At 58.5% G+C, this 57,671-nt stretch carries 37 protein-coding genes, 6 pseudogenes and 1 riboswitch (1 of these 44 only partly in view); of the genes and pseudogenes, 18 read left to right on the top strand and 25 right to left on the bottom strand.

Annotated features, from left to right (window positions below; all coding sequences use genetic code 11):
- A pseudogene (locus ACVIIV_RS16770) lies at window positions 1–465 on the top strand (IS5 family transposase); its annotated part reaches 701 nt to the left of the window's first position; the annotation flags it as partial.
- Window positions 466–589: 124 nt separating this feature from the next.
- Here the strand turns inward: ACVIIV_RS16770 and ACVIIV_RS16765 are convergent.
- From ACVIIV_RS16765 to noeE, 12 genes and pseudogenes are all read right to left on the bottom strand, one after another.
- A complete protein-coding gene (locus ACVIIV_RS16765; protein ID WP_456745136.1) occupies window positions 590–2,845 on the bottom strand; it encodes a hypothetical protein in 2,256 nt (751 codons plus the stop codon).
- Window positions 2,846–3,240: 395 nt separating this feature from the next.
- Entirely contained in the window at window positions 3,241–4,104 is an 864-nt protein-coding gene (gene istB, locus ACVIIV_RS16760; protein WP_456745135.1) for an IS21-like element helper ATPase IstB, read from the bottom strand.
- 8 nt (window positions 4,105–4,112) lie between these two features.
- Window positions 4,113–5,569 (bottom strand): annotated as a pseudogene (gene istA / locus ACVIIV_RS16755) (IS21 family transposase); the annotation flags it as partial.
- 1,214 nt (window positions 5,570–6,783) lie between these two features.
- Window positions 6,784–8,103 carry a glutamine synthetase gene (locus ACVIIV_RS16750; protein WP_456745134.1) on the bottom strand — a complete coding sequence of 440 codons (1,320 nt, stop codon included), beginning with the start codon at window positions 8,101–8,103 and terminating at the stop codon, window positions 6,784–6,786.
- Window positions 8,104–8,120: 17 nt separating this feature from the next.
- Window positions 8,121–9,407, bottom strand: coding sequence for an ATP-grasp domain-containing protein (locus tag ACVIIV_RS16745; RefSeq protein ID WP_456745133.1), 1,287 nt, complete (start codon window positions 9,405–9,407; stop codon window positions 8,121–8,123).
- Entirely contained in the window at window positions 9,404–10,306 is a 903-nt protein-coding gene (locus ACVIIV_RS16740; protein ID WP_456745132.1) for an EamA family transporter, read from the bottom strand. Before ACVIIV_RS16740 ends, ACVIIV_RS16745 begins: the two co-directional genes overlap by 4 nt.
- Before the next feature lie 129 nt (window positions 10,307–10,435).
- Window positions 10,436–11,221 (bottom strand): gamma-glutamyl-gamma-aminobutyrate hydrolase family protein, encoded by a 786-nt coding sequence (locus ACVIIV_RS16735; protein WP_456745131.1) that lies wholly within the window; start codon window positions 11,219–11,221, stop codon window positions 10,436–10,438.
- A 29-nt stretch (window positions 11,222–11,250) separates the two neighbouring features.
- Window positions 11,251–12,309, bottom strand: a complete 1,059-nt coding sequence (rtxC, locus tag ACVIIV_RS16730; RefSeq protein ID WP_456745130.1) for a dhydrorhizobitoxine desaturase — start codon at window positions 12,307–12,309, stop codon at window positions 11,251–11,253.
- A gap of 31 nt (window positions 12,310–12,340) precedes the next feature.
- A complete protein-coding gene (locus ACVIIV_RS16725; protein WP_456745129.1) occupies window positions 12,341–14,752 on the bottom strand; it encodes a 2-aminoethylphosphonate--pyruvate transaminase in 2,412 nt (803 codons plus the stop codon).
- A gap of 2,292 nt (window positions 14,753–17,044) precedes the next feature.
- Entirely contained in the window at window positions 17,045–18,928 is a 1,884-nt protein-coding gene (gene cysN, locus ACVIIV_RS16720) for a sulfate adenylyltransferase subunit CysN (protein ID WP_456745128.1), read from the bottom strand.
- Entirely contained in the window at window positions 18,928–19,884 is a 957-nt protein-coding gene (cysD, locus tag ACVIIV_RS16715) for a sulfate adenylyltransferase subunit CysD (RefSeq protein ID WP_456748749.1), read from the bottom strand. The genes cysN and cysD overlap by 1 nt, the downstream gene beginning before the upstream one ends.
- A 220-nt stretch (window positions 19,885–20,104) precedes the next feature.
- Window positions 20,105–21,205 carry a nodulation protein NoeE gene (noeE, locus tag ACVIIV_RS16710; RefSeq protein WP_456745127.1) on the bottom strand — a complete coding sequence of 367 codons (1,101 nt, stop codon included), beginning with the start codon at window positions 21,203–21,205 and terminating at the stop codon, window positions 20,105–20,107.
- 870 nt (window positions 21,206–22,075) lie between these two features.
- Here noeE and ACVIIV_RS16705 point away from each other — a divergent pair.
- Window positions 22,076–22,444, top strand: coding sequence for a hypothetical protein (locus tag ACVIIV_RS16705; RefSeq protein ID WP_456745126.1), 369 nt, complete (start codon window positions 22,076–22,078; stop codon window positions 22,442–22,444).
- A 751-nt stretch (window positions 22,445–23,195) separates the two neighbouring features.
- On the opposite strand, the gene ACVIIV_RS16700 is transcribed toward ACVIIV_RS16705, so the two are convergent.
- From ACVIIV_RS16700 to ACVIIV_RS16685, 4 genes and pseudogenes are all read right to left on the bottom strand, one after another.
- The gene (locus ACVIIV_RS16700) at window positions 23,196–23,381 is read right to left on the bottom strand and encodes a hypothetical protein (protein ID WP_456745125.1); all 186 of its coding nucleotides are present in this window, start codon (window positions 23,379–23,381) and stop codon (window positions 23,196–23,198) included.
- Window positions 23,382–23,858: 477 nt separating this feature from the next.
- Window positions 23,859–23,972: pseudogene (locus tag ACVIIV_RS16695) on the bottom strand (cold-shock protein); the annotation flags it as partial.
- 168 nt (window positions 23,973–24,140) lie between these two features.
- Window positions 24,141–24,452: a hypothetical protein gene (locus ACVIIV_RS16690; RefSeq protein WP_456745124.1), complete on the bottom strand. Its 312-nt coding sequence runs from the start codon at window positions 24,450–24,452 to the stop codon at window positions 24,141–24,143.
- 1,882 nt (window positions 24,453–26,334) lie between these two features.
- Window positions 26,335–26,562, bottom strand: coding sequence for a hypothetical protein (locus tag ACVIIV_RS16685; protein WP_456745123.1), 228 nt, complete (start codon window positions 26,560–26,562; stop codon window positions 26,335–26,337).
- Between the two features lie 1,335 nt (window positions 26,563–27,897).
- Here ACVIIV_RS16685 and ACVIIV_RS16680 point away from each other — a divergent pair.
- The gene (locus ACVIIV_RS16680) at window positions 27,898–28,218 is read left to right on the top strand and encodes a hypothetical protein (protein ID WP_456745122.1); all 321 of its coding nucleotides are present in this window, start codon (window positions 27,898–27,900) and stop codon (window positions 28,216–28,218) included.
- Window positions 28,219–28,240: 22 nt separating this feature from the next.
- Here ACVIIV_RS16680 and ACVIIV_RS16675 read toward each other — a convergent pair whose 3' ends face one another.
- Window positions 28,241–28,477 carry a hypothetical protein gene (locus ACVIIV_RS16675; protein ID WP_456745121.1) on the bottom strand — a complete coding sequence of 79 codons (237 nt, stop codon included), beginning with the start codon at window positions 28,475–28,477 and terminating at the stop codon, window positions 28,241–28,243.
- A gap of 77 nt (window positions 28,478–28,554) precedes the next feature.
- Here ACVIIV_RS16675 and ACVIIV_RS16670 point away from each other — a divergent pair, with 77 nt between their 5' ends.
- The 3 genes from ACVIIV_RS16670 to ACVIIV_RS16660 all read left to right on the top strand — a co-directional run bounded on the left by ACVIIV_RS16670 (window position 28,555) and on the right by ACVIIV_RS16660 (window position 31,080).
- Window positions 28,555–28,926: an ATP-binding protein gene (locus tag ACVIIV_RS16670; protein WP_456745120.1), complete on the top strand. Its 372-nt coding sequence runs from the start codon at window positions 28,555–28,557 to the stop codon at window positions 28,924–28,926.
- A 37-nt stretch (window positions 28,927–28,963) separates the two neighbouring features.
- Window positions 28,964–29,569, top strand: a complete 606-nt coding sequence (fixJ, locus tag ACVIIV_RS16665; protein WP_456745119.1) for a response regulator FixJ — start codon at window positions 28,964–28,966, stop codon at window positions 29,567–29,569.
- 917 nt (window positions 29,570–30,486) lie between these two features.
- Window positions 30,487–31,080, top strand: coding sequence for a hemerythrin domain-containing protein (locus tag ACVIIV_RS16660; RefSeq protein ID WP_456745118.1), 594 nt, complete (start codon window positions 30,487–30,489; stop codon window positions 31,078–31,080).
- A 1,197-nt stretch (window positions 31,081–32,277) separates the two neighbouring features.
- Here the strand turns inward: ACVIIV_RS16660 and metE are convergent.
- The gene (gene metE, locus ACVIIV_RS16655) at window positions 32,278–34,623 is read right to left on the bottom strand and encodes a 5-methyltetrahydropteroyltriglutamate--homocysteine S-methyltransferase (RefSeq protein ID WP_456745117.1); all 2,346 of its coding nucleotides are present in this window, start codon (window positions 34,621–34,623) and stop codon (window positions 32,278–32,280) included.
- A gap of 103 nt (window positions 34,624–34,726) precedes the next feature.
- Window positions 34,727–34,929: riboswitch (cobalamin riboswitch) on the bottom strand.
- A gap of 1,210 nt (window positions 34,930–36,139) precedes the next feature.
- Here metE and ACVIIV_RS16650 point away from each other — a divergent pair.
- The 4 genes from ACVIIV_RS16650 to ACVIIV_RS16635 all read left to right on the top strand — a co-directional run bounded on the left by ACVIIV_RS16650 (window position 36,140) and on the right by ACVIIV_RS16635 (window position 40,953).
- Window positions 36,140–36,733, top strand: coding sequence for a nodulate formation efficiency C protein (locus ACVIIV_RS16650; protein WP_456745116.1), 594 nt, complete (start codon window positions 36,140–36,142; stop codon window positions 36,731–36,733).
- A gap of 1,773 nt (window positions 36,734–38,506) precedes the next feature.
- Window positions 38,507–39,262 (top strand): thermonuclease family protein, encoded by a 756-nt coding sequence (locus ACVIIV_RS16645; RefSeq protein WP_456748748.1) that lies wholly within the window; start codon window positions 38,507–38,509, stop codon window positions 39,260–39,262.
- Window positions 39,263–39,276: 14 nt separating this feature from the next.
- Window positions 39,277–40,008: a carbonic anhydrase gene (locus ACVIIV_RS16640; RefSeq protein WP_456745115.1), complete on the top strand. Its 732-nt coding sequence runs from the start codon at window positions 39,277–39,279 to the stop codon at window positions 40,006–40,008.
- A gap of 525 nt (window positions 40,009–40,533) precedes the next feature.
- Window positions 40,534–40,953 (top strand): hypothetical protein, encoded by a 420-nt coding sequence (locus tag ACVIIV_RS16635; protein ID WP_456745114.1) that lies wholly within the window; start codon window positions 40,534–40,536, stop codon window positions 40,951–40,953.
- Here ACVIIV_RS16635 and ACVIIV_RS16630 read toward each other — a convergent pair.
- A pseudogene (locus ACVIIV_RS16630) lies at window positions 40,880–41,042 on the bottom strand (8-amino-7-oxononanoate synthase); the annotation flags it as partial. The gene ACVIIV_RS16635 and the pseudogene ACVIIV_RS16630 sit on opposite strands and share 74 nt — an antisense overlap.
- 1,035 nt (window positions 41,043–42,077) lie before the next feature.
- Here ACVIIV_RS16630 and ACVIIV_RS16625 point away from each other — a divergent pair.
- From ACVIIV_RS16625 to ACVIIV_RS16615, 3 genes are all read left to right on the top strand, one after another.
- Entirely contained in the window at window positions 42,078–43,244 is a 1,167-nt protein-coding gene (locus tag ACVIIV_RS16625; RefSeq protein WP_456745113.1) for an acyl-CoA dehydrogenase family protein, read from the top strand.
- Window positions 43,245–45,065: 1,821 nt separating this feature from the next.
- On the top strand, window positions 45,066–45,257 hold the full coding sequence (locus ACVIIV_RS16620; protein ID WP_456745112.1) for a hypothetical protein: 192 nt from the start codon (window positions 45,066–45,068) through the stop codon (window positions 45,255–45,257).
- A 337-nt stretch (window positions 45,258–45,594) separates the two neighbouring features.
- Window positions 45,595–45,954: a hypothetical protein gene (locus ACVIIV_RS16615; protein WP_456745111.1), complete on the top strand. Its 360-nt coding sequence runs from the start codon at window positions 45,595–45,597 to the stop codon at window positions 45,952–45,954.
- 743 nt (window positions 45,955–46,697) lie between these two features.
- On the opposite strand, the gene ACVIIV_RS16610 is transcribed toward ACVIIV_RS16615, so the two are convergent.
- Window positions 46,698–47,357 (bottom strand): FkbM family methyltransferase, encoded by a 660-nt coding sequence (locus tag ACVIIV_RS16610; RefSeq protein ID WP_456748747.1) that lies wholly within the window; start codon window positions 47,355–47,357, stop codon window positions 46,698–46,700.
- Window positions 47,358–48,456: 1,099 nt separating this feature from the next.
- On the opposite strand from ACVIIV_RS16610, the gene ACVIIV_RS16605 reads away from it, so the two are divergent.
- From ACVIIV_RS16605 to groL, 3 genes are all read left to right on the top strand, one after another.
- Window positions 48,457–48,627: a hypothetical protein gene (locus ACVIIV_RS16605; RefSeq protein WP_456745110.1), complete on the top strand. Its 171-nt coding sequence runs from the start codon at window positions 48,457–48,459 to the stop codon at window positions 48,625–48,627.
- Window positions 48,628–48,663: 36 nt separating this feature from the next.
- Complete coding sequence (locus tag ACVIIV_RS16600) at window positions 48,664–48,978, top strand: co-chaperone GroES (RefSeq protein WP_456745109.1); 315 nt, start codon at window positions 48,664–48,666, stop codon at window positions 48,976–48,978.
- Window positions 48,979–49,063: 85 nt separating this feature from the next.
- Window positions 49,064–50,704, top strand: coding sequence for a chaperonin GroEL (gene groL / locus ACVIIV_RS16595; RefSeq protein ID WP_456745108.1), 1,641 nt, complete (start codon window positions 49,064–49,066; stop codon window positions 50,702–50,704).
- A gap of 403 nt (window positions 50,705–51,107) precedes the next feature.
- Here the strand turns inward: groL and ACVIIV_RS16590 are convergent, their stop codons facing one another.
- The 4 genes from ACVIIV_RS16590 to ACVIIV_RS16575 all read right to left on the bottom strand — a co-directional run bounded on the left by ACVIIV_RS16590 (window position 51,108) and on the right by ACVIIV_RS16575 (window position 52,963).
- Entirely contained in the window at window positions 51,108–51,323 is a 216-nt protein-coding gene (locus ACVIIV_RS16590; RefSeq protein ID WP_456745107.1) for a hypothetical protein, read from the bottom strand.
- A 109-nt stretch (window positions 51,324–51,432) separates the two neighbouring features.
- On the bottom strand, window positions 51,433–51,843 hold the full coding sequence (locus ACVIIV_RS16585; protein WP_456745106.1) for an ester cyclase: 411 nt from the start codon (window positions 51,841–51,843) through the stop codon (window positions 51,433–51,435).
- Between the two features lie 32 nt (window positions 51,844–51,875).
- Complete coding sequence (locus tag ACVIIV_RS16580; protein ID WP_456745105.1) at window positions 51,876–52,262, bottom strand: amidohydrolase family protein; 387 nt, start codon at window positions 52,260–52,262, stop codon at window positions 51,876–51,878.
- A complete protein-coding gene (locus tag ACVIIV_RS16575; protein WP_456745104.1) occupies window positions 52,253–52,963 on the bottom strand; it encodes an amidohydrolase family protein in 711 nt (236 codons plus the stop codon). Before ACVIIV_RS16575 ends, ACVIIV_RS16580 begins: the two co-directional genes overlap by 10 nt.
- Before the next feature lie 829 nt (window positions 52,964–53,792).
- On the opposite strand from ACVIIV_RS16575, the gene ACVIIV_RS16570 reads away from it, so the two are divergent.
- Both ACVIIV_RS16570 and ACVIIV_RS16565 read left to right on the top strand, forming a co-directional pair.
- Window positions 53,793–55,409 (top strand): acyl-CoA dehydrogenase family protein, encoded by a 1,617-nt coding sequence (locus ACVIIV_RS16570; RefSeq protein WP_456748746.1) that lies wholly within the window; start codon window positions 53,793–53,795, stop codon window positions 55,407–55,409.
- Window positions 55,410–55,562: 153 nt separating this feature from the next.
- Window positions 55,563–56,564 (top strand): annotated as a pseudogene (locus ACVIIV_RS16565) (IS256 family transposase); the annotation flags it as partial.
- Window positions 56,565–56,717: 153 nt separating this feature from the next.
- Here ACVIIV_RS16565 and ACVIIV_RS16560 read toward each other — a convergent pair.
- A pseudogene (locus ACVIIV_RS16560) lies at window positions 56,718–56,957 on the bottom strand (IS1096 element passenger TnpR family protein); the annotation flags it as partial.
- Between the last annotated feature and the right edge of the window lie 714 nt (window positions 56,958–57,671).

Below are 57,671 nucleotides of genomic sequence, written 5' to 3'. Positions count from 1 at the left end.
CGTCACCAACAATCGCCGCGCTCCCGGCGGAGTGTTCGTGCTGCACGCGAGCGCAATGCCCGACAATCCGTATGATGGGCACCCCCTGCGGGACGTCATCGAGCGTACCGAGACGCTCACCGGCTGTCCGATCGCGCGGGCCTATATCGACAAGGGGTACCGCGGCCACGATGCGTCGCGTCTTCATCTCCGGCCAGAAGCGCAGCATCTTCGGTGTCATCAAGCGCGAGCTGCGGCGTCGCTCTGTCATCGAGCCCATCATCGGGCACATGAAGGCCGAAGGCCACCCTCGGCCGCTGCTACCTCAAAGGGCCGCGCCGGCGACCCCGCCAATGTCGTCCTCTCAGCCGTCGGCCACAACTTCCAGCCGCATCCTCGCCCGGCTCAGAGAACTCTTGGGCCTCTTCCTCGAGTTGCTAATGGCGAACGCTCGCCTATCCAACACAGCTCAATCCGGCTTCTTAACTCAGGAGTTGGAGCCTGGAGGCCAAAGTGCGGTTCATTCGGCCACTGGATCCGGATGCGAAGAAGACCGATGCCGTACCACAAGCGGCACTCTATCGAGTCGCTTAACTAGTCTCGTATCGAGTCACCTGCGCGCCCCGCGCTCCGTTCCGGCAAAAAGATACCCTGGATAGCCGCTAAAGGCGGAACCTAACAAGGACTTGCAGAACGCAGGCGTGAGCTTGCCGCGGTGGATCACGACGTCTTCGTGACCCGTTGCAGCTCGAGCGTTCTGCCACAGGCGATTGTAGCCGCGCTGTTCGTTGGATTTCACGTGGCAAGCGGCGAATTCGGCGTCATCCAATGTCGTTAACTGCCACGCATAGACCGGCCGCTTCGTATGGATGTGCACCCACATCGGATTCACCGTACCATTGCGCAGTGGCGTAGGCTGCAGCTTGAGCTCGAACAGCGTTCCTGGCTCACCCTTCAGCGCGCGCGGTGACTCCAAGGGAGCCAACTCCTCGGCCGCCTGCAACCGTTCGAGGTACTTCTGCGAGGGAAACGCATAGGTCTTCATGCAATCGATCTCGATCGAAGCCTTTTGCGCCTTCGCAGTACGTGCCTGCCCCTTAACCTCCGACAACATCGCCTTGAGGCGGACTATTTTTTTTTGCACTTCGGGCACTTGGATAGGCGTGAGTAGGCCGCGTCGGCGAGGTTCGTCCAGCGCCTTTACACAGGCCTCAATCTCCGCGGATTGGCTCTGCAGCCGCTCAACCACGGTGTCCACGACGTGCTCGGCATCTTCGGGCTTCATGTGGCGCGCTTGCGAAACGGCTCTTTGCTCACTGGGCAGATCGAATTGCAAGAGTTCGTCCAATCGCGCGAGCAGGCGCGTCAGTGTCTCCTTCGATGGCGGGGCCTGCCATATTGCCAAGTGTTCCCTCGCGGACGATGACATCCTCGTATGCGCCTCTTCCGCGCTCGCGAGTTTCTTCGTGCCCAGATCCGAGAGCACAATAACCTTGGTGGTTCGCGCCGTGTCGGCTTCGGGCCTAGCGAGCTGCGGCTCGGGCTGCCCGGCTGCCGAGCTCCCCGCACCTCCGGCCTGCCTCCGCTTGCCCTTCCCTTTCCTTCGCGCTGGACTGCGTTCGGCCGCCGGGTCGTTGCCGGCAGTGTCAGCCGGTGACGCAAGGCCAGCCTCCGTTGGCGGTGCAATGATGGCTGGTGTCTTCGGCTGCACTGCTAGCAGGCGCATGACCTCATGTGCCGTGACCCACGATCCTTCCACGATCTGATCCAACAGATCCAACGGAAGCTCGGGACTTGCTCCCTTATTCCTTAGTTCGGCAACCATGTTGGGCAACGCCGACGCAAATTCCGATAGCCGCTCCATGACCCCTTCCAGAACGGCGCAGTGCTCTGCGTCCAGGGCTTGTCCTTTGCTGTTCAGAACAGCGTCGCCCGTTGAGAGGAATGCCGGAACAACATCGCCCATGAAGGTTCCGAGTAGACGCGCCCGACCGTTCTCACCCAAGAGGATTTGCCTGACGGCCGGGTCGAGCGTGTTCGCGTGCGACTCAATCATGACCCGCGCGAGAAGGACTTGCGATTGCAGATGCACGCACCTCGTATTCAGTGCCCAGCCGGTATGCAGCCGTAGTGTCGCCTGTTCGGCCTGTCGCCTTTCGGCCGTTGCACTTGGCAAGCTGGCAGTGGCTGCGCAGACGGACTGCATCCGTTCAGAGCGCAATGCCTTCTTTTCCCACCACTCCGTGCAGGCCAAATAGTGTTTCGCCACACTGGAAGCCGCTCGGATCAGCTGGTCGGGCGGAGCATTGGATTGGCGCATCCGCTCGAGTATCTTTCCCGCATTCTCCCTACTCTTCTCCAAGGCGTAGATAGTCGGTTCGGCCAGCGCGTTGCATTCGTTCCCCGCATCCAGAGTCCGGTCACGAATTCGGCAAGCCTGCTCTTCGGACAGAATGCTGCGCGCCACATCTGGAGACAGGCTCGCGTAGTAATCCAGAACTGCTGCGCCTGCTTTGACAACCTGATCGATCAGCTCTTGCGCCTCAGACGAGTTCTGAGCGCCCATGGCAGCACTGTGGCAAGCATCAAGTTCCTCAAGCAGGCCGTCCATATTTTGTTTCGCTGCCTTGATCCCCTCACCGCTTGAGGAAATGGGGACTGCCACACCCGAACCTGAGGGCAGGCTCGCGAGCGTCGCCATTCTATCTTCAGACGCGAAGCGCATCCGCTCCACGACGGAGTTGAAAACTCGGTCGCCTTCCGCAGGGACAAACTTTGGCTCCGAATGCGCACTGCTCGATACCGACGTGGTGTCGGCTCCCGCAGCCCCAACGTGCGGTTCGCCAGGTCGGCCAATCCCCGTCATGTTCCATCTCCAATACGGTCAACAATGCGCAGCGTCCCTGGATAGGCCGCCTGGCTGACGGCTGGCTGACGAAGGATGCTCTCCGAATGCACAACCCCGCCGTCCGAGTTCCAATTTCATGGAATCTGTTGTGGTGCCGAGGCAGCAATAGGGGATGACCCATAAGGTGCGGGATAGTCGATTGTAGCGCCGGTCCGCATTCCGCTGCCTCGCGGTGACCAGTATGGAAATGTGCGCTGCCAGAAATAGCCCTGACAAAGTCATTCCCGAATACCGAAAGCCGTCGAGCATGGCGAACCGCAGGGTCGATTGTCAGGCTTTCGGCAGCCGCAAAGCTCTTATTAACCGGGAGGAGATGCTATTGGTCGACCAAAGAGTTTCGATCTAACTATGTGTCAATCGGCCTGCAAATTTGACCCCTCATCGGCGTCCAATTTTGACCCCTTCGTGCGGCGGGTTTTGCTGGTAGCGCTCGTTTCGTCGGAGCTAGCCGGGATAGCGGAGGCAAGACGAGCGCGGGTGGCGTGATCGTTGTCTCGGCTCTTGAATCGCCAACTATCGTTGCCGGTCTCGACAATGTCGCAGTGATGGGTCAATCGGTCGAGCAGCGCCGTGGTCATTTTGGCGTCGCCGAACACGCTCGGCCACTCGCCGAAGGCGAGATTGGTGGTGACGATGACGGAGGCGCGCTCATAGAGCCGGCTGACGAGGTGGAAGAGAAGCTGTCCACCGGACTGGGCGAAGGGCAAATAACCGAGTTCATCCAGCACGATGAAGTCCATCCGGGTCAGATACTCGGCCAGCCGTCCTTGCCGTCCGTTGCGGGTCTCGGTCTCGAGGCGATTGACGAGGTCGACTACGTTGAAGAAGCGGCCGCGAGCGCCGGATCGGATGCAGCTTCTGGCGATGGCAATGGCCAGGTGGGTTTTGCCTGTGCCGGTGCCGCCGACCAGCACGACGTTGCGTTGTTGGGCGATGAAGCCGCCGCCAGCGAGATCATTGACGAGAGTCTGATTGATCGGCGTACCATCGAACTGGAAGTCGGCGATGTCCTTTGCAAGCGGCAGCTTGGCAGTGGTGAGCTGGTATTTGATCGAGCGGGCCTGCTTCTCGTTGATCTCGGCGTTGAGCAGGTCGCCGACAATGCGCTGAGGTTCGTGCTGGCGCTTGACGGCAGTTGCCATGATCTCGTCGAATGCAGCCTTCATGCCGTAGAGCTTGAGTTCGCCCATGAGGTCGACGATTTGAGTTCGTTCCATCAGATGGTCCTCCGGAGGTTGTCGTAGCGGGCACAATCGGCGATCGGTGCAGGACGGAGCATCAGTGCGGCCGGCGTCATGATGTTGGCCGGTGGGGCGGGTTCACGTTGCCGGGCCAGGATGTTGAGAACGACATCGGCGGAATGGACGCTGTGACTGAGCGCCTCGGCACACGCCGCTTCCACCGCGGGCAGACCGTCAGTCAGCACCGCGTTGAGGATGTCGACCATCTGCCGATTGCCATCGTCGGTGCTGGCAAGCTTGCGCCGGATCCGCTCGATCGCGGCCGGCAGCACCCAGTCTTTGAAGGGAGCACCGTTGCGCAAGGCGCCGGGTTTGCGGGCAAGCACCGGCACATAGTGCCAAGGATCGTAGACGGTATCGCCGCGGCCAAAGGATCGAGGGTGCTCGGCAACGATGCGTCCATCCTGACGGATCACGATGCGATCGGCATAGGCTTGAACCTCGACCGGTCGTCCGACTGCGCTGGCTGCGACCGAGTACTTGTTGTTGTCGAAGCGCACCAGGCAGGTCTTCGAGACCGATGCCGTCACCGCATGGAAGCCGTCGAAGTGGCCGGCATAGGGAACGAGCTTGGTGCGTTCGGCTTCGAACACTTCCCAGATCGTCTGATCGACCAGCTCCGGATGGCGATGCGCCTTGGCGTAGGCGATGCATTTGTCGAGCAGCCAGCCGTTTAACTCGTCGAGGTTTTTGAACCGTAGCCGCGGCGTAAAGAAGCGTTCCCTGACCAGCCCGACGCTGGCGTGCAGGCGACCGGATCGACCAAATAGTGGCTGCACATCTGCAGGAAGCGGCGATTGTAGAGACGCCCTTTACCGACGAAGATCGTCTCTACGGCGGTCTTCCTGTTGTCGTAGATGCCGCGGGTGAAGGTGCCTTTGAACAGGGCGAACGCCCGGTCGTGGGCGTCGAACACCATCTCCTGCGTCTCCCGCGGATAGGCCCGCACGAACAGCATGCGACTGTGACAGAGCCGAACATGGGCGGCCTTCACCATCACCGTGGTGCCGCTCAGCAGGACCACCTCGTGGCTCCAGTCGAACTGGTAGGCTTCGCCGGGGGCAAAGCTCAGCGGGACATAAGCGGCCGCGGTCGATTGCCCGCGTTCTTTGCTCCACCGCCTGGCGTAACGCCGCACCGCATCGTAACCGCCGTCATAGCCGCGGCCGCGCAGCTCTTCAAAGATCCGGATCAACGTCAGCTGTTCACAAGCCGATTTAGCCGCGTTCGCCGCCAGCAATCCGTCAAGCTCTACTGCCCATCGTCCTAGCTTTGGCCGCGGCTGCACCTGCCGCTCGTACTCGAAGGAGGTCTCTCCCGACCTCAGCACCTTCCGAACCGTGTTCCGCGACACCTTCAGGTCACGGGCGATCTCCTTGATCGTCTTGCCCTTGATGAAGTGCTCGCGCCGGATCCGGGCAATCGTCTCCACGATCAGCATCCCCCCACCACCTGCTTCGTTCTTCGTTCCAAAGCAGGCAGCGCAACAGACCAATCTGTAGGGGGGCAATTTTGGACGCCGATCCCCCGGCTTAGGGGGTCAATATTGCAGGCCGAATGACAATCAACCCTGCGATTATCGAAAGCGCTACTAAGAAATGGCGTCCACCGCTTAGTCTTCAATGCTGAACTCATCGCCTGCCGTATCGAAAGCGCTGTCAAGGTGGTTTCCAATCAATGGACAGCATCTCCTGGCTGCCTTGGACGGCTTGAGCGTCGATCTACAGGATGCATGCACATGATCCGAGGCTGGCGGCATGGGCCTGAACACGACCTCGGTCCGGGCCAAGGTGACCTCTCAAGGATGTGAAACCGGAGGTGACGCGGCCGCTCTTCAATATCGTTCAGGAGATCGGCGCGAAGACGATCCATTATTTCTATGACTTCGGTGACAGCTGAGACCAAGTGATCAAACTCGAAAAATGGTTCGACACCACGACGATAGAGGGACTTCCCTCCTGCTCAAGGACGTCGGGGGTGCGCCCGGCTATGCCGAATACCTCGATGCCAGCGGCGACCCTACTCATCTGGAATATGAAAATATGCCCCTCTGGGGCCCGCACAGTTCGATCCCAACCTCGTCACCCCGAGGATGCTCGAGGCCGGCGCCAGCGCATTGTCCAAAATTTGGAAGCCGCGGCGTTGCGGCACGCGGCTCAAATAGATGTCAAGCGTCAATCATCAAAAGGGCCGCAGAGCTACGCTTACAGTCCGCTTACCGGTCTGGCCAGCCAAGTCGGCAATGAAGAGGCGAGGAACTCAGCTCGTTCACTTCAGCCGGAGTGAGTTTCTGGCTGACGGACCGCAGCGTTTGTCTTGCCGCTTTGGGACCAACCTAGGCAAGCGCGCGCACGCTCGACGGCTTGCGAGGGATAGCTGCCAACCGGGCGCATGCTTGAGCTCCACCATCTGCTTGCCGATGTAAAGCTTACGAGAAGGACCGGACGTTAGATATAGTCTAGCATCCCAACGGAGCAATCGCGGTTGCTGCCACAGAGCAGATAACAGCAGACCTCCTCAACGTTCCCGAGGTCCTCACTTAACGAGTAACGCACATTTGCTCTGTATGAAGTCCAACATCAGCGGAACAGGCAGCCGCAATAGTGTGGCCGGCAAGCCAGAGGAATGAAGTTCAGAACTGTCGAAGAGCTCAAGCTAAATGATCTCGAAGTATCTCCGACGTTCAAAGTCGGTGACCCGATGTTGAACGGCTTCCCACTCCCAACGGCGCGAGCAAGAAAACGCTTCAACAAACCTTTCTCCGAAGACATCACTTGCCGCCGCAGACTCTGCAAACCGAGAAGTTGCCTCTGATAGGCTTTGAGGCAGTCTCGCGGACGGCCGACACATTTCCGCGCTTGCATCACCGACGATCGAAGCCGGCAGTGCCGGACCTGTCTCGACACCCAATATTCCCGAACCAATCGCACTTGCGAGCGCGAGATATGGGTTCAGGTCTGCGCCAGGCAGCCTATACTCCAGGCGATGGGCAGATGGCTCTCCCGGAATGGCGCGAATTGCGCAGGAGCGGTTGTCAACTCCCCAGCTTGGACAGATTGGTGCCCAGCAGCCGGGTACCAATCTCTTGTAGCTGTTGAAGTTCGGCGCAGCGAGCACACAGAACTCATTCATGTATTCTAGTTGTCCGGCGATGAATTTCCTCATAAGCTTCGAGACGTTGCCGAACGCATCACTGTCGTAAAACGCATTCTGACTATCCGAGGACATCGAGATGTGAATATGCCCGGACTGGCCGGGCCATTCCTCGGAAACCTTGGCCATAAATGTAGCCATCATGCCTCGCGTTTGCGCCCAGGCCTTTATCATCGACTTGAATATGGTTGCTCGATCGGCAGCTTCCAGCGCATCACAATGACGAAGTGACGCTTCGACCACGCCAGGTCCCGTTTCAAAGTGCAGTCCGCTGAGAGGTATTCTAGCCTTCTCACAAAGCGCCAAGATCTCATCAAACAGCTCATGTTGCGCGACAGAGCGCGCAATCGAGTAGCCGAACGGGCCGCGAGTTAAAGGAGCCCACTCGCTGAACGGCTTTTCTTCAATCGTTTCTGCGTTCTCCTTAAACAGCATGAATTCAAACTCGAACCCGGCAGTGCAGTCGTATCCGTGTTCAGCAGCCCTTCGCAGGACCTTACGCAGAATACCGCGCGGGCAGATGTCCTCATGTGCGCCCGTGAACTCTGCGAGGTAGAGATATTGATCGCCAAGATGAGACACCGAACGGCCGGTGCCTGACAGAATACGCAGGTCAGCATCTCCGAACGCTGATAGCGGCTTTTGCGTGAAACTGGCCGGAATGACCCGGTCCGTACAATCCCACGCCAGCACCGCTTCAGAGAACTTGATAACTTTATCTCCATCCGAGAGATCTTCACCCAAGACGTGTTTGCCTCGCAGAACGCCATCGAAGTCGCTTGCGCCGACCATCGCCACGCGGGATGGATTCGGTCCGGTCAACCTGGGATCAGTTGGCATTAGTCGCGGTCCTGCATCACTAAATCGAACACCTGGTCCATCCGCATTGCTCGCAACTTGCGATAGTCACTCTCAAGCTGAGTCAAGTCGCTATTCACGAGATAAACGATGCCTGGTGTTGACGCCAAGTCGATCGTGGGAACTAGCTTTTGACCAATCGGAACGAATGCAATGGCATCCGCGAAGCTTGGGAGCTTGCGGATTGCTTCGAGTCCCGGGTAACCGGCAACGACACCGCCCATATCTGAGATCAGCGAGACGCACAGTGCGTGAGCCTGCCGCTTGTAGGGCCCGCGCAGCCTCATATATTCACCAAAGCCGTTGGGATCTGCGTAGCGCCAAGCCGTCAGGGTCATATGGTTGTGCCCCAACGCCATAGTTCGTGCTTTTGCCGACATGGTCCCTTGAAGCCTCGCTCCGAAGTCCACCAGGACCGGTCCCCGATGATCGACGATGATCTCAGCATGAGCCGGTCCGTCAACGATCTGTAGTGCCCGCAACCCACGCTCCAAGTAGTCTGACAGTTCCTGAACGATTGGTTCGCTACCCTCCAACAATCTCTCAAGTGAGCAGACCGATGATGCCCCCTCAATTGGAACCGTGTCATATGTCCAGGCCTCCGTAACGAAGGCTTCCCCGTCCATCGATACGGCATTGACCGTGTATTGCTGGCCATTTATTTTTTCTTGCCCAAGGGCAAAACGATTCAATGCTCCGACACGGTTCGTCTTCCCGACAATTGCGCCAAGAGCCCGCTGAATATCAGCATCTGTCGAGCAAAAGAATACATCCTCGGTACCCGTACTGTTCAGAGGCTTGATCACGATCTGATCGAACTTCGCTTCGCGCTTCCAGCTCGCGATCTCTACAGGACTGTCGGACACGACTTGTCTGATCGATCGCACGCCTGCAGAGGTGAGCGCGCAAGACAATCGCGCTTTGTCACGCCGAGCAGCGGATAGCGCGGTCCCATTTGATGGTAAGCCCAGCCGCTCCGACAAAGAATCGGCGAGTTCAACTCCGGTCTCGCAGCCCGCGATAACGAACTCCAATTCCCGGCCATGGAGAGCCTGAAGATGATATTCAACGATGTCGTCATACCCCATGCGCTCGTTGGGGCGAATGACTTCATCATACAGATCCGCATTGAAATGCGATTTGAATATGGGCGGAATCTGTGCAGCCGACATCACATGCACCGTTCCAATTCCATAGCGCTTGAATTCTTCCGGTAGGTATCGGCCGGTAGAGTATGCGTCTACGATTACACAATTCCGTTCTTTCATGCGGATCTCCGATACTGCAAGTAGATGTTGCCGACAGCGACAGCCGTAATGAGAGCATTTCCAATGAACGTATGTGACGAAGGCACGATGCGAGAATCGAAGTACTGGAACAGGAAGGTGATGACAGGGGCGGTGGACAGGACCATGTTGACCGTGAAGGGCTCTACGCGGCGAATGCCCTGCTGGATCAAGAGCAAAGGAACAAGGATCGTCGACAGCCCAATTGTTGCGATCGCAAACCAATGCTGCGAGATCTCAGGCACGATAGATGAACGGTCGACCAGTCCCAGCAGCAAGAGAATCGTTCCATAAAAGCGATGCGCCAGGACTTGTCGGCCAGAAAACCCACGGTCGAACAGCAGTTTGACAAGTATATTTGTAAGGGCCAGCGATAGGCCGGCCACGATGGCCAAGACGATGCCAAAGGACGATCGAGCCCCCCACTGCACGCCTGCGTTGCCGCTGGCCGAGATCCAAATCATGTAACTCCCGATTGTTGCGATCGTAACGCTCACGACAATATCGGATGCTGGAGGGGCACCCTGGCGCCTGATCAGTGCGTTTAACCACACTGTTGCGGTGGGCCCCAGCGCCACCATGAAGGCGACGACGATCGCAGGTTCAGCGTATTTCAGTCCGATAAATAGGCCGATCCAACTGATTGCTGTCACGATATTGAGCGCGACGAAGACCAGGAGCGACCATTTCGCCACCGTTGCCTCGCCTCCCTCGTGGCGAGCCAGGAGATTGAACATCAGACAAACCAAAGCGAAGGACAGCAGGAGCGCGACGAACACATCCGCTTGCTGAAAATACGACGCCGCATAAACCTCGCCTGCCGCGCTCACGACGACATAAAGCACCACAAAGAAAACTCCCAGAGCGAAGCGATTCGTCAATCGTCCAGTCTTCCTATGCCCGCGCGGCGGCGCGCGGCCCTCGCAGGACGAGGCCCGTGCATCGGCTCCGAGGGACTCTCCTTTCGACGTGCACGGATCACGTTTGGTTTGAAATGTCACAATCCGCCTCTAGCGCTTCTTGGTTCGGCAGTACTCAACACACGCCTCACCAAATGTCTTGAACAGTCGGTTGCTGAGGAGATCGATTGAGACGTGCCATTCGGGGTGCCATTGCACGCCGATTTGCAGGGTCGGTGCGCCAATGACCGAGGCCGCCTCAACCAGGCCGTCAGGCGCCCACGCCTCCCGCCTCAGCGCCGGGGCAAGCGCCTCGATGCCTTGATTGTGCAGCGAGTTGACTTGCGCTTCGATCGTCCGCGCGATTGGGAAGAGCTCGCCATCAGAAGATATCCTGACGCTGTGCACGGCGTCGTACTGACGGTCTCTTGGACGATCCGGCTTCTCGGCATGCATCGCGCCACTTTCCGGCCTCCACTCCGCAAGCGATGGGCGGAGTGTGCCGCCGAAATAGACGTTGAGTTCCTGAAGCCCACGGCAGATGCCCAGAATAGGCATTCCGAGCGCGATGGCGCTCTCTATAGTTACGGCAGAGAGCCTGTCCCGCGGACGGTCAAGGATCCCAACCTCAACGTCCTGCCGATCAGCCTCCGTCAAGGACGCAGGCGCTCTCAGGACGGCGGGGTCGATGTTCGATTCATCACCTGTCAATACCAAGCCGTCGAGCCGGCGCATGATCGCCGGGGCGACCTCCTCCCTCGCATCTTCGGCGTCGACCGTCGGCAATATGACGCAAGCCACTCCCGCATGACGATGGAGTGCCTGCAAGTACTTGCGCCGCAACCAATCGCGATGCACACCATCGATCAGAAGACGGTTCGATGTGACGCCGACCACGGCTCGGGTGCTCTCTGGCCGTAGCAACGTCACGCGACCTGCTCTCGCGTGCGAACCTCGGCAACGGACTGCTCATACAAGCGTCGATTTCGCTCCTTCAACTGAGCTATGACGCTAGGTTGACCTTGAGGTCCCTTGACAAAGAGCCCGCCCCAGGTCGCGGCAACCTTCGCATAGTTCGGATCCTGCATTCGGATTTTCTGAGCTTTGCGCAACAGCCAAAACGGGATACCCGGCGAAAGGTGATGCTCAAGGTGGTACTCATCCAGATTCTGCCCGAGGATGGCTCGCTCGAGGAAATTTCCTTTCCGATTCCTGGTGAGATAGACGTTCTGCGTCTCGGTTTCGCACATAGGTGAGTGCTCGGCCAGCTCGATAAACCAGCCGAGGACCTGAAACGTGGTGAGATAGGGCACGATCCAAAACAGGACGACGATATGAAGCAGCCCAATAGTATATGAGCCGGCCAGGATGCTGATCCAGAAGAGATAGAAGCCATACTTGTCGATGAGTATGCCTGAGCGGCTTTGATCCTCGGTATCTGTGATCGAAAACCGATTGGACCAAAGATACTTCAGATACGCCACTGTCGCGCCGCCGAAGATCGGCTTCCAGATCATGTTGAAAGCGTACCGCTCCGGAGGCTGCACGTCGTAAACGCCGCTGGCCAGGAAGAACTTCAGGTCGGGATCCTTGTCCGGATCTCCGAGATAGGGATGATGCAAATAGACGTGCGAGATCCGGTAGGCCCAGTGGCGCTGGAACAAGGGATAGGACGCAAACAGAATGCCAAGGACGTAGTTCCAGGTCGTGTTCTTCGCGAGCGTGCGGTGAGCCGCATCATGAGCGATGGTTGTCAATCCGCGCTGATAGGCACCAATCAGAAGGACCGCCAGCGGGTAGAGCCACCATGAGACCGACACAGTCGCGAGCGTGCATGCTGTGATGACAGCGTAATCCTTGGCAATATAAGCCGCTCCCGTTATGTTGTCGGGCCTCAGCTCGGAGAGCTGCCTATTGATTTCTCGGCTGAATTGAACAGCCTCATAGCGTGATGACCTCAATTTCCAAGCGTCTGCCTGATTCATGAGAACCTCCTCCTGATCGCCTTGCAGGTTGTCAGATTGCGGAAAGCGCCTTGTTCAGATCGCGCAGGATGTCGTTGACATCTTCGATGCCGACGCAAAGCCGGATCGAGCCGCCAAATATGCCGGCGGCTTCGCGCTTTTCCCGCGGGACGGTGGTGTGGGTCGTCGAGACAGGATGGGTCACGAGCGTGCGGGCATCACCTACATTCGAGACGTGATACATCAAGTCGACGTTCTGGATGAACTTGCGCCCGGCTTGTTCGTCCTCCACTTCGAACATGACCATTGCCCCGTGTCCGTATGCAGCATTGAGTGTCTGTTCGACAGTTTCCCGATCGGCGCCTTCAAAGAGCCCCGGGTAGAAGACACGGCGTACTTTTGGATGCTCCTTGAGAACGTCGGCCACGATCCTGGCATTCGCGCAGTGCTGCTTCATGCGAAGTGGCAGCGTTTCAAGCCCTTGGATCAGTTGAAAGCTCGCAAACGGGGCGATGGCCGCGCCGGTATCGCGCAACCAGGTCATGCGAGCCTTAAGGAGAAACTCGCTCTTTCCAAGATCGTCGACATCGCGCACCGCGTTATGCCAAACAATTCCGCCGTGCGCATCGTCGGGACGGTTGAACAAAGGAAAGCGAGAGGCTCCCCGGTAGCTAAACTCGCCGTTGTCAACGATCAGTCCACCGAGCGTCGTGCCGTGGCCGCATATATATTTCGTTGCGGAGTACGTCGTAATAGCAGCGCCGAGATCTGACGGCCGGCATACCAGTGGCGTCGTCGTATTGTCCACGACCAAAGGCACGCCGTACTTTCGGCCGATCTCGGCCAGCTGTTTGACGGGGAGCGGAATCAGACAAGGATTCGAAATCACCTCTCCGAACAGGCATATCGTGCGATCATCAATGGCCCGTTCAAACGTCTCTGGCCTTCGAGGATCGGCCGTCCGCACGCTGATTCCAAGACGCTTTAAGGTGTTGTGGAGCAGGTTCCAGGTATTGCCATATAGATACGGAGAGGCGACCACATTGTCCCCCCCTTCGCCACTTGACAGGTTGACGATAGCAAGGAACGTCGCTGCTTGACCTGACGCAACGGCGAGCGAGTCCCTTCCCATATCGACGGCGGCGTAGCGCCTTTCCAGCGCGCGCGTCGTTGGATTGATGATCCTTGTATAGGTGAACCCATCGGCCTTGACGTTGTAGACGTCGGCAATGTGGTTTAGATCGCCATCGAGTTCATAAGCTGTGTTCTGGTAAATCGGCACTGCGACGGCTTTCGTTGCTACGTCACGTCGATAGCCCGCATGCAGAACAGCAGTCTCGGCCGAAAACGGCAGCTGCCGGTCCCCAGCCGCTCGCGCCGGCATCCTTACGCGAGCCCCGCATGTCTCTTGGGCCGACATCGGCGCCGCTGACCGCGCCTGACCGGACCGGAAATATGTACGAAAAGCGCAGCCTAACTGCTCGATCCAGCTGGATTGGATTTCACCAATGCAACCTACGCGGAAACTCCGCGTCGGAAGATGCAGCTTCGAGTAGACGTAAAGGTTGTGGGCCGCCAAGTGGCGATACAGCCCATCGAATCCTTCTTGGTCCACGATTCCGGACGGCGCACTGAACGCAACGCAGACCGGCGACTGCAACTCCGTGGACAGCAGCGGAGACACCAGTCCTTCGAGTTCTTTGACGAGATCGTTCCTGACCTTCTCATACCTGCAGCGCCTGACATCAATGCCCTCCTCGTGCAGGATCTCCAAGGCCTTTGTCGTTGCCTGAACGATGTGGGTGGGAGGGGTCGATCGCCACTCACCGGTGCGCTCGAGCGAGAGCCATTGATCTCGCACGTCGAGCACAAACGACCTCGGTTCTTGAACCGCATTCTCCAGCAGCTCGCGAGACGCGATGACAAACGCTACTCCCGGGGGCCCTTCTATGCACTTGTTGCTCGAGGTGACCAGGACGTCAGCTCCACGCTGGCTCAGATCGATATTAAGGGCGCCGAAAGAACTCATCCCATCGACGATGGTCTTTACGCCACGTCGCCTCGCCTCCTCTACGATCGCGTCCAGCGGATTGACGATTCCGGTTGTCGTCTCACAATGCACGAAACATAGGTGCGTAACGCCAGGATTTCGGCTCAGATGCTCGGCAATTTCTTGAGGATCCAAAGGATCTGTCGCTCGCTTGACAAGCTTCAGTGCTTCGACGCCCCACAGCCGCAAAATTCGTATAATGCGCTCGCCATAGATGCCGTTTATGCAAACGAGCGGCCTGGCGGCTCGGGACACAAATGAAGAGAGAGCGGCTTCCATTGCAAAAGAGCCGCCTCCCTGAATAGGCACTACCGAATAGTCGTCAGCATTTCCCAGCAAGTTGAGCATCAGCCGCCTCATGCAGGCGGTCACTTCCTTGAACTCACCATCGCGCGATGCGAGATCAAGCTGCATCTGGCTCCTGACCGCCAGCGATAACGACAATGGACCGGGCGTCAACAAAGAGCGCTGTCTTGTCAAACCATTCCTCCTCAAGTTTTATTCGTTAATGGATCTGGAGTATGCCCACCCCACCAGGGAGGCCCTGTGGCGAGCGTCGACTTCCTCGGTCAACAGCTTCGGTCAAACGCCATAGATCGCGGGCGCGTCTCGGGTCGGCGTCCGAAAAGCCTGCCGCATGACAAACCTCCATATCTCATCGCAGATGCACAGCGATCTTTCGCAAAGCTCCTCACCGATACCATTCACACCTCCCAGAAATTGGCTTTGCGACCGCTCCCTCGAACGCAATTGGGCCGACGGGCGCTCTCATCCAGCCGTCACGCATGCGCAGGCTTGAGCGCGGCTGCCTTCTTGCGTCACGAAGCAGCAGGTCGAGCGACCGACTTACGCGGTGAACCTGCTCTATTCAGGCAAACTTGGCGTTAGGAAAACGATGCAGTCGGATGTCATCGCGCCCGGATGCAGATCAAGCCACGACACACTTGATGATCGTCGTCGGCAGCGGGAGTCTGATGCGTGGGCTTGAGACTTGATGCATTCGCACTCCGTCGCTCGTTGGAGGGTTTCGGACGCCGATGACTGTCGTTGTCCATTTCGAGATCGTACAACTTGACGTTACGGGCGTTTCAACCCTCTCCGGGGATTTTCTCGCGTGATTTTTTCCTGACCGTACTCGCATCTGCCGGCGACAAGCCGACGTAGACAGCAGAGTGCGGAGATTCACAGCGAGCTATAACTAATTTGAGAGTTCGACATCAGGACCGTCGGCCTTCCGCCTGGGAGCGTGCTACCTTCAGGTAAGTGATGGCCCAATCTTGCCGTTCACGTACGATTCCTCGCCAACCCCCAAACGGAGGTACCGAGCTTATCCACCGCGCAGGCGAGATCCTCCTGTGCTAGTGCCGTGAAACTGTACGCCCTCGTCGCACATGACTGCCGGTATCACGTCGTTGCGCTTGAATGGAGCGACTTTGGCGTGCTGTGGTCGCGTCCGGCTTGAAGGCAATTGAGCGACCTTGGATCGCTGGCCGTTTAGCAACGACCAGTTCGACGCCTTTCGGCGAGTCATCGTGAAGCAGAACATATCGTCATGCTTTGCTAGGACTACGTCGAGTCGACTCCAGATGAGTGGCACGTGTCCTCTCTGCGAGCAATCGCTAGGCTGGTAGCATCTCTCGGTTCTGTACGCCGCTTCGCGGCGAGAACATCTTACGGATCAATCATCGGCTTTGTGAGCGTGCCCTGGTCGACGGTCGGTCCAACGCGTGAGGCCCAAGGTGAGCCGGAGTTCCATCGCGTCGCGGCACTCAATGAGCGCCAGTACCTCGGCCGTGAGACGCTCTGGTTGGACGGATCGCACCTCCGAGCCGTTCTGCTCGCGTTGGCTCCTCTGCAGCGCCTGCTCGTTGTTGGCGAGCTCGTGTTCGACGCGGTGTACCGCGCGGTCGAACGGTTGACGGTTGAGCAGAGCAGATCATCAAGAGATTGTCCTTGTCGCTTGCCATGGATGAGCTCCCTTTCCTTTTCGGGCGCGCCCATCGCCGCCTTCATGGCGATCAACGACGGCAGGCGGAATGGAGCAGAGCCCGAAGCGCGGCGGAGGTCCGAGCGCAGCGCAGGATCGCTGCCGCTTTGTCTCTCAATGCGAAGGCGCGGGGCGTAGGCAGGCCGTGTCCGCCGACGAGGGGCGGGCCGAAAGGATGCAAGTCCCGAAAGCTTGCATGGCTGCGACAGGGGGGAGTCGTGGCCGACCGCTAAGTTCGGGATTGGTCAATATACTGAAGCAAGCGCCCGCTCGCCGGATGCGGCCAGGCTCGGAAAACCGAGGTCCCACTCTCATACTACGCGAGAGACCGAAGCCGGCCGAGACGCTGTGTGGCTCGGCCTTATGGGAGCTCGGTGTGTCGCTGGCCGCACGCGTAGTAAGAAGTGCTAAGCGAAAAACTCAACCTATCGGAAGTCGGACTTCCTCTCTGGCCTTTGTCATCGCATCGTAGATTCTGATCTGGAGCATGGGACGGCGCTTCTTGAGCTCCTCGGCTCCCGCCCATGCTCCATCTCTGCTCGCGTACTCGGCCTTCAACTGACCATCCACTTCGAGCACGTAACCGGAAGCGGGCAGTCGAGGAGCGGGTGCGACCATTTTGTTCCTTTAGAGCGAAAAGACCGATCGCAGGCCCGCCTGAGCCGAATCGCCGGGCCAGCAGGGTATTGCGCGAATCGATGGTGCGATGCGAGGGACATCTAACCATCAAGAATTGAGCGCGCCATCAAGACATCCACTACCGCTTCCACTGAATGCTCTAGGGTCTGCTCCATGGTCCTGAGATGAATCTCCGGTGTTGTTGGTGCTTCGTAGCACGAATCGATCCCGGTGAAGTTCTTGATCTTGCCGGATTTCACTTTTGAATACAGGCCTTTTGGGTCTCGGCGAGCGCATTCCTCGATCGGCGTATCGACAAAGACTTCTATGAACTCTTCCTTGCCAACCAGGCCGCGCACCCTGTCCCGTTCGGCCCTAGAGGGCGAGATGAACGAGCAGATCACGATCAAGCCGCTGTCCGCCATCAACTTGGCAACTTCACCGACGCGCCGAATGTTCTCCACGCGGTCCGTCTCCGAGAAGCCGAGGTCCGCGTTTAATCCGTGCCGGAGGTTGTCGCCATCCAGCAGCATGGTATGCCGCGACATGCCACACAGCTTTTGATCAACCAGGTTGGCAATCGTCGTCTTTCCCGCGCCAGACAGGCCAGTGAACCAGATGACGCAAGGCTTCTGATTCTTGAGCGCGGCGCGCTCCCTCCTGTCCACGGATAGCGCTTGCCTAGCAATATTGGTGTCCCGCCGTAGCGGAAAGGCGATCATGCCGGCCCCGACCGTACGATTCGTGTAACGATCGATGAAGATAAATGATCCGGTCTTTCGATTGAGGTCGTAAGGATCGAATACTGCGGGCATTGCGGTCGCAACATCGCAGAAGGCGATCTCGTTGAGGGAAAGCATCCCGGCGGCCAGATGCTCACAAGTGTTGACGTCGATCCGATGCCTAATTGCGGTAATGCCGCCGGTAATCGTCTGCGATCCAATCCGCAGGACGTAATTGCGTCCGGGAGCGAGCGGCTCCTTGTCCATCCAGATCACATAAGCGGCGAACTGGTCGGCGACCTTCGGTCGGTCGTCCGGTCGCGACAGAACGTCGCCACGGCCGATATCGATTTCATCTTCCAGTGTAATCGTAACCGCATCGCCGGCTTCGGCGCCGACAAGGTCGCCATCGTGGGTCACGATCCGCTTGATGCGCGTGGTCCGTCCCGACGCGGCGACAACGATCTCGTCTCCTGCCGAGATCCTCCCGGAAGCCACCGTCCCTGCATAGCCCCGAAAATCCAGGTTTGGGCGATTCACCCATTGGACCGGAAAGCGGAAAGCCTGGCCTGCGGTGCCGGACGGGATGTCAATGCTCTCCAAATGCTCGAGCAGGCAAGGACCATGATACCAGTTGGCATGAGCGGAGCGGTCCACAACGTTGTCGCCGTAGCGGGCCGAGATCGGGATCGGAACGATCGAGGTGAAGCCGAGACCGGCGGCAAAGGCCAGATAGTCACGGGCGATCCGATCGAAGCACTCTTTGTTGTATGCGACAAGATCGATCTTGTTCACTGCCAGCACGACATGACGAATACCGAGCAGCGAACAGATAAAGGAGTGGCGGCGGGTCTGAACCATCACGCCTTTGCGGGCATCGATCAGGATGATGGCGAGCTGAGCATGCGAGGCGCCGGTAGCCATATTGCGGGTATACTGCTCGTGACCGGGCGTGTCGGCCACCATGAAGGAGCGCCGCGGCGTCGTGAAGAAGCGGTAGGCGACGTCGATCGTGATGCCCTGCTCCCGTTCGGCCTCCAGCCCGTCCACGAGCAGCGCGAAATCGATGTCATTCCCGGTGCTACCATGCTTGATGCTGTCGCGTTCCAGCACCGTGAGCTGATCGTGGTAGATCATCTTGCTGTCGTGCAGTAATCGGCCGATCAGCGTGGATTTGCCGTCGTCCACCGAGCCACATGTGATGAATCGCAGCTGATCCTTTGTCCTGGCCGGGACCAGTTCCGTAGTCGGTTTAGCAAACATCAAAAGTAGCCTTCCCGCTTCTTCTTCTCCATTGAAGCGGCTTCATCGGTATCAATTAACCGTCCCTGGCGCTCCGACAATGTCGCAGTCTGCATTTCCGCGACGATGTCTTCGATCGTCGTCGCATCGGATTCAATAGCTCCGCTCAAAGGATAACATCCAAGCGTGCGAAAGCGAATCATCCGCATTTCCGGCGTCTCGTCGCAGTTAAGCGGCAATCGCTTGTCGTCGATCATGATCGTCGCACCATTTCGACGCACTGTCGGTCTTTGTTTCGCCAAGTAGAGCGGAACGACCGGAATCTTCTCGAGCATGATGTATTCCCACACATCGAGCTCGGTCCAGTTTGACATCGCAAACACGCGCATGGTTTCGCCCTGGCGGATCCGTGTGTTGAATAGGCTCCAAAGCTCCGGCCGCTGGTTACGGGGGTCCCATACGTGTCCGGCCGAACGGAAGGAGAGTATTCGTTCTTTTGCGCGACTCTTTTCCTCATCGCGCCGGGCTCCGCCAAAGGCGGCATCAAATCCGTGGAGGTCGAGCGCCTGCTTCAGCGCGTCTGTCTTCATCACCTGGGTATGGAGCGCGGAGCCGGAATCGATCGGATTGATCCCGCGCGTGATGCCCTCCTTGTTGATATGGACGATCAGGTCGAGGCCGAGCCGCTTGGCTGTCGCGTCTCGAAAGCTGATCATCTCGCGGAACTTCCAGGTCGTGTCGACGTGAAGCAGGGGGAAAGGCAATTTTGCCGGATAGAACGCCTTGATCGCAATGTGCAGCATCACGCTTGAGTCTTTTCCGATCGAGTAAAGCATGACCGGCCTTTTGAACTCGGCGACCACATCACGCATGATTTCAATCGATTCAGCTTCGAGACGGCGCAGATGTTTCGGCAGCATATATCTTCTCTTCGATGCAGGATCTCTATTCTTCGCCGTTCTATGGCTCCAGCCCAGAGTGGGGAATATCCGCGGCCGAAACGGCCGGCCAAGAGGCAGGCTCGTCCATGAGGTCAAGCCCCATTGGACAGCAGACTTGCAGACGCGGCAGCATATCGCATTCCGCCGCTGGTGCGGCCGGCGCCTGCGTCACACCTGATCGGGAGATCAGCTCGTGCGGGTTAAGGATTTTGGCTAAATCAACCAGCGTGTTTTGATCGCAAGCATTCAGATCGCCCTAGGAGATATTGAGGATCTGCTCAAGCCGCGCGACCTCGCCTCGCAACATCTCGATAGCCGCGTCGCGGTTCTCCGAAACGTTCCAAGCAGTGTGGACCGGCTCCCCAGCGTGAGAGGGGCCGGATAATCCTCCGGCCTTGGTACTTCGCAAATCCCACCAGGTTCGGAATATCCGACGATAGAGTTCGGTTACCTCACCTCCCCTATCCAGCACTCCGGCTTTCTGTGCACGCAGCAGTTCCTGCTCATATCCGAGTTCTAGCAAAAGCTCAGCGCCGACCAAATCAGTCACGGTTTGCATCTCTTCGACGCTCAATTGAGATTGCCATGACTTGACAGAGCTCTCGTCGACGGCGTTTCGTTCCAGGATTTTTCGATCCCCAAAGCTGCTGGATCGAAGATAATCTGCTTGTCTCATCCCAGCCGATGCGACGGCCGCTGGATCACAGCCGAGCCCCGTCAACAGACGCCGGACTTCCTCGTCCGGATGCGCCACGAGCAGTTCGTATTGCACGAACTGTGTATGCGGGCGAGTGCGGTGCGCGGCGAGCTTGGGAAGGCCCAGAACCAAATCGGCGAGTGAAGTTATGATGCCGTCGGGCAGACGGAGCATGAGATCGGCGAGACTGGACACGCTAACCGAATGCGAGCTTTCTGTCCGCAGTGGGATGCCCCACGTCGATTTCAGTGAAGCGGCGATGGCATAGGGATTGCGCATCAGAAGGATGTGTGGCGCTTCTGGATAGACAGATTCAAGAAACTCGAGCACCGTCCAATAGCGTGGTGTCTTGTCTATGATGATGCGCTTGCCCGCTTCTGCCAGATACTGATCGTATGCTGCATCGGCAAAAGCGCGACTGACGATCGTGCGATCTATCCGCCCCAGGAATTCGGAGGTCGCGGCCTTGATCAGTGAGCTGCCCGCCGGGTGACGCTGATCCACCCTGCCAAATGCTTCAAGCGCCAACATCAACCAGGGTTCAGGCGGAGCCACGATGTCTGGATGGTGCTGGAGCAAGTGCGCCAGGAGTGTCGTCCCGGATCGCGGAAGACCGAGGAGAAAGCACACCGCAGGCGAATGGCCAAAACGTCCGCTCATCGTTCAGACCCTCGTGCTTGAAAAGCAAACCGTGTCGGCGCTCGCTCGATTGAGCGAAAAAAAGCCAGCCGCGCGACCACATGGGCAACCGCATGCGTACAAACCGTCAAAACGACAAGAATTTTGTCTGCCACTCATGACTTGAGATCCGTTCAGTTCGATCGATCGGGCGGGATCACGGAAGCATAACTGCAATTGCCTCCTCGATTGCTCGACAGTTGAAACGAAGTCAAGCGCCAGCTCAATTGCACGAAGGTTGATCGCGATATGGGAAGGTTGGGAAGAACTATACGAACGTTTGCCGAAGGCCGCCCGCGGTACATGGAAGGTTATTACGTGTCGTCATAAGCTGCCCGTTGCTGGGGCATTGAAGCCGTCAATGCGACATGCACCTCGCTGATGTTCGGCATATAATTAGCGGACAGCTCAGCGAGCGCGGCAAAGAAGCAGACCACATCGCGGACATCTCACTTGGCGGGGCGCAGCTATCTTGTCAGCGCGTATCGATCCTGACGCAACTTTGCCGTGAATGCTGCCGTTGGTCCGTCAAGACACTGAGCCATAGCTGCGGCCAGCCTGTTGTTCGCAAGCCCTTCCGTCCGAACTATACCAACTGTTTGATTTACGTGCTCTTGCAGCACTGCCGCTCCCCTAATCGGCGCTAAGGACGGTTGTAAAGGACGGAAACTGGCTTAAGATGCCGCCGGATTTACCTGATCCAGCAAGCGCGCTTGGCTGCATCTATACTGACGGAGACGAGATTGTCCGGCCGTTCACGTGGGAAGCAGATCAATCCATGCGTGTCTCGAAGAACTTGCCAGATTTCCTGCCATTGTGCTGGGCATCACTGGGCGACGGTGGACGATCCTGATGGCGGTGACCTACTTGGGCAGAGAAAAGGGTGTACCGGTCAATCTGGTGTCACGATTGATGCACGTCGACCCTTCCTTCGTGACGACCCACTCAAAGCTGCTAGAGAAAAACGGTTTGCTGCGGCATAAGTCCTCCGCAAACGATGCCCGGGTCCCGCAGATGTTGCTGACGGCCAAAACGCGCAAGCATCTCGCGACTTTGGCGCCACGACAGGCAGCGCAGGATGAGCTCACTTTTGACGAAAGCGGCGTTGACCGATCAAGCGAGTTTATTGCCAAGGCTGCTACAATGAGGCATCGCCTGGAAAGGGCCCGCTCTGGCATTCAGAAGACCAAACGCACGACTGTCAGAAATGGAGCTCGCTAACCATGCGTCTCCCATCCTTCGAATATGTCTTGAAGCAGCGCGGTCGAAGGTGGTTGTGGTCCGTTCACAACGCCGACGGCGCGCAGATGATGACGGGTTCAGGACGTAACCGCTCCGCCGCCATCTATCAAGCTAACAGAGCGCTTTTTCAATTGCTGCTGAGCGCGCCATATCGCCTCGGAGCTCGAGCTAGCCAACAGGCTCGGCGAGATCGGCTTACGCCCAAACTTTAGCCGGGCATGAGCTTCGGGGATGCCCCATTCGCGAGTTTGTTTCCATTTGGCTAAAGCGACCAGCCGATGAGTTCGGCCCAGCGCGGCTAAGACTGCCTCGCCGAAGCTGAAGAAGCTGCTCGCCGAACGGATGCTAGATTCGGCCCCTACGGGAGTTCGTTTAAGACTGGCTAGCTTCTCGAAAGCTTACGCGCCTAGGACTGGGCATCTTGGCCCCATCGCATGCGTTCCGGGACCGAGCGTTTCGGGGTTTTATCTTCGAGACAAGCCTATGGCTAAGACTATGTATTCAATCGCGATCATACATCGCAAGCGGCCGTCGAAACCGCCTTCCAAAAAACTTGATCAAAAATAAGGAGGCGTTGAGGCCCGTTCCGCGACATTGAAGGCCATCCAGCACGTGCGTGAAAAACTCTCTCAGCGCGGATCGGCAAAGCTAATGTGCGACAAAGTTTCTATCACCAAAGAGGGCGGCCCGCGAGCCGCCCTACCTCGCCATTAGGCAGCGTTGTTTAAAGTTACCGCTGATGTCCGAGTCCTATTCCGAGATTCAAGGCCTTCTGGCGTAGCGCGCCCGCGCTGCGTTTGGTCATTTTTGCTATTTTAATGACTGGGGTCCGAGCCTTCGAATGGGCTTTGAGCTCTTTGATATCTGCCTTCGTCCACTCGCGCCGCTTAACGCGTTTCTTGGTTGCTTTTTTCACGATGAATGCTCCTTCTGAGAAGAGCGCTTGTAACATAGTTTTTTCGCAGCGACGACCGTAAAAAATGGACAGTCATCGGAACTCGCCCCGGGTATTAGCTCGGTCATGCTTTCGGAAGACAAGGCGTCTGGACTAGTGCAGCTGTGGAATTGTGAACTTCGTACAGAAGCTGTGTTGAGAGGCTTCGTTATAATTGAATGCAGCGCCAATCGACGCCTTTCTATTCGAAGCTAAGCACGTAGACCAACATGTTCTGGAATGAGCAAGCCAATCGCGATGAACCCGAACAGCTGCATCTCCGGGAGGTTCGCGATTTGTATTAGCCTAGAGCGATCAAACATCGAGGCCCTGTGAGACATCGGGGCGATCTCTTGCTATGGTCACCTTAAGACGATCAGCGCGCTCGTTATCTAAACGCCAGAGCTCCCTTGGGGGGCGCGAATACTAGATCGGTCACGTCTTCGTGTCGGTCGTCCGGGCTCGGCTCAACGCGTCGGAGTGCACGAAGACATCAGCTCCTCCATTCCTTAGGTTGGATGAAGCCATATATCCCTTGGTCGCCTTGAACCACTTCACAGTACCAATAGCCACTGCATTATGTCCAAACTGAACTTGCGCAATCTAATCGGCGTACGTGGCCATCAGCAAGGGATTGAGCGGCAAGCCGTCACGCCGATAACCCTTGCGCGGGCCTCAATCGCTTGCAGGGGAGCGCTCTCTGCGCGCGCTCGTTCGTAGCTGCGAACACACCAGGGGCGGCTACTCATCTTCGGGCTCTTGCGCGATCTCCCGCTTAACCTGACCCTGCATAGCACCCAGATCTAGCAGTTCGAGCCTTTCAAGAGTATTCCTTCCCTCGTCGGTGATAATCCAGCACCCGGCCTCTCGCTCGATCAGCCTTTGGCCAAAAATATCGAGTTGAGGCGCGCGGCTCGCGATGCGCTTCATACGCGCCGGCCACTCTGGGCCGCTGCTGTAATAGATGGCCAAATGCTGTTTAACGACTTCGATGCTCGCCCGTCCGTGCGGCTGGCCGGCAAGTATCTTCAGTATGGACAGCTGAAAACTCACGCGCGCACGCCATCGAGTCGAGGAAAAGCTCCATAATACTTATCCTGAGGGAAGCCGCACCGCCGTGCGCGGCTTTTCAAAAGAAACCTTGCGCCATAAGCCTAATGAAGCAGGATACCCGCCAGCCGTCGACGCGGTAAGCAAGGTTCTCGACGGCATCGGCGACATCCTGCCCAGAGTGTTTTGAAGAATTGGTCAGCGGAGATAGCTGCGTTGGCTACGCGTGTGCGAGGTCTCGACTGCCGTGTTCGACCGATTTGAGATCAAACTACGTCGGTGGTAACCGCGCTGTTGCACATCTTGGCGAATGACATCGCTCACTGAACGTATCGCCCGCTTCTTTCGCTTCCAACTGCCGGCCAAGCCCGCAGGGATCGCAAACCCTCGCGGAACGACCAAAAGATCGCGTCTTCCGTTCACATAAATATCGAACATGTCGTTCCTCGTTTGACACGAGCGTAGATCGCCGGTTCATACATTTGGTGACATCGAAGCAACAGTTGCGCTTTAAGACTCTACGCGAATTTTCTCCGGATTCCGCCCGCACTTGAGCGTGCATGGCGCAATCTCGCTTCTCCTCACGTGCTCCGCATTGCCGAGAATACAGGAGCTTTCGCACGCCTTATTGTCGCTAACAGATCCCCTTATCCAGGCGTCGTTCTCGATAAGGCAATAAGCCTTGCAGGCAACCGTGGGACCGATAACGAGCCGGTGAACTGAATTGTCCTTCAGTAGACAGAGGCCCGATCTGTGATGCGACGGACTTTTGCCGCTCGGACGGATTTGATTGAGCATTGTCTAGCGCGGCAAACTTCTTTTGTTCTGAGTTTATCACTGACTGCGCGATCAGATCGTACTCGGGTGCTGCTGTTTCTTGTACGTGAGGACCGTCGCGGGCACGATGCTGCCGGCGGCCAGGCTGGCGGCGAAGGCGAGCAATACGCAGAAGGTAAAGCCGCATCGTGTTCCCATGCGGCAAAGAGGAAAACGTAGGCAGAAAACAGCGAGTACAGACATAAGGACTGCTTCACCCATGTCGTGGATTTCGAGGCGGCAATGAGGCTTGTCCTGTGTCGGCCTTCTTTGAATGGGGCATGCTCAGGAGTCAAGATCTTCGGCGAGGAACTGTTGAGCGCAATCAATCGCGAAAGCGTAGCGGGCGGATATCTCACGACCGAGCGCGCAGACTCATTCGGGCAGTCTTTGAGCGGATTTGCATGGTTTTGCCTCTCGAGGTAGGCAGCGCAGCGGACTTTGGTCTGACATAGGCCGCTCACTCGCTGCAGATCGCGCAATACGTCTCCGTTGCGGCAACAAGCGCATTCTCGGAAAAACCGGCAACTGCGAGGCGCTTGTTTAAATGTTCAGGAGAGCGCGCTCTTTGCGCCATGGCTGAAAGGCAGATGCCGACAGATTAGGATCACGTGCGATCTCATCGATGTGCTGTGGGCTCAAGTAGGCCAGGTTCGGATGTCCGGGACAGGCTCGCGTGCAACCGACTGAGCAGATGCCTTAACCGTCAAGGGCATTGATGTGCGCAGATTGGCCAACCACGCATACCCTTTGAAACAGCCATGGCTGCCAGAGGCAGACTTGTTCTTCATGAATCAAACAAGACCGATTTGTGGGAGCGGATCCTTCGATCCGGATGGCCCTGCCGGCACGACGCTTGACGTAGCGCTGCAGAGCCAGTTGAGCGGCAGGCGGCAAACCCTCCAGCGAGGTCCGCTAGGTGTCGTGAGACAACAGGGCGCTCGCCGATTTGACGCCAGCATCACCAGTTGTTCTCGAATCGACCGTCGACGCGACCTTGTCCGGGATCACGCTTAGATTACAGATTGATCCACAATCCAATGCGCAGACTTTCCCCGCCAAATTCAAGCTAACCAGCCCATGCCGGCGGCAATGCAGGCGGGGTTCGAAGCTCTATCACATCGGCGAAGACGGTCCAATCGCGGACACTCTTTTGCTTGCAGAAATCGCTCTCCGCCTGCTGTGCAGCAGCACTCAGCGAGGCGGCATCTACCTTGAACGCTGCCTGACAGGCACGATGTTCGTGCCCGGTATCGTCACAAACGATCTTGATGAAACGAACATTAAATGAAGGCATGGCATCATCTTCTTGTGGGTTTGCTTATCCACCATTCTGCCATTCGCGCCGCAAGAGTATTTGATCTGCCTCAAGCAGCATCCCCAAGAGGTTGTCCGCTCCTCCATCGAGATGAGGTCGAAACTTTGGCAGCGCGGCTCGAGCGCTCCTGTTGTCCCGCAGACCACGCGACCTCTATTTGTCTAGCTTGGCGGATCGTACTCTGATTTGAGCCGAGGGATAACGCCTTCCGGTCTGCTCGTGCCTCCACTGACAAAATTGAGAAGCCGATGAATCGAGGAATGTCTGAAGAGACGATTGAGAGCCACATGCGCCGTCACGCCCGAGATGTCGGCTGCTGATCTCTATCTATCCAATACTCAACCGCTGGCAATATGGAGACTCGAGAGGCCGCGAACTTTACACGCGATACTTGATAGTCTCACGAGGCATTGCCGCAAACACCAAGTCATTGCGCCAATCACCGGGCAGAGCCATTTCTGACGCGCGCCGGCGGCCGGGGCTATCGATGGCGAGACCTACACGCACGTGATCGTGGGCCAATGAGCCGAACCGCCCCTGCGGCCGCGACAGCAAAGCCGATGGTCACGCTTGTCGCAGCCAAAGTTTCGATGAGCCCGGGGTTCAGGAGTTCAGCTCCAAAGCCTATGGCCGGGATCTGCCCGGCAAGGCCACCGATAATGCGAGGCGAGCGATCAATTGACCATCTGCTTGCCGGCTATCTCAGCATTGAGGACAAATGCCGTCGCGGCCCATTCGCGAGCGGTGCGCCTCAAATCAACCCCGCTACACGCTGGCGTGTTGCGGACCAACGCGAGTCCCTGGCGGATCGCCCGACTTCGGATATGTCGTCTGCCAACGCGGCCTGTGCGGCTCGCAGTAGCCGCTCGAGCTCGGCCATTCTGGATGCGCATCAGCCCTTTTTGACCTGTATCAATACTGAGGCGACTGCCTACTGATAGAAGTGAGCTTCCCGTCCAAGGTCACACACATGGCAGACAGAAAGACTTGGCGCCCCATCATCTTTTCATGTCCAGATACCGGCGACCGAGTTCAAGGACTGCCGCCGGACGTATCCGAGCCGCGTGCCGATGACTGCACACAATAACCTGCGCAGCGTGCGAAGGCGTCCACTTCATCGACGCGCGGATGGGCGCGATGATCGGCGCCGAGCGCGGCTAGGCCCATCCGAATGGTGCCAAGCGAGTTCCGGCGTCTTGCGGTTCTCGGGGATGCCGCCCCGCTCACAAGGGCGCGGCTGACGTCATCAAAACCCAATGCCCCACGCTGACGCCGTGGGACAAGGAGATTTCCCACCAACGAAGGATGTTCGACATGACAGACCACGGGGACATTCGTCCCGCCGCGGGCCAGATTGCGGGAGCGGCAGTCCAGTTCAACTTCTGCAGAACAGCGGTTAATACCAACCGCCGAGGTCTTGAGCTGATCCAGATCGGCTCGACCGAAGCCCGGGAGTTGTTTCGCAGCGCCAATCCTAGTATTTCGGTTGGCGAGCCGATCATGTCCCGGCACGATAGGTTCAACGGCGCCACGGCCGATAAAACCCCGGCCGCGACTGGCGCAATCGAGACCACGCCGCCTGGGCAATATGGGGCTGAGCCTGCTCGAGCGGCGGCCAAGCCATCTCGCGCGTAGTTCAGAAGGTTGCCTGAATTTGTCAGCCAGCAGCGATGAACACCGCCCAAGATCTACTGGCGACCTGACCTGGGAGCGGCTCGAAACGGCGCCGCCCTTTGATCGGGATCTGGAGATTGCCGTGATCGAGGGGAATGCCATTCACCGGGTGGTCTTTCCTTGCCGCCGGACCTTCGGCGGCTGGTTCAAGGCCAAGACCGGAGAACACGTAGCCGTGCAGCCGACGCACTGGCGCATATGGCCAGATGGCGGCGGCCATCCTGCACAATAGATTAGTGTGAGTTGAGGCGCGTTCTGCTCGGTGGCTCTCGTGGGAAACAATGTAGAGTCGATGGAATGAGAGGGTCTACCAGGAAGCATGTCCGACCACGTCTGGTAAGGCTATGGCACTGCCGCGGCATCCGCCGCGCTGCCTCTCGTGCTATTGTCGACAAGATCCAGATCCAGAAGGTCGCGCTAGACCTGATACGCAATGCAATCGAGGCCATGGCTTCCTGCCCGCGCCGCGAAGTTGCTGTCAACAGGTTCACCGTTGCTGATAAGGGCCCCGGCATCAGCGCTGATATCGGCGACCGACTGTTCCAGCCCTTTGTCACGACTGAAAGGCATGGCAATGGGCGTGGGCTATCAATCTGCCGGACGATCATCGAGTCACATGGCGGCCACATCGTCGCGCAAGCAAATCCGGGTGGCAGCGCGATCCTTTAGTCACCGCGCCATGTGCGGAGCTTAGAGAAGAGACAGCATGATTGGGCGGCGCATTCTTGTGATCGACGATGACGCCGCAATGCGGGACTCGCTCGCGTTTCTTCTTGATGTTAACGGCTTCTACGTAGCAACCTATGAGACGGCGACCGCGTTTCTTAATGACGTCGCGAGCGGTCCAGTTGATTGCATTGTGTCAGACATCCGTATGCCGGGTATGAGCGGTCTCGAACTAGTCAGTAAAGTGAAGGCCAATCGCGTCAACTGCCCCGTCGTCCTAATAACCGGCCATAGCGACGTATCGCTCGCAGTCGAAGCGATGAAAGCGGGTGCGGCCGACTTCCTCGAGAAGCCGTTCGTGGAGGAGGTGCTATTGCGTGCGATCAATAGTGCTTTGGAAGCGCGGCCAACAAAACCAGCCGATGACGCAGCGAAACTCCAGGCGGAAGCCCGCCTCGGGGGCCTCTCGTCGCGCGAGCGTGACGTCCTGCAGGGACTATTAGCTGGCAAGATTAACAAGGTGATCGCCCAAGATCTCGGCATCAGTCCCCGGACAGTCGAGGTTTACCGTGCAAACCTCATGGCCAAGACCAATGTCCGCAGCATGTCCGAGTTGACGCGGATCGCCATTACCGCTGGACTCTAGCACCAGCGCAAATGGCGCGAATGGCTTATTCATGCTTCAAGCTGCGCAGTCCAGACGACGAACGGACCGTTTTCAGGCGCACCGCACCGGGCGGGTCATGTTTTCGGTGTCGGCTACCGATCATCACACGCTGCTGGTTTCTTGAATCACGACGGCACATGAAGCAGCTCAATTACGTCGGCCCACATTTGTGCTCCGATGGACAGCAGGTCTGTCACCCCGGAGAACGGGCGCTACTACAGCGTAGCGCATGATCGTCAAGCGCGTCGACCATGTCGGCCAGCGTACATCGATAGGGATGCCGTCAATATCCGCCTGGTCACCTCCGCGGCCGACCGATGCTGACGGGGATCAGAGCCAAGGCGCCGAACAAGACTTCCTGCGGAAGCCGAAAGTGGCGGTGGACGACAACTTTTCGGCTGGCTGGATCTCTTCACGGGTGCGGCCATGCGCTTCCGACTGTCTCCATGGAGGCGGCCGACGAAGCCAGCATGCAGCCTTCTAATCCGATTTGGACATGTTTGAGCAAACAAGGGGCCGCGCCGTCCCCATTCAAGACGCCCTGCATGGCACTTACGTGTAAATACTTAGGGACTTCTACCTAAGGAAAACATCCAAATTCTCGAGTTCGTCAGGAGCAGCCAATCTACGTCCCATCGACGTCCGCAAGATAGGGTCCGCCATGCACGCCCAGGCCGCCAGTTTTACCGAGCCGTTATCCGACCAGCGTCTTGCGCGGGCAACCTCAACACTTCGGCTAAATTGATTTACGCCAGCTCAAATTCAAAGCGCGCTACTTTTTTGCGTCGAACAGCGCGGAATATTGCGGCGCAGCGAAGGACACCGAATTCGGCTTGGGCGATCTTGCAAGTGGCAGAAACGCTTCCGGCCTACATTGTGCCTCCAGGAGCACCGCAATGATCATCGATCTTTTGCTTCGAGAGCATCGCAACATTGATCTGCTTCTGGCCGCTCTTCAACGCGAATTGGAGATCTTTGAGAGAGGGATCCGTCCCGATTATGAGGTCGTTCGCGCGATTATCAGCTATTTCGAGGTTTACCCCGAGCTGTACCATCATCCACAGGAAGACTTGATTTTTTCCAAGCTCAAGGCTCGCGATCCGGATGCAGCTGCAATCGTCGGCGATCTCGCGCTTGAACACCAGGAAGTCATCGACCGTTTGCACCACTTCGCGCGAGCTATTGACGCCATCCTCGCGGATCGTGAACTCTTTCGGCAAGACGTCGGCAATATCATACGCGACTTTATAGTACGCGAGCGGCGCCACATGATGTGGGAAGAACGAGATTTCTTTCCGGCCGCACTGAAGGCTCTCTCGGCACAGGAATGGACCGAAATCGCTTCCGCCGTCACCGATCATGGAGATCCGCTGTTCAGCGAGACAGCGGCAGCCACTTCCGATGCGCTAAGAGCGCATATTCTGCAATTGGAGCAAGAAGCTGAGGCAGAGCGGAGCTCGGTCGCGTTTTCGTCCGCGAGCAACCCGTGATACGGCGCCCAGACGGAGGGGCCGTATTGACCGCTGCCGTTTCACAGTAGGAATTAGACCTCATGCTCATCCTTTCGAAATGAAAATGGGGGTGTTCGCGGGCACGTAGGCTGCCGTACCGCCAAATGGCTTCTGCGCACTATCATCGCTTCCTCGACCACCGGTGCAAACGGCATGGCCGAGCCTTCCTGAGCTCTGGCTCCGGCACGTTCCACAATGTGACCGTCGCAAGTCTGGTAGTTGCGCAGTGACATTGCGCGAAACGGATGCCTCTCATGTCCGCCGACCCATAAGGACGGACGATTGCGGCCGCGCGGGTGCGGCGAAGCACTCCCACTCCTTCCCAGCCGGCTGAATGATCGTACCGTAGCCGGTTCGACCCACAGCACGCCAACTACGAGGCACTGCTCGCCCGGGTACGTTTAGGACGAACGGCAAGGCGCTGGAAGTACGGTCTAACTCTGCGCCGAGCCGAGTCGTGTCGGATCCGAGATCGCCATCACTCAACTGGCCTATGTTGAGGGCAGGGCCACGCTCACGGCTGAAGAGCACCCTATCGGCAGCAGTGCCATCTTCAAGCTCGTGACATCCTCCGCGTGGTCCGCTCATAGACTCTCAAACAGAGGCCCAAGCCGAAACCGACTATTGTTTGGAACCGGTCGACCAAGGACTGCCTTAAGCAGGTCCAAATCAATAGCAACCGCTCATGCATTGTCTACGCTTGCGAGATCCTTGGAGCCGGGTTTTTCGTATCGTCGCGCTGATCGCGCATAAGGTTTCCAGGCAGGAAAGCACACCGAGTTTGCGGCTCGTGCCCTGCGGTGACCGCCCGGCATCACCGTCCCTCGTCGCGGTCGTAATCGTTGCCGACGTGCTCTTGAGCGACAAACCTTAGTGTATATTCATAAACCTCAGGCTATACGGCCGCATACCACGGCATAATTGAGCTACGCTGAGCTTGTGCTTCAATTGGGCTCAGATTTTCGGCGAATGTCCTTGCCGTGATCGAACCGGCGGTTGTCCTCTCTTCCGCCGATGGAAGTCCGCGCGATGCGTCAGCGTCGCTCCTCCCAGACTTTCGCCCGGCCCGCGAAGCGGGGCCGGGCTTTTTTTGTGTTCCCAAACGCTCCATCGATTATCGAGAGCGCAAATGACCGCAAGAGGATCAGCTTTGTCGAGAAGAGAGCCAAGCCCGGATCAACGGCCTCGCGGATCGAATGCAGCCCGCAGTTGGCGGGCGGCAGCGACCATGTTCGCTAGCGCCGGCCGAACCTCCTCCCATTTGCGCGTCTTCAGGCCGCAGTCCGGATTGACCCAGAGCTGCGTATCCTGCAGCCGGGTCCGAGCCAACGCCATCAGCTCCTTCATTTCGCTGGTCTCGGGAACGCGTGGAGAGTGGATGTCGTACACGCCCGGCCCGATCTGATTTGGATACTCGTAGTTCCTGAACGCGTCGAGTAGTTCCATTTTCGAGCGCGACGTCTCGATCGAGATGACATCTGCGTCCATTGCAGCGATCGCACCGATGATGTCGTTGAACTCCGAGTAGCACATATGTGTGTGAATTTGCGTTTCATCGGCGACGCCCGATGAGCAGATGCTGAAGCAATCCACGGCCCAGTCGAGATAGGCCGTCCAATCCGATCGACGCAACGGCATTCCTTCGCGCAGTGCGGCTTCGTCGATCTGGATCATTGTCGCACCAGCATTCTCGAGATCGCGAACTTCGTCTCGGATCGCGAGCGCAATCTGGCGGCAGACCTCGCTTCTGGGAATATCATCGCGAACAAAGGACCAGTTCAAGATCGTCACCGGTCCGGTCAACATCGCCTTCATCGGCTTCCTCGTTAGTGATTGCGCGTAGCGCCACCAGTCCACCGTGATAGGCCTCGGCCGCACTACATCGCCAAACAGGATCGGTGGCCTGACGCAGCGCGAGCCGTAGGACTGCACCCATCCGTTCCTGGTAAATGCGAAGCCGGCGAGTTGCTCGCCGAAGTACTGCACCATGTCATTGCGCTCGAACTCGCCGTGCACGAGGACGTCGAGACCGATGTCCTCCTGCCAACGTACGGCGCGCGCAGTCTCCTCCTTGAGGAACCTGTCGTATTGCTCGTCACTTATCGCGCCTCGCGCATGCGCCGCACGGGCATTCCGGACCTCTGTGGTCTGCGGAAACGATCCGATGGTCGTGGTAGGAAAAGCCGGTAGTCCGAAACGGTTGCTTTGGATCTCGGCACGACGGGCAAATGGGCTGGCGCGCCGACGCATGGTCTGATCGATCGCTTTCATCCGTACAGCGACATTGGCATCACGGATTTTCGGCGAAGACCGGCGGCCACTCGCGGCACATTCCGACTCGGCAAGAGATAGCGCAACATTCTGGTCGCCTGCGAGTGCCCGCGCCAGGATCGTAAGCTCCCGCATCTTCTGGACCGCGAAAGAAAGCCAGCTCTTGACGTCGGAAGCGAGCCCGGTTTCGAGTTCAACATCGACCGGCACATGAAGCAGCGAGCAGGATGGAGCAATCTGTACACGATCCTTGCCGAGCTTCTCAATCGCGGGTTCGAGCCGCTGGCGCAGCGACGACAAATTCGACCGCCATACATTCCGGCCGTCGACGACACCGAGCGACATGACGAGATCACTTCGGCCGCCAGCGATGATCTGGTCCAACAACTGTGGCGCTCGAACCAGATCGAGGTGCAGTCCGGCAACCGGCAGGCTCAAGGCGGTGTCCAAATTGTCCCCGAGCTCGCCGAAATAGCTGGCAACTAAGATCTTGATGGCCGGCCCCTCCTTGGTGAGCCGGTCATAGGCATGTCGCAACGATTGTCGCGCCCTCTCATCCAGATCAAGAACCAGGCAGGGTTCGTCGAACTGAACCCAATTTGCCCCACGTCTGGCCAATTCCTGCAGAACCTCGATATAGGCCGGTATCAGTTCATCCAGTAATGAGAGTGGCTGGAACGCAGGATCGGGACTCTTGCCGAGCTTTAGGAATGTGACCGGCCCGATCAGGACAGGGCGGGTCTGAAAGCCAAGGGCCTTGGCTTCGTCATACTCCTCGATCGGCTTGCGAGAGCATAGCCTAAAAGTCTGTCCCCTGTGAAACTCGGGGACCATGTAGTGGTAGTTGGTGTCGAACCACTTGGTCATCTCCTGCGCGGGTGCGCCAAATCCGCGCGGTCCGTGACCGCAACTCGCATCCTGATCGTCGCATTGTGATCCGCGGGCCATAGCGAAGTACGTCTTGAGCGAAATGGATTCGGCGTTCGAGGCGTAGATCTCCGGGATGGCGCCAACCATGAAACTTGTGTCGAGCACCTGGTCATACAGCGAGAAATCGTTCGATGGAATGACCGTGACTCCGATAGATCTCTGACGAGCCCAGTTCGCGGCACGCAGGCCAGCTGCGTCCTCGAGCAACTGCTGTTCGCTGCTTTTTCCGGCCCAATAGCTTTCTAGAGCGAGTTTGAGCTCGCGCCTTGGACCGATGCGTGGCGTTCCGAGCGTGGCAACCGGAAGGGAGAGAAGAGACATAGCGTTAACCCCATGTTGGGGGCAAAGGCCAGGGCGGACGCAGGCAGGGGAAGTCGCGCGGTGCGACGGCTGCTTGGCGCACCACCGGGACACCCCGCCCGTGGACGAATATATTGTCGGGGCAGGTCTCCTGGCTCGCGGTTCATCGCTGCTGTCCGGCCTTCCCGAAGCCGCGCAGGCTTCAGTGACATCGTTGGACAGCGGCTCGCCGCTCACAGTTGCGGGGGCAGCGCCGGCATTTTCACCGGCTTCCCTCTTAGCTCCGGATCAAGTGGAAACCGGAGAACCTCGACGACTTGGATTATCGGCAAGAGAAGTCTTCCGTCAACCTCTCAGATTATGTCTCAAGCTGATGCTGCGAGATCTGCTACGCGAATGATCGTGCATCTCTATCGTTGAGACGATGTAGAAGCGCTCTCCAATCAGCGATATCGGAATGACCATCGCAGCTGCCCGCGGGCCGCACGCCAGATCGAAGGGACAAACGCGGCTTGCGCGGTCGGGACTGCTGGCTCGAGCTGAACGCATTTGATGCGAGTCCCGGCTTCCCAACGGTTCTTGAGTACGTCCGCCATTCAGCCCCCCTTCTCGACCAACAGGATCCGTGTTGAATAAGCCCAAGACACCTGCCGAAAGCCAGCAACATACCCGGCGAGCACGTGATTTGCGGGGCCAGCCAGACCTCAAATGCTCGGCGGTGAAGATCGGCTTTCGCGTCGTTGGGCATCGAGTGCAAAGCTCAGCTGGCTGAGGCTGCTCTCGACTTCCGGAGCGCCGCATGTCGCGAAAGGAGCGCCAATCGCGCCGTGGCCCCTTGGCCGTAAGTGCCAAAAGGCATGGCAGAGATCGAAAACCCACATTCCGACAACGATAGCGAACCAAACGATTCAATGGCGGCAAACGTGCTCCCAATTCTCATTAGGAACTCGGCGCCGAGGCATTCCCCTGCGCCGTCGAATATCCAGTGCGTGACGAGGATGCATAAGCCGCGCTGGAAAGGCTGAACGGAAACATCGAAACGTGCGCAAGTCGGAAAGTCGACAAAGCGGACACAAAACCGGTGCGAATTGCCGTCTATTGCGTGGCACGAAGAATGCAGGTCCTCGGCATGCCCAGTCCCTCCTGCTGGGCATGTCCAGCACAGCAAATTGAGGCTGTCGTTGGCAGTGAAGTTAGCGGCGCGTGACATAGAGGGGAGCGCCTGCTCGCACGGGACACCGTCGGTCTCCCCGTCGCGTCGCCGCTAACTTCTTGCGCTCGCGCATAACAGGTTGAAGGTTGCTCGCTTTGGAATGACGTGTGGATGAAACCAGATAGGCTGACAGTTATGAGGAAAATGTCTGCAAGACGCGCGTTATGGTTTTGTCTCTGTCAATCCCTGATCTGCTTGGCCGGGCTGGCTCCGACGAGCAACAGTGTTCGCGCCAACGAGAGCCCCCTTATCGAAAGATTCAAGTCGACGTGGCGAGCGCAAGACGGCGAGACAATAGATGAAATTATCTCCAAGGTCTCGAAGGTGGCACAGTTCGTCCCGCGAATGTGGGGCGTCGCTGAACTTGACCAAAATGACCATGTGCTCATTTGGTGGGCCAGGCACCGAGATGAGACATTAGGCGAACAGAAGGTTATCGCCTGGAAGATCGCGCACGACGGCACGTTTCAACTTGCGTCGACTTATGCAAAGCCGATGGAATTGGGCTGGCGCGCCCTGGCGCTCTCGTTGATCGCCAGTGAAGTCAAGGATGGCGAAAGGGACGCAAATCTTCGCTTTCTGCATGATCCGAGCAACTTCAACTTTGTGACGACCACGCAAGGCCGGCTCGGCGATCTTCTGCGGCAGGGCCGCTGCACTATCGTTGAACCTGTTGGAGTGGACTACTTGCCGAAGCAGAATGACAAACCGACCGAGAAAGGTGATCTGTGGCGCGTTTTGCTTTTGGTGAACTGTGATATCCCAGGGCCCCGTTTTTTTACACACAACGGGGTCATCGCTTTCGAGAAGAGCGAAGGGCAAGATTGGAAGCCGCAATCCCCCTTTGCCGAGCGTATCGCGGCCTTTCCTCCTGGCTCCTGGTTCGCTCGCATGGAGCCAAAGGATCGGGAAGAGTAGAGGGGAGCGAACGCCCTCGGTAAAGTGGTCGGGCAGAGCAAGATGGCGTCGCAGCTCCTTTACCGCCGAACGCCTCAGAGCAACTGCAAGACATATCAGCTCAGAAACAACAGTCGCGAGCCTTTCCCGCAGGCTTCGGCCCGTCAGGAAAAAATCGGGCAGCACGATCACCTCCGATTCTTTCTGAGAGGAGTCGAGCTCAGCGGCGCGTGCCAGCAGGCGAGATTGGCCCCCGGCGCACCCGACGCAGTGGGAGGACACCAATCTGCGAGGGAACCAGCTCTCCATGCCACTCTTCAAGGGACCGGGCCTGGTGATGCTCGAGCCCAAGCCCGATCCGGCGTGGCGCATCGCGCGACTGACTGGAACCCGCAAGAGCGTGAGCATGCCGATGCCGAGGCGGCACGCGGGATCGAGTGCCGCGACGAAACCCGTTAAGACAGGTATCGGGCAGTGTTAGCGGGCCGGCATACCCCCTGAGCACCGCCCTTTTTCCGAGTACCCCCGGCGAGGAGCCCCGGAGCCGTGCGCGAGGTATCGAGGACCGAATTGACTCGGCGCTACATTTCCTCGCGCGCATTCGTCTGCGCGTCATAGATCCGGATTTGAAGCATGGGAAAACGTTTCTTTAGTTCTGCTCCGCCTGCCCTGGCGCCGTCTCTGGTTGCGAATTCGGCTCTGAGTCGGCCGTCCACTTCAAGCGCGTAAGAAGAGACCGGCAATTCCCGGGGGGCTGCAACCATTTCATTCCCATTGTGTAGTGACGTTGTTGAGAATGATTTGTAGCTTGAGTCGGCTAAACCGCACCAGAGCTACCTGCCCGAGTGCCGCGATGGGGCAACCATGTTGTGAATTTAGGCCTCGCACCGAATGGCATCATGATGGCACTCGCGATCGTCCGAACACGCCCCTCGCCCGGTGCGCGTATACGACAAAGCCACGGAGGTTGCCGTTCCAAATTCCCTGGCGCAAACGCACGCCCTCACGCCGGGCTTGCTGGGTAAATCTCGGTGAAGCGTACTACGTGAGACCGGCCGCCAGTCGCGCCGCCTGAGTCATGACAATCCGGCCCTTGTACGAACGCGGCGGCGGCACCACGAAAGATTATGGTGCAGCGCAGACGTGCGAAAAGCCATAACGCAATTGGCATCAACGATCATCCCGGCTGACTCTCCGAAGGAGGGCTCCGGGTTTTGCGCGGTTTGCGCAAACGATACCGGTTCATTTTACGCAGCGGGCAATTGAGCTGAACTCCGTGGCGCCTTTGTCCAGATCTCAGAGGAAGCGAGACCAGATTTCTTTCGAACATCAGCCTTTTCCTGACAAGAATTTACGGCGAAATGTCATCGCACTCGCTGAAACCGTCGGCAGCCTTGCCGATGTTGGTTGCAACAATGCATAACCAGGTTGCTCCTCCCCGCCTGACTTCCATTCGAGCGCGAAGATTCACAGGCGACCTTTGTTCTTCAAGCGCGTGAGAAACAGCGTTCCGAGGCTCGGCTTTCTCCCGCCTACCGAGTTCGCGGCTGAGCGATGGGGATCTCCTTCTCAGGTCGAGGAGGTGCAGTGCGCGCCCGGTGAGAGAGACCGGCGAGGCTCGAAGGATACCGCGACACGCACACGGGAAGAAATCACTTGAACCTCACGCAGCGTCAGGTCGTAGCTTGGAAATGACGGTCATGCTTTCATAGAGCAAACGTGGAAAGATGCCGGCCGAATAACGGACATAGCTTTTAAGCAGTCGAATGTGGCGGCGCCGGATCGTGCGTGAACATGAATCAAGAGCGAGAGGTTATTGTCGGGATGAAACACCGCATAATGATGGTCGCATTGTTCGCTGTCATCACATCTCCGGTCTGCGCGGCGAACCTCAGCGGCCCTCCGCGCATCCTCGACGGCAATACGATCGAGATCGAGCAAACCAAGCTTCGGCTCTCAGGCATCGAAGCTCCTGAGACTGACCAGATTTGCCTCGACGCACAGGGTCGGAAATGGGCTTGCGGCGTAGCTGCTCGCGACGAGCTCATCAAGCATTCGAACGGACGAACGTGGGATTGTCATACCACAGGAGTTGATGAATACGGCAGGTCACGCGGCAGTTGCTTCATAGAAGGCGAGGACGTGAACGCCTGGATGGTACGCTCCGGCTGGGCACTATCGTCGGGTCCTTCTATCCATACCTACGTTGTCTATGAGGTTGTGGCGAGCAAAGCCTATGCGGGGCTGTGGTCGGGGGCGTTCATCGCGCCCTGGGACTGGCGTCGCCGCAACAAGGGGACGATCATCATCGGCGCGAGCTCGGTTCCGATCGACGCTCAGGAACTCCTGCTCGGATCCGCACTGCTATCGGACCCACCCTCGTCCGAGTGTCTGATAAAAGGCACCGTAGACCGCAACGGCGAGCGCATTTATCACCTGCCCGGGCAACTCAGTTACGAACAACTCGACATGACGAAGAAGCCCGGTGAACGCTGGCTCTGCAGCGAAGCGGAAGCCGAAGCCACCGGGTGGCGTAAAGCCGCGCGATGAGGTGAGATGCATGCATGCAGGCCACTCCGACCTATCTGACCAAGATCGCGCCTTCGCGCCGCTCGCTGTTGCTGTTCGCTATTTCGTCGGTTTGCCTGCGGCTTGGCAACAACATTGTCGATGCGAAGGAAGCAAAAGCGCCGCCCAAGCCAGATAACCTGATCTCGCCGGAGGCTGCCCTGAAGCGGCTGATGGAAGGGAACGATCGCTATGTTCACGGCGTATCACGACGCGACGATTTCAAGCGCGAGCGCCCGGTCTTGGTGGATGGGCAAAATCCATATGCCGCGGTTCTGAGCTGCGCCGATTCTCGCGTGGCGCCTGAACTTGTCTTCGGCAGCGGACTTGGTGATCTGTTTGTCTGCCGCCTCGCCGGCAACTTCGCCAACGATGACACGCTCGCCAGTATGGAATATGCGGTGGCCGTGCTGAACACGCCGCTGATCCTGGTACTTGGCCACGATCATTGCGGTGCGATAGAAGCCACGATCAAGTCGCTCCACGACGATAAGCCGCCGCCGGGGCACATTTCATCCCTCGTCGCTGCGCTTGCGCCTGCGGTAAAAGTATCTCCCCAGCAAACCGGTGACACATTCATCGAAGCAACCCGACAAAATGTAATCAATAATGTCAACAAACTCAAATCGACGGGGCCGATTCTGAACGCGGTGGTTGAGCAGAACAGACTGAAGGTCGTCGGGGGCCTGTATCGGCTCGACACCGGCAGGGTCGATTTGCTGAGCTGACGTTGGCACCTTCGCTGCCGGCTAGTCGTTTGCCGCCTGATGCAGGGCTTCGGTCGAGTTCCGCGCAATCCGCTCGTGCATCGGCTGAATCAAATGCACCGAATAACTCCACAATTGTCATAGCTTCGGGACGACCTTTGGTATGCGCGGCCTCTTAATTCTTCTCGTATTCTACGTGCTCATGTTCGCAACGCGAGGCCAGCACCAAGAAACACCCATACCGCGGGCGACACTATTCATGCCTGCACGTTGATGCGCTAAGCCAGCAGAGGTGGTGCAAGCGGCAGATCGCGGTGCGAGGCATGCAGGGTCCGAGCTCTCTGCCTAACGGAACACGCGACAATTCCAGCAGGCTCTCACCCGCGATCCGGCAAGCCCCCCTGTGGTCCTGCTATGATCACCAGGCTCAGCCAGGGTCGAAGACCACATAGAGCAGGATTACGACCACCAAGACTGCCCATCCCGCGGATGTAAGAAAAATGCTACTCGCGTCGGCATCGGACGGTCTCTTCTGCATCAGCCATTTTGGAGACCACCAGTGTCGGAAAAGCCGCCTCGTTGCATCTGTTTTGGGCCTGTACCCTGGATCAGCATGAACAGAAACTTGTCGCGCGTACGACAATTGCGATCACCGGTTCGAGCGGAGAACAATCTTTTGTGCCATCGCCGGAGTTCGTCGAAGCTGGCGGTCAACTATCGACGAGCTCCTTGACGTGCCATCCAAAGGACGTTCCTGGCTCTGCGCAGGCGTGTCTTGTCATTGGGATTTCCGAAGTGCGCATCGGAGAGGCGCATCTTCGCGCGCCGGCGCGCACCTTTGAAGATCGTTTTGGCGATGCGGACATCGGCGTCATGATCGTGGCACGCGCCGTCATCGCACGTCGCCCCAAGTCTCTTGGACCAACGCATCGATCATATCGGATACATCAACTTGCCCGACGTTGAGCGTCAGCAAGATCTGCAACCTTTCCGTTCACATGCACTGTTGGCGGCCGTATCCCGCGAATATCAAAGCCGCGCGCCTGTGATGCAGAGTCGATTTGACAAGCTAAGTCATTATTCGAAGCATCTGGAGTTCGCTGAAGATAGAGGCGCCAGCGGCTCCAAAAGGGTGAGTCACGTCAGGACTCTGCGCGAATCTCTTGCGTTTAGTACAATAAAACGCGAACAGGCGGATCAGCTGCCGGCGAACCTCGAAAATCTCAAAGCCTCCTGGAAGCTTTTTGCCTTTCGCTTGCATGAGCGGGGGCACTCTTGCAGCATCTAGGACAGCGACTTGATCGTGCAATCGCAGCACCTGACGCCGCCGTCGCGTTTGTTGAACACCTGCCGTCTGACGTCCGCTCCAACCAACAGCTCACCCGCAGTGGTGACAACGGTAAATTGCGCTGTTGGTAATGTCAGGAGATCAGAGCGGGCCTTAAGCTCCGGTAGGCAAGCCGAGCCCGACTGGTCCGCGGTCGAGTTCCACTTCAGTCGTTCACTCCGCCGTGTTCGGTTGGTGACGTCTTGTGCCCGGAACCAGACACGGGAGGCGCGAGCATCCTGCTGGCGTGCGCACGGTCCACGTGATCTCGCTCGATTCAGACACGGCCGGCAGACCATGATTGATGGCACGTCGATTGCTCGGGACATGGGAAAGAGCCGCAGGCTTGGACGACCTCGCGGTCGCCAAGTCAGGAACAACGTGGTTCGAGCCGGCCGGGCCCCAATTGTGACAAATCGTCCGTTGGAGACGACATGACAAAACGAGCGCTGCCGTCAACCGCCGGAGGCATAGTGCAGCAGAGGCGAATCGATCTCGCCGCCGCATATCGGCTGCTTTGCCGTTTCGGCCTCAAAGACAGCATCGACAGCCATATCTCGGTCAGCCTTCCCGGCCCTCAAGACCTTTTCTTTGAGCCGATACCTTGGGGGCAACCGCCTGCAATCGCATCACAGTCGATATCAACTGCGAAGGTTTCGACGATCCCTTCCGACTGGGTATCAATCCGGCCGGCTTCGCCATGCGCGCGCAATCCAATCAATGAAACGCGGCGTCGATCGGCTCAAGGCACCGAGGAGAGCTTATGAACGCTCCACCAGAGAACATCACTGCAGAAGCCGACGCTACGGCTGCGACCTGGGATAATCTGTCGCCGCTACTGGTCGATATCCGCGCACGTCGAAACGAGTTTGCCCGCGCGCAGAAGATTCCAGACGAGATCATCGAAGGCTTCAAGCGCGTTGGCGTCTATCGGGCTTTGGCTGCCAGGCGATTCGGCGGCGAGGAGCGAACGCCGGCTGATTTTTGTCGCCTGATCGAGCGCATTTCCGAAGCCGACGGCTCCGCCGGTTGGGTCGCCAGCTTCGGCGATGGGGCTCGCTACCTCGCTGCTCTTCCGGACGACACGCTTCGCAAGGTGTACGCCAATGGACCTGACGTGGTGTTGGCAGGTGCGCTTTTCCCGCTCCAGCCCGCCAGGCGAAGCACCGACGGGTTTGTCGTGAACGGCGTGTGGCCATTCGCCAGCGGCTCACCGGGCGCGGATCTGATAGGGGTTGGCATCACTGTGGAAGACGATTCGACCGGTGGCCTTGCGCGTGTAGCCGTGATGCCGGCCGAGAAGGTGACGATCCGCCCCAATTGGGATGTCATCGGCCTGCAAGGCACCGGAAGCCACGACGTCATTGTCAATGATGTCATTGTGCCGGAGGAATGGACCTTGATCCGCGGCGGTCCGCCGACACTCGACGGCCCGGTCTATCGTTATCCGTCCGTGGCTTTCGCTGCGCAGGCGCATGCGATTGTCGGCATCGGTATCGCGCGCTCCGCGCTAGACGAGGTGATCGCCATGGCCGGAAGCCGCGCCTCGATCACTGGAGCGCCCGTGATGGCAGAGCGCGGCTATGTCCAACTCGAGATGGCCAGAGCCGAAGCCATGCTGCGTTCCGCCCGTGCCTTCTTCTATGAGGCCACCGAGGAGCTGTGGAAGGAAGCGCTCAAAGGTGCCGTAAACCCGAGCACGGCGACGCTGATGCGACTCGCCGCGACGAACGCCGCGCGGCAGAGCGCTGAGGTCTGTGAGATTGCGAGCGGTCTCGCTGGAAGTGCGTCGCTCTATACCACCAGCAATCTGGCGCGCGCCATGTGCGACAGCTTCGTGGTTGCCCAGCACGCAGCTTTAAACGAGGGAACGCTCCAGAGCGCCGGCCGACTCCTGCTCGGAAGTGCAGCACAGCCCGGATTTCCATGAAGTGGTTCTTCACGTTGCGAACGCCCCGCAGCAACGGATTGTCGGACGTGCGATATGATGCTGTTCGCAGCTACACGACCTAGCGGCCTGCCGGCCTTATTTAAAGGACAAGAGAGAGAGAGAGAGAGAGAGAGAGACCCTTGCAGTCAGGCGCTTCTCAAAAACACCACTTCATATCCGTGCAGCATCCCTTCCCCATCGCAAACGCCCGGCGAGACTGGACTCTATCTTCCACCACCTCGGCCGGCGCTTGGCGGTCAGCCAGCAGCAGGCCTCGCAAAGCGGCTGATGCCACGGGTGAGCAAAGACACGGTCCAGCACGTGGCCCGGCGCCACAGCCGCCGGCCGGCCGACCCGCTTAGGGTGTAGGCATCGATGTTTGGGCCTGGCGACGCAATCACCGATACGCCAGCATCATCTGCAATCTGGAAAGGCGCCGGATCGTCTCGCTGCTGCCGGATCGAGCCCGCGACCGCCCAAGCCTGGCTGACTGCTCATTCAACGATCACGATCATTGCTCGTGACCGAGTTGGGAATATGGCGAAGCTGCGGCAAAGACCCTGCCGCAGGAAATATAGGTCGCGGATCGGTGGCATCTGACGGAGAAAGCCAGTCGGGCCTTCCTCGATCCCGTCCGCATGCGCCGAATCCGCAGCGCGATCGGGACAACGATCCAAAACTGCTCACCGCGGCCGAGCACCTCCAGTATGAGGGCTATCTCCGCCGCGAAGAGACAAACGCAACTATCTTGGACCGGTCGAAGGGCGGAACGTCTCTTCACCGCCACAGCCCAAACCGGATCTGGCTTGCTGACATCACCTACACGCCGACCGCGGAGGGCTAGTTGTATCTGGCGGCCGTTATGGACCTCTTCACCCCCGGTGGGCGCCGCGCTGCGAATTTCAATGGCCTTTGTCTGCCGTCCCTCATCTGTCGACTGACCATTCGGTATACGGCCGAGCGCGTCACCCGCATTACGACTTTCGGCCCTCGGCTCCGTGACATTGCGCAAGACGAGCCCAGAACGCTTCACAACAGCTGTTTGAGACGCGCTATTTCTTGCCTGCATGCCATTCGGATCGCCAACAAGCAGCATCACAATGATGACCTGAAGATCAGGCTCGCCACTTAGAAATGACGTGATCTTCTGGACAAACGAAGCCCATTCAAAAACAGAATGCGACACGCACGCCGACCGCTGGCGGATCCCTCAGCTGCCTGTGAGAGGTTGGCGGCTTGAATTTTATGCGGATCAGCCCAAAGGCCTTGAATCGCACCTGGCGTCAGATTGTACCATTTCGAAATAGCTGACGGGGATGCCCGGCAACTCGGACCGGCCCGCTGTCTGCTGCCATCGGTGAGACGATGATACCAATGCGGTCGATGGTGTGTACAGCAGAGGGCGGAGCAGGTGCCGCCGCCTGCGGGATCGCGCGAAGCGCTCCGAGTGCTCGCATGCGAACAACAATGTACTTCGTCCCTGGAGACAACGGAGAATACACCCTCCAAGGTTTGTGCGAGCCAGTGTTGAGCCGCACTCCATCAATATCGTCCGATAAAAACGAAACGACGCCAGATTGCTCCGATCATTGACTCCTTCGTAACTAGACTTTGCGGTGAACATTTTGCCGCAAATAACCGTCGGCAGCTCTCCCTCTGTCGACGACTGACTTTGGCCCGGCCATTCAAATGAGCCCGGGCTTTTTTTTGCCAGCGACGATCTGACGTTTGGAGTGTTCTGGCCCGCCGTGTCTGGTGATTGCGAAGGGTTAGGGAGACAGAGACAAACGTAAGCGATCGATTGAGAGGGTAGTTTGTCACATGCTGAAATCGATCTATCCGATCCGAGCGCCCGAGCTGCTCTGGCTGATCGCCTCCATGGGCCAGGGCCACGACCTCGTGGCCGTCGACGCCTATCATCCGGCCACCCGCATCGCCGCCGCGGCTCTGCTCGGAGTGCCTGATCCAGCTGCCGGCATGAGTTATGGAGAGGACGGTCCGCGCCCATCCTAACGCTCTATCCGCTCGACGATTTCGTGGATCGGTGCGAGTGATTATGCCTGTTGACGATCCTGACCGCGCTGCCCGGACGCAGTGCACGTGCTGGACGAGATCGAGTGCTCGGTCGGCCGCGCCATAAGTCCCGGCGGCAAGCTCTCGCGTTCGGATTTTCCCGCGCTACGGCTTCGGGCTTCGGGCTTCGGCGTCGTGCAGGTCGGTGACAGCAGGGGATATGCGTGCTGATCAGGAAGGGCGTGATCAGCTAAGAGAAACATTCTGCGCAAGATGCGCAGAACTCAGCACCTCAATTCGATTGGCCCCCGCGCAACCGACCGACTATTGTCGATCCATGTCTCGCCTTGTGTGTCTAACTGCTACTATCATCCTGTCGCTGCTGCCGGTCGTCGCGAACGCTGCGCCAATTCAAAAGCGGCCCAAGCCGGTCTGGAAAGGTTACGGCTTCCTGCCCGGCTATCGCCAGCCGCTGAACAACAGCATTCCGCTCTACAAGCAGAAGGACGCGATGCGCCGGCTCTCGCGCGCTGGCCGGCGCTACTGGTATATTGACCCGGTTTCTCAGTACTACGGCTGGGATGGCGAGTGGCACTATTTCGGCGGCCCCGGCTTCCGCGGCGGCCGCTACAATGGCGGCAGTTTCGGGCCGTGTTGGACGCGGACGCCGGTCGGGCCGATCTGGAATTGCGGGTGATCGGGCGGCGCGGCTAGGAGACACTTCGACCCATTGCGCCGGGATTACGTCGAGGCGTTTACTGACGTCCTCGCCGATCTTCGTCATCGCGCGCCGCAGCCGCACGGACAGAGCGTGCTCGCAGATTCGATGATCAGCTCCACCTGCGGCAAATGAGCAGGCAAGTAACCCCAATTGCGATGACGATCTTGATCCGATCCGGCGCGAGATCGGCCGCTGATGATCGCGGCCGCCTTCTCCAGCGTCGCGTCCAGGACGCCTTGTGGGACAATCGGCTGCTGCAGTTATGCTGGACGCCTCACGGCGATCTTCATCTGGAATGAACACATGCTCAGCTCGCGCTTTCCCATTGAGACAAGGAGTTACGAGAACTGATGCAATTGCTTTGGCATCTGTTCGAAGCAGTGCACCAGCTTCCTAGAAGTCCAGACCAGCCGTTCAGACGATTCAGCGCTTCGAGCGCCGGCTGGCAGTGTTCATTCAAGCATCTGAAACGGCCCGGCCTGCTGACCGCGACGTCGTCGGTCCTGCCGGCTAGCTAATATATGATTGTCAGAAACCCACCACCCGCCTGACGCGGACGTGATGCGTGGGGTCTGCAATGGCAGCCGGAGCCCGGAGTGCCCGTTCGGCTACCGATATCCCCTCGCCTTAATGATCACCAGTTGCGCAGCTTTGGGCGCGGCATAAGCGCGCTGGTCAGGTCTTCCAGCAATGAATGAGGCGCTCGTTATGAGTAGCCACTAGAAGCGCTTATTTTTGAGCAGTACATCACCCTCCACTGCGCGGGGATAGTGGGCCGCCACTTCGAATGATGGTAACAGGTCAAGAATGGCTTGCAGGGACAACTGCCCTTCGTAGAGCTCGCGGTCGCTATATTCCGTGTAGATGAAGCGCGTGTTGGTCAAGGTCTGCATGCCGCCGGCGATAACATCAGCTTCGGCTCCCTGGACATCCATCCAGATCAAATCGACCGTATTCAGCTTGGCTTCGCTGCACCAGTCGTCCAGCCGCCGCGTTTCAACCGAAACAGGGCGATCGAACCGAACCCAATCATACTCAGTAAGATGATTCTTCGGGCGGCGAATTGAGCCGGAGAGGTCCCATTCCTTCGCATCACCATCTGCATTGCTTGGATGGAAGTCGATCATCCCGTTTCGATCACTGATCGCGATTTCAAGTAGCTTCACCCTATTGAGGGACGGGCCCAGCTTCTCCTTGAAGCGCGCGATCGCTCTGGGGTCCGGCTCAAAGCAGTATAGCTGAGCTTGCGGGCGCAGGTTGAGAAACTGTTGCGTATCGGTCCCGTCATTGCAGCCGATATCCAGGATGACTGGATTCGGCTTCTGAAGAAGTGAGACGATGTGCTGGTGTACTTCAGACGACACAGGTGCTTTTTCCATTGGGCGCGAGATCGGATGAATTTCGTCTTTGACGCCGCAATCACACGCCAGACGCGCCAGCACAACGTATATCAACGTATATGATTCATATGCCCGTCGGTCCCTTGACCCATGACAGCTATTTGGATGCATCAACAGCAAAAGGGAAGCCTGTCGGACCGGGAGCTGCAGCGACTGCCCTGCAATACAAATTGCCGCTCGGTCTCGGGAGACGCGCCAACTGTGAGCTAGATCGTCGCCTCCGGCCCGCCTTTCGGAGCGGCGGAAAGATCGGCTTCGCGCGAATGTCAGCCGTCGGCTATTCTCTCTGAAGCGCGCCAGGCAGACTGCTCTCTCGTGCGCAGCGATAGCCAATCACCTCGATCACAATTGCGCAAAATGTGCTCTGCCGACTGACGGTCGTCATCTCAGGTTCGCTGACGCAATTTGCGAGCAGCTCCGGGCGATCCCTTCTTCGGAATCATCTGCTCCTTCGGAGAAGAGCGTATGAAGTCAAAGCTCCGACGCACGCGTTGCCGCGCGCAACCAAGCCTCCGCGGCGGTCATCTTCGATGACTCGATCGGGGTAAACCAACAGGTTTGAGCGACCGTGCGACGGCTGGAGACGGACAATTTGATGATGGCCTTTCTTGGAGCACGCCGCCTCCAATAGGAAACATCGCCTGAAGTTTTCGAGATCGTTCGCATATTATTGCGACTACGTCAAACTGATCGAGCGCTGCTCATCGATGGGACTTGTGCACGTTCGCTTGCGTCAACTGCTAGATGCTGCCGTCAGACGACGCAATCATGTGCGGCCCCGCCGTCGTCGTTGAAACACGCGGCGCTTCGATCGGTGTAACGGCCGCCCGTGCAGTGTTGAGGAACCCTGGGCTCAATCCGGGTGTTTCGACGAAACGCCATGTCATTTTCGCAACAGCTTGGCGGGCTGTGTACCTGAGGGCGTTTGCTTCCGGACAAAGACACACGCAGCCCAGGCAACGATTCAGCAGAACTGCAGGCATCGATCGTTCCGCTCAATTTTGGCCTGACCCTTGCTATAGTTGGGCTTGTCACAATGTGACTATCTCCAACTCGTTCAAACGCTCAGGAGACTTGTATGAATCTCCGTCCGCTTCACGACCACGTCATGGTCAAGCGCATCGACGCCGATGAGAAGACCGCTGGCGGCATTATCATTCCGGACACAGCCAAGCAAAAGCTGCAGTCATGGATCGTTCAGCTCATTTTTGGCCTGACCCTTGCTATAATTGGGCTTGTCACAATGTGACTATCTCTAACTTGTTCAAACGCTCAGGAGACTTGCATGAATTTCCGTCCGCTTCACGACCGCGTCGTGGTCAAGCGCATCGACGCCGATGAGAAGACCGCTGGTGGCATCATCATTCCCGACACTGCCAAGGAAAAGCCCTCGCAGGGCGAAGTCATTGCAATTGGCCCGGGCGGCCGCGATGAGACCGGCAAGCTGATTCCGATCGACATCGAGGTCGGGGACCGCGTGCTGTTCGGCAAGTGGTCGGGCACCGAAGTCAAGATCGATAGCGAGGAGCTGTTGATCATGAAGGAGAGTGACATCATGGGCGTTCTCACCGATGTGTTTCCCAAGAAGAAAGCCGCCTAACCCAGCGCTCGCACAGCTCACTCCCTGACGAGCGCCCACGCAGGCGCGCTGAAGGATGAAGAAATAAGAACTGAGGGAACTCTTTATGTCAGCCAAAGAAGTCAAATTCGGAGTAGACGCGCGGGACCGCATGCTGCGCGGCGTCGACATCCTCGCCAATGCCGTGCAGGTCACGCTTGGCCCGAAGGGCCGTAACGTAGTGCTCGATAAGTCGTTCGGCGCTCCTCGCATCACCAAAGACGGCGTTGCCGTCGCCAAGGACATCGAACTCGACGACAAGTTCGAGAACATGGGCGCCCAGATGGTGCGCGAAGTAGCTTCAAAGGCGGCGGATGCTGCCGGCGACGGCACCACCACTGCGACCGTCCTGGCCGCCGCGATTGTCCGCGAAGGCGCCAAGTCGGTTGCCGCCGGTATGAACCCGATGGACCTCAAGCGCGGTATCGACCTCGCGGTCGAGGCCGTCGTGGCAGACCTCGAGAAGAACTCGAAGAAGGTCACTTCGAACGAGGAGATCGCCCAGGTCGGCACCATCTCGGCCAACGGCGATGTCGAGATCGGCCAGTTCCTCGCCGACGCCGTGAAGAAGGTCGGCAACGAAGGCGTGATCACGGTCGAAGAGGCCAAGTCGCTCGAGACCGAGCTCGACGTCGTCGAGGGCATGCAGTTCGACCGCGGCTACATCTCGCCCTACTTCGTCACCAACGCCGACAAGATGCGCGTTGAGATGGACGACGCCTACATCCTCATCAACGAGAAGAAGCTCTCCTCGCTGAACGAGCTGCTGCCGCTGCTCGAGGCCGTGGTGCAGAGTGGCAAGCCGCTGGTCATCGTCGCCGAGGACGTCGAAGGCGAAGCGCTCGCCACGCTCGTCGTGAACCGCCTACGTGGCGGCCTGAAGGTCGCAGCCGTCAAGGCTCCCGGCTTCGGCGATCGCCGCAAGGCCATGCTGCAGGACATCGCGATCCTGACCGGCGGCCAGGCGATCTCGGAAGACCTCGGCATCAAGCTCGAGAACGTCACGCTCAATATGCTCGGTCGCGCCAAGAAGGTGATGATCGACAAGGAGAACACCACGATCGTCAACGGCGCCGGCAAGAAGACCGACATCGACGCGCGCGTGGCCCAGATCAAGGCGCAGATCGAGGAGACCACCTCGGACTACGACCGTGAGAAGCTCCAAGAGCGTCTCGCCAAGCTCGCGGGCGGCGTCGCGGTGATCCGCGTCGGCGGCGCGACCGAGGTCGAGGTCAAGGAGCGCAAGGATCGCGTTGATGACGCGATGCATGCGACCCGCGCGGCGGTCGAGGAAGGCATCGTCCCGGGCGGCGGCGTCGCCCTGCTCCGTGCCTCCGAGCAGCTCAAGGGCCTGCGCACCAAGAACGACGACCAGAAGACCGGCGTCGAGATCGTGCGCAAGGCGCTGTCCTGGCCGGCCCGCCAGATCGCGATCAACGCCGGTGAAGACGGCTCGATCGTGGTCGGCAAAGTCCTTGACAACGAGCAGTACTCCTATGGCTTCGATGCGCAGACAGGCGAGTACAGCAACCTTGTCTCCAAGGGCATCATTGATCCGACCAAGGTCGTGCGCATCGCGGTCCAGAACGCCTCCTCAGTGGCGGCGCTGCTGATCACGACGGAAGCGATGGTTGCCGAGCTGCCGAAGAAAGCCGCGGCTGGTCCAGCAATGCCTCCGGGCGCCGGTATGGGCGGTATGGATTTCTGATCCACCCTCTCAAAGTGTCGATGACATGCAAAACCCTGGCAGGAATGCCAGGGTTTTTGCTTCGAGCGAGCTTCCAACGTAGCCCTTGCAACCCGCCCCAAAGGCTAAACCCATCGGCCTATCCATATGAGCGGCGGTAGGGCCGGACCTAGTTTGCTTGTGACTTTTCCTTCGGCGGCGACAGGGCCCCGGCCAAGGTAAAGCGGTCCAGCACTGCGATGGAAACGGGCCTGTCGCTATTTGACTCTCACGAAGCTGCCTCTGCTCATCCGAGCGTTCGAACCCCCCGCCTGAGGCATATCGGGTGCCGCCCATCCGCTTTCGACCTTCTTGCCCACTTTCCTGTCCTGACGCGTAGTCCCAAGCGCCCAAATGCCCTTTCCTGGAGTTTCGCACTTACATCTCATGGCCAGTGGGCTTGTTTGAAATCCTCAGCGAGAATGCTCATGGTCAAAAACCACAAAGTATCCTGCGGAAGCGCCATGATTAATGTACGCTTCATTTTGTTCTCGCGGACCTGGGAAAAAGCAACCTGCTCTAGGCGATACAGCTCATGGTCGCGCCCGCTGCGGCGATCTTGCCGAACCCCGCTGAACAGGAGGATCGCGGCAATCAGCAACGCGGCCGATCGCCGGCTGAAGTCTGGTCTCGTTGATCATCAATTGCCTTTCACGACGATCGGAGAGCGGCTGAGCGGCCGACCAGCTTGGGAGGAGCTGCATACACGATCACATCGGTGCGGCGCCGATCTGTTGCAGCAACCCCAACAGGTCCGGCTGCCCGCGTTCCCTGACGATCTGTCCATGGGACCAGCGATAGAAATTCATCGCCTGCACGGCAATTTTCTTTCCCGTGGGTGGAACGCCGAAGAAGCTCCCCCGATGTGTGCCTCTCATGGTGAAGCGCGCGGCGACGTCGTCCCCTTCGGCAATCATCTCCTCGGGAGTCCACTGGATGTCGGGAAAACCGCCGCGCATCATGCCGATGATCTCGAGATAGCCTGCCGGTCCGGTGACCGGCTCGGAGCGGCCGGGAACGTGAAATACTGCTTCCGGAGAGATAAGTTCGCCAGCGAGCGTCTCGCTCGCCGTGTTGATGAACTCCAGGAACCGCTCCATAAGGCGCTTGTTTTCTTCCATATCCGTCTCCTAAATCTGCCCGGGGGGCGAGTTTAGGCGATGTTGAACAGGCCGGCGGCGTTCAGCCTGCCAATCTTGACGCGATCATTGGCGCTGATCGGGCAGCTATCAAACCAGACAGCCGCCTCCTGCATCGACTCATAGGAATAGTCGACGGAGAACATCACCCGATCCGTACCGATCTCGCCGATCGCGTTGACGAGGGCTTGTGTACGGAACGCGCCGGCAGTGGTGGCGAAGAAGTTGCGTCGCAGATATTCGGTCGGACGCAGTGCGCACTTGCCGAGACTGCCCAGGTTCTGGTGGCGCAGCCGGCTTTCAAGGCGCGGAAGGGTGAACGGAAGCGCTTCGCCGAGATGGCCGAGGATAACCGTCAGGTTCGGGTACTTGTCGAACAATCCGCTTAGGATCAGCAGCACTGCGTGCGTTGAGGTTTCAATCCCGAAGCCCCAAGGCGAACCGACGAGTGCGGGATAGCCTCATAGATGCGCTGCTGGCCAGGCAGAGGCATGCGCGGGTGGAGATACACCGGCACGTCCAGAGCCGCGACGCTTTCCCAGAACTCCCAGACGGGAGCCTCGTCCAGATATCGCCCTTCGGTCTCGGCGCCGATGTTCGTGTAGCCGTTGACAAGCGCGCCCTTGGCGCCGAGCGTCCTAACCGCGCGCTCCAGCTCGTCCGCCGCCGCCTTTGGATCCTGAAGCGGAACGGCCGCGAAGCCGTAGAGTCGTCCCGGCGCGTTCTTCACGAAGAAATCGGCGATGTGATCGTTCGTCCGCCTCGCGATCTCCACCGCCTTGCGCGCCTCGGTGATGCCCTCGATGCCGGGCTGGGTGAGCGAGACGATGGTCGCGGCGATGCCCGCCTTGTCCATGCCTTCGAGCCGAAGCCTGTAGTCCTGCAAGCGACGCTCGACGTCCGAGAAGTAGTCCTCTCTCACGAATGGGTGGCTGCCGGTAGCGGGAAAATCGGGGGACTCAATATGCTCTTCGAGCGCAATCTTTTGCTCAACGCGCTCGACTGGGACAGTGAAGGTTGGCCGGTCATCAGTGGGAATCTCATGGAACGCCGTCTCGGTGCTCGCCGAGGCATTCCGGGTGAACGTATCTTCAGTTGGCATGACCATGCTCCGTTTCGACCGGCTGCTGCCCTTGGACTGCCGGTTGGCTGCGGGCCTCATATCAAGCTAAGCGATGCTTGACGAAAATTCATTGGGCAAGGCCCGTCTGACGAAGGGCCAGGCCGAAGCGCGTATACTTTGGAGCCATCTGTCGGCGCAGGCATGACGTGGCACCGATCGCGGATTTCAGCGCTGCGGAGGAGATCCTGCTGGACCCGAACCTTAGGGAGGTCTTCAAGGCGACTCTTGACAACGGATCCGCAGTAGTGTCCGCGAGCAAGGACTAGCTGAACTGCACAAATGACGATCATGGGGCCTGCATCAAGCAGCCAGCCCAGCGATCGAACCGCCGGTGTTCGGTTCACATTCGAAATGCGTTCCTGCCCTGACCATTGTCCGACATCACCGTTCGAAGTCCCAGGGTGCCGGTCGCGAGAGATCAACGTCGGTGGCCGTGAACATGATGCGAGCGATCTGCTTGCGACTTGAGCGACAGATCAATCGCTTCGTTAGTGCTGCGCGTATGTTCGCTCTATGCCCAACAGCCACGGAGTGGCGGTGAACATGATTTAAATGCCATATGTCACGTATCGCCTTGCTGTGCTGCCGATCGGTGCATGACGGATCTCTCCCGGGCGGCTCTCTTTGGCACGAAACACGATCGACAACGCTGAGTAAGCCTTGAGGAGAATGGGAGGTCACTGAACGAGCGTGCGCCTCCGACAGGTCATATCGACAAGACGCATCTTGATGGGAGCCCGCGCGGCGGCCGCAATAAATCCAAGCCCCGGACAACGTGTTTAAACTGCGCCTGCATCACACTATACCAATGTGTAGCCAAGCTAGCCACGGGGATGAATTGGCACGAAGCGCGGCCGGGATCATTATGGGCCTTATGGCTATGTATACTCAGGTTTACGCCCAATGCGGAGAGGCGCAGGAAGGCACAGCTCAAGGCCGTGCAGCTGCACTATACTCCAGTTTAATCGCTGACCTCAGTCAGCTGAATTTCGCAGACGCGGATGACCGCCGAGCATTCCCTCCGACCCTACACAGCATATTGGCAAGGCATGGACTCTTCGGGCTCACCACACCAGGAGAGAACGGCGGATTAGCCCTTCCCTTGCAGGAGGCCATCAACCTCATCTCCGCCACTGCATCCTTCGATGTCTCCGCTGCCTCGACCCTCGTCATCCATAACTTCCTAGCCTTGCCCTGCATCCAAGCGGCACCGCACATCCCCGAACAAAAGCATATCATTTGGGGTGCAACACGAGGCGATCTCTGTGCTTTCGCTTTGACGGAGCCTGGAGCCGGCTCTGCCCCGAGGCATATAGAGGCTTCGGCTCTCATGTGCGAAGATAAAGTTCGTATCTCTGGCCGCAAGATCTGGATCGGCCTCGCTGACTGGGCTCGCTGGATCGTTTGCTTTGCGCGCGCGTCTGGACCCGAAACGAAAGGTCGGCTCGTTGGTGTACTCGTTGACAGACAAGCTCCAGGCCTAAAGGTCACGCACGAGCATCGCACGCTCGGTCTACGTGGCATCATTCAGAATACCCTGGAGTTCCAGGATGTCGAGGTGCCGTGTTCTTACGTGCTCTCTCGGGATCAAGACGGCTGGGGCGCGGCGGCATCTAGTATGAACCGCGGCCGTGTCGGTGTGGCTGCTATGGGTCTTGGAGCCCTTGAGCGCGCTATCCAGGTAGCGGCCTGTTATGCAAGCCATCGTCGGCTCGGTAAGCTGCGCATGATCGAGAACAGCTACATCGAGCAGTTATTTGGGCAGATGGTGCTGCGGCGAGAAGTCGTGAAGGCGATGCTGGCCGCATCCTGCCGACTTGTTTCAGCGCAGGGCGCGCCCGACGTCCACCTTGCGTCGGCAACGAAGGTTTTGTCCTCGGAGTGGTGCGGCCTTGTCGCTGATCAATGCGTCCAGCTGTTAGGTGGCCGTGGTTACGATGAGGGAACGCCTTTAGCCAAAATCTATCGAGACGCTCGCATCCTCCGCATCTTCGAAGGTCCGACTGAGGCGCTCCTATCACATCTCGGCCGCTGCCTCCTCTCTAAAGCCACGCGTGATGAAATAGCCGATCTCTTTCGGTCAGTTGGTGCGGCGTCAGTCCATGCTGCTGCAATTGAGGAGCTCTCTGGTCTCAATGAGACAGACGGTGCCGTGCTGATCTATGCGGGTTGGCTCACCACATTGGGACTGGCAAAGGCTGTCATGTCTGCTGGTTGCTTCTCTGCCTCAGATTGCGCCGCAGCAGCGGCTGACCTGGTCAGTTCCGAACTAGCGACACTCCGTACTCGCGCGCCGGCACGGCAATCTGCCGAAGTCCGCAACCGGGCCAGTCGGACTCTGACAACCTTCCTTCAAGACGCGGCTTGTTCTATTCGCTCACCTGTCCTCACAGACGACTACCTTAGACTGGTGCAGTATGTCTGAGATCTGGCGGATGCCGGACGTCTTTCCACGTGGTGGTCCCGCGCGGGACGATGCAACTGCGGAAAGGTGAAGCATCCCTGAGCACTGCCACGTCCAAATCCGGCAGGCTCTGCTATGGGGGCCTAACCTAATCTCGCTCCGGGCAGCGCGCCCGAGCTGGAAATCGAATGCCAGACCGGCGCCGCCTATGGCGAGAAGACCCCGAGCGTCTGGCCGAACGCAACGGTTGCCGCGACCGGGTTTTCTGGAGCCCCCGCGCATGGCCGAGAAGGCGCTCACCGCCGCGTTTAGCCGTCTCGACCCGCTGGGTCGACGACGTGGTGCATGCGATGGGCATGACCGGCATCACCAAGAGCTAGGTCAGCCGGTTGTGCGCGGAGATCGACGACGGGGTGAAGGCGTTCCTCGCCTCGCCGATCGAGGGCGAATAGCCGTATCTGCGGATCGACGCCACTGACGTGGAGGTGCGCCAGAATGGTCGCATCGTGTCGGTCGCGGTGATCGTCGCTGGGGCGTCGACAGCTATGGCCGGCGCGAGGTGCTCGGCATGGACATCGGCCCCTCCAAAGCCGAGACGTTCTGGACCGCTTTTCTGCGCAAGCTAGCCGCCGCGGCCAGCGCGGTGTCAAGCTGGCCGTCTCCGCATGATACATTAGGGCCACCGTCGCCAAGGTGCCCTATGCCTCTTGGCAGCGGTGCCGCATCCAGTTCATGCGCAACGCGCTGGCGAATGCCGGCAAAAGCGGCCTTCCCGTGGTCCCCGCCTTCATGGCCACCGCCTTTGCCCAGGATGATGCCGAGGCTGCACGAACGCAGTGGCGGACGTCGCCGACCAACTCCGCCCGAAGCTGCCCAAGCTCGCGGGCTCCCTTGACGAGACTGAGGCCGATGTGCCCGCTTACACGACGGGCCCGCCCCAGCACCGACCAAAATGCACTCCACCAGCCCGATCGTGGGTCTCAACGGCGAGAGCAATCGGCGGACCGAGGTGGTCGACATCTTCCCCGATGAGGACGCCATCGTCCGCCTCATCGGTGAAATCCTGCTCGAGCAGAACGACAAATGGGCCGTCCAGCGCGCCCGTTACATCAAACTGGAAGTCATCGCACCTTGAGTGATGATCCCACTGTCAGCCTACCGGCGATCGCCAGCTGACCTCCCCGGCTCCAGCCGCTGAACGCGGTGACCCGCCGCCAGTTGTACCATGACATGGGACACGATCTCATCGCATCATCTACGTGACACCCCGCCACAATATCGAGAAACGAGGCGACTAGCTCGGATCCCGTTTTGACTGGCGCTTCACGATTATTTTGGCCCGCGTGATGCGCAGACGCGCCTTCCATTTTCCGGACAATGCGGACACACCCTCCTCGCTGTCCGTCGATGAAGTGGCGGTCGAAATCTCTCTGGGCCGCCCTGGGCGCATACGTTCGTGCTCGGGAAGAGACACGGGTCGCCTATGACATCGAGGTATTCGACATAGTCCGGCACACCGCCGACATCTTCCGGAGGACAATGACCGGCGGCATCGAGTAAGAGTGGAAGGCCGTTCGCTGGCCTTTTGTCGGATCACTTTTCGAGCTTGATTGCATGGGCCCAGCCGTCGTCGAAGTCGCAGGGTATTGGATCGTCTTTGGTGAATGACGTCGCGGAGCCGCGCCTTGCAAACATCGATGGACTTCTGCTGACACCTTCTCGCGGCACATGGCATATGCGAGTTTCATGACCTCTTTGAAGAGATCGGCTTGTGTCCATGCTTGACCATACCTTTAAGTCGGACGTCCGCTGGACAGATGGGTGGCTTCCAGACAGGAGTACATCGACCCACACCGGCCGCTTTCGTTTTATGAATCGCGTCGGGTTCGTCAGCTTTCGGAAAGCTAGTCCGTGTACAGTGCCGTTGAAGTTAGCGGCGCGTGGTAGGGACAGCGCTTGCCCTGTGTATGCGTGGGGCCTTTGGGCGCCGAGTCACGTTTCTGCTAACTTCAATCAGTGCGGGCGTGGCAGAGACAGCGTCTGATCCATCCAGCCTGACCAGCGCCGAGTCGCGCCCGCGCTGCTTCCGGTGTGAGACTGGGATCGTATCTAAATCACCGCTCGACGTCTTCCGGATCAAGCTAATAGCCAGCTTGCGCCCGCTCCGCGGAGGAGCTCCGAGCCGAACTTTCAGAATGTCACCTCGCATTATTCCGGAAGAATTGTCAAATGACCTTGTAGTCCAGCTCGGTGCAAAGTTTGATCGTGAGGCTTGGAACGAAC

Source organism: Bradyrhizobium sp. USDA 4354 (assembly GCF_054060315.1).
This window is presented reverse-complemented; position numbering and strand designations above follow the sequence as displayed.

Coding starts and splice junctions, on each gene's coding strand:
- ACVIIV_RS16765 (WP_456745136.1), bottom strand. CDS start 2,845: ATGACGGGGATTGGCCGACCTGGCGAACCGCACGTTGGGGCTGCGGGA.
- istB (WP_456745135.1), bottom strand. CDS start 4,104: ATGGAACGAACTCAAATCGTCGACCTCATGGGCGAACTCAAGCTCTAC.
- ACVIIV_RS16745 (WP_456745133.1), bottom strand. CDS start 9,407: ATGAAAGAACGGAATTGTGTAATCGTAGACGCATACTCTACCGGCCGA.
- rtxC (WP_456745130.1), bottom strand. CDS start 12,309: ATGAATCAGGCAGACGCTTGGAAATTGAGGTCATCACGCTATGAGGCT.
- ACVIIV_RS16725 (WP_456745129.1), bottom strand. CDS start 14,752: ATGCAGCTTGATCTCGCATCGCGCGATGGTGAGTTCAAGGAAGTGACC.
- cysN (WP_456745128.1), bottom strand. CDS start 18,928: ATGTTTGCTAAACCGACTACGGAACTGGTCCCGGCCAGGACAAAGGAT.
- noeE (WP_456745127.1), bottom strand. CDS start 21,205: ATGAGCGGACGTTTTGGCCATTCGCCTGCGGTGTGCTTTCTCCTCGGT.
- ACVIIV_RS16705 (WP_456745126.1), top strand. CDS start 22,076: ATGGCGGTGACCTACTTGGGCAGAGAAAAGGGTGTACCGGTCAATCTG.
- ACVIIV_RS16685 (WP_456745123.1), bottom strand. CDS start 26,562: ATGCCTTCATTTAATGTTCGTTTCATCAAGATCGTTTGTGACGATACC.
- ACVIIV_RS16680 (WP_456745122.1), top strand. CDS start 27,898: ATGACAGACCACGGGGACATTCGTCCCGCCGCGGGCCAGATTGCGGGA.
- ACVIIV_RS16675 (WP_456745121.1), bottom strand. CDS start 28,477: ATGGCCGCCGCCATCTGGCCATATGCGCCAGTGCGTCGGCTGCACGGC.
- ACVIIV_RS16670 (WP_456745120.1), top strand. CDS start 28,555: ATGAGAGGGTCTACCAGGAAGCATGTCCGACCACGTCTGGTAAGGCTA.
- fixJ (WP_456745119.1), top strand. CDS start 28,964: ATGATTGGGCGGCGCATTCTTGTGATCGACGATGACGCCGCAATGCGG.
- ACVIIV_RS16660 (WP_456745118.1), top strand. CDS start 30,487: ATGATCATCGATCTTTTGCTTCGAGAGCATCGCAACATTGATCTGCTT.
- metE (WP_456745117.1), bottom strand. CDS start 34,623: ATGTCTCTTCTCTCCCTTCCGGTTGCCACGCTCGGAACGCCACGCATC.
- ACVIIV_RS16645 (WP_456748748.1), top strand. CDS start 38,507: ATGAATCAAGAGCGAGAGGTTATTGTCGGGATGAAACACCGCATAATG.
- ACVIIV_RS16640 (WP_456745115.1), top strand. CDS start 39,277: ATGCAGGCCACTCCGACCTATCTGACCAAGATCGCGCCTTCGCGCCGC.
- ACVIIV_RS16625 (WP_456745113.1), top strand. CDS start 42,078: ATGAACGCTCCACCAGAGAACATCACTGCAGAAGCCGACGCTACGGCT.
- ACVIIV_RS16620 (WP_456745112.1), top strand. CDS start 45,066: ATGCTGAAATCGATCTATCCGATCCGAGCGCCCGAGCTGCTCTGGCTG.
- ACVIIV_RS16615 (WP_456745111.1), top strand. CDS start 45,595: ATGTCTCGCCTTGTGTGTCTAACTGCTACTATCATCCTGTCGCTGCTG.
- ACVIIV_RS16610 (WP_456748747.1), bottom strand. CDS start 47,357: ATGGAAAAAGCACCTGTGTCGTCTGAAGTACACCAGCACATCGTCTCA.
- ACVIIV_RS16605 (WP_456745110.1), top strand. CDS start 48,457: ATGAATCTCCGTCCGCTTCACGACCACGTCATGGTCAAGCGCATCGAC.
- ACVIIV_RS16600 (WP_456745109.1), top strand. CDS start 48,664: ATGAATTTCCGTCCGCTTCACGACCGCGTCGTGGTCAAGCGCATCGAC.
- groL (WP_456745108.1), top strand. CDS start 49,064: ATGTCAGCCAAAGAAGTCAAATTCGGAGTAGACGCGCGGGACCGCATG.
- ACVIIV_RS16585 (WP_456745106.1), bottom strand. CDS start 51,843: ATGGAAGAAAACAAGCGCCTTATGGAGCGGTTCCTGGAGTTCATCAAC.
- ACVIIV_RS16575 (WP_456745104.1), bottom strand. CDS start 52,963: ATGCCAACTGAAGATACGTTCACCCGGAATGCCTCGGCGAGCACCGAG.
- ACVIIV_RS16570 (WP_456748746.1), top strand. CDS start 53,793: ATGTGTAGCCAAGCTAGCCACGGGGATGAATTGGCACGAAGCGCGGCC.